We start from the raw sequence: 56,201 nt of genomic DNA on the forward strand, positions 1-56,201 counted from the left end.
ATTAAACAGCCTCGCACGCGCGCCAAGGCACTAACGCACTGCACGCACGTCAAACCTTCAACGCATTCAGGACAAGGGGGCCCATCATGAGCATCGAAAGCATCGTCGACTTCAGTGAAGCCAGCACCGCTGCGGAGCACTATCGCCCTGCACCGGAAAAGATCTTCAAGGGCGACCCGGCACAAACCCTCTACAACCACTACAACAGCCCCTGCGGACAGATGAGTGCGGGCGTCTGGAATGGCGAGCCTGGGCAGTGGCAGGTGAATTATTCAGAGCATGAGTATTGCGAGATTGTGCAGGGTGTCTCAGTCCTGCGCGACGAGCAGGGCAACGCGAAAACCCTGCGCGCAGGCGACCGATTCGTGATTCCGGCAGGCTTCAAGGGCACCTGGGAGGTGCTGGAAACATGCCGCAAGATTTATGTGGTGTTCGAAGCGGCTGCAGATAAATAAGTAACGCCCTGGCAGCTACGCCAGGGACGCAGGCACAAAAAAACCCGCCAAGGCGGGTTTTTTTGTAGCCGACAGAATCAATTACTTGATTTTGCCTTCTTTGTAGATCACGTGCTTGCGTACAACCGGATCGAATTTTTTGATTTCGATTTTATCCGGGGTAGTACGTTTGTTCTTGTCGGTGGTGTAGAAATGGCCTGTACCAGCGCTCGACACCAAACGGATCAATTCACGCATGATTTTCTCCCTTAAATTTTGCCGTCGCGACGCAGTTCAGCGAGCACAACTTCAATGCCACGCTTGTCGATGATACGCATGCCTTTAGCAGATACGCGCAGACGAACAAAACGCTTCTCGCCTTCAACCCAGAAGCGGTGATGCTGCAGGTTTGGCAGGAAACGACGACGGGTTTTGTTGTTTGCGTGGGAAATGTTATTCCCAGTCACCGGACCCTTACCGGTAACTTGACATACTCTCGACATGCCTCAGCCCTCTAAAACCACATGCCCAACCCGGCATGGGTTGGCCGCTTAATCTCTCAGTCATTTGGCGCCAGGCGCCGCGTTTCTTTAAGGGTCTTACCGGCTACACCTACAGTGAAGGAACCGGGCCCCTAGAAAAGAGCGCTGCTTTATACCAGAAAGCCTTTGGCACAACAACAGGCAAAGCACTTTGCCCCGAATGATCGCGCCTCGCGCAGCGGTATGCTCAAGCACAGCGGGGGCACAGGCAAATCGACCGCTCGTCGCGCCGTGACGATTGTTCTGCGCCAGTACATGGTCTAGGGTTAGTCCCTCACCAGACTGCGCCGGCAGATGGGGCCCTTTCTGAACAGGAAATAACGCCATGCGCCTAGCTGCACTCCCTTTTTTGCTCGTTCCACTCCTGCTTCCCGTCGCTGCCCAGGCATCGAACCTTGTGGTCTGCACCGAAGCCAGCCCCGAGGGCTTCGACGTTGTACAGTACAACTCGCTGACCACCACCAACGCATCGGCCGACGTGCTGATGAACCGCCTTGTGGACTTCGATGCCAAGAGCGGCAAGCTGATGCCGAGCCTGGCGGAAAGCTGGACTGTCTCCGAAGACGGACTGACTTACAACTTCAAGCTGCGCCCCGGAGTGAAATTTCACACCACCGACTATTTCAAGCCGACGCGCGAGCTGAGCGCGGATGACGTGCTGTTCAGCTTCCAGCGCATGCTCGACCCGCAGAACCCGTGGCACAAGATCGCCCAGAGCGGTTTCCCGCATGCGCAGTCCATGCAGTTGCCCGCCTTGATAAAGAGCATCGAAGCGCCTGATGCACACACCGTGCGCTTCACGCTCAACCACGCGGACTCGACCTTCCTGGCCACGCTGAGCATGGGTTTCGCCTCGATCTATTCAGCCGAATATACCGCGCAGCTATTGAAGGCGGGCACGCCGGAAAAACTCAACAGCCAGCCGATCGGCACCGGGCCGTTCGTGTTCAAGCGCTTCCAGAAAGATGCCGCGGTGCGCTATGAGGCGTTCGACGATTACTTCGCCGGCAAATCCGACATCGACACACTGGTGTATGCCATCACTCCGGACGCCAATGTGCGCCTGCAGAAAATCCGTCAGGACGAATGCCAGATAGCGCTCTCGCCCAAACCCTTGGATATTCAGGCAGCCAGCAAGGACGACTCGCTCAAGGTCGAGAAGACTGAAGCGTTCATGACCGCGTTTGTCGCGATCAACAGCCAGCACCCGCCGTTCGACAAGCCGGAAGTTCGCCAGGCCATCAACCTGGCGTTCGACAAGGACAATTACCTGAAAGCCGTGTTCGAAGGCACCGCTGAAAAGGCCAATGGTCCTTACCCGCCCAACACCTGGAGCTACGCCAAGGATCTGCCTGGCTATCAGCACGATGTTGCCAAGGCCAAGGCGCTGCTGGCCAAGGCCGGTGTGAAAGAGGGCTTAAAGACCACCATCTGGACGCGACCTTCCGGGAGCCTGCTGAACCCGAACCCGAGCCTGGGCGCTCAATTGCTGCAGGCTGACTTGAAACAGATCGGCATCAATGCCGAGATCAAGATCATTGAATGGGGTGAGCTGATTCGCCGCGCCAAGGCTGGCGAGCATGACCTGCTGTTCATGGGCTGGGCGGGCGACAATGGCGACCCGGATAACTTCCTGACCCCGCAGTTCTCGTGTGCAGCTGTGCAATCGGGCACCAACTTCGCCCGCTATTGCGACAAGACACTGGACAAGCTGATCGCAGACGGTAAATCAGTCAGTGACCAGGCCAAGCGCAGCAAGCTGTATCACCAGGCCCAGCAGCAAATTCAGCAGCAGGCACTGTGGCTCCCCCTCGCCCACCCGACGGCTGCAGCCCTGGTGCGCAAGGACGTCACCGGTTACCAGGTCAGCCCGTTCGGCAGGCAGGATTTCTACAAGGTGCAGGTCAAGTAAGTCGCCAGACTGACCTCGACCTTTCTGTATGACGTCGCGCCAATGCCCTGCATTGGCACGGCTCACCTGAAGACCGGACGCAGAGCGTCCAGACCGGCATTACCACGCAGAGCGTGGGAACGATAATCCGAGCGCCGCCCTATCGTGCCCATCGCTCTGCGTCAGCTCTTCGCAAAACTCCCTACATCAAGCCGCGCTCCACCATCGAAAGTGGCTCGCCGTCTCCCACGATCACGTGGTCAAGCACATGAACATCCACCAGCATCAGTGCCTCCTTGAGGCGCTTGGTCAGGTCGATGTCGGAACGGCTGGGCGTGGTGATACCGGAAGGATGGTTGTGGCAGAGGATCAGGCTGGCAGCGTTGTGCGCCATCGCTCGTTTCACCACCTGACGCGGGTGCACGTAGGACGCGTTGATCGTCCCGCGAAACAAGATCTCGAAGGTCATGACCCGGTGTTTGTTATCGAGAAACAGGCAGCCGAAAACTTCGTGCGGCTCATGCCGCAGCAGGGCCTTGAGATAGCTGCGAACCTGGGTCGGGTTTTCCAGCGCTGATTCCCGACGCAAGGACTCGGCCATGTGCCGACGCGCCATTTCCATGACCGCCTGCAACTGAGCGAACTTGGCGGGCCCGAGCCCCAGCTGCGAGGTGAATACTGTCAGATCCGCATCCAGTAACGGTCTGAGCCCGTCAAATTGATTCAACAGATGACGCGCAAGGTCTACAGCGCTTTTTCCGGCCACGCCGGTGCGTAAAAAGATAGCCAGCAACTCGGCGTCGGAAAGGCTCGCCGCCCCCAACTCCAACAAGCGTTCCCGGGGGCGTTCAGCCGCGGGCCAACTGCGAATACTCATAGCACCTCCATGTGATTGGGCACCGCTGTTCCGGTGCGGTCGCTGTGCTATCTTAGCCCATCTTTTTTGCACGACGATCTGGCCTGGGGAGGCGTCATGGCCGTCGTGTGTTCACTCGACCAAAAAGGCAGGTCTATGCAGCGGCTGTATCGAAAACGCATCGTTCTTGGCGTCGGCGGCGGCATCGCGGCCTACAAGAGCGCTGAACTGGTCCGCCGCCTGCGCGATCAGGGCGCTGAAGTGCGTGTGGTCATGACCCGGGGCGGAGCAGAGTTCATCACCCCTCTGACCATGCAGGCCCTGTCGGGGCACCCTGTGCACCTGGACCTTCTCGACCCGGCCGCCGAGGCCGCGATGGGCCATATCGAACTGGCCAAGTGGGCCGATCTGATCCTCATCGCACCGGCCACCGCCGACCTCATCGCGCGCCTGGCGCAAGGTATCGCCAACGACCTGCTGACCACCATCGTGCTGGCTACAGACGCGACTGTCGCCATTGCCCCGGCGATGAACCAGGCGATGTGGCGTGACGCCTCGGTGCAGGCCAATACCCGCCTGCTCGAAGAACGCGACTTTCGCGTGTTCGGGCCGGCGTCCGGCAGTCAGGCGTGTGGTGATGTAGGCTTCGGACGCATGCTGGAGGCCGACGACCTGGCCCAGTGCGCGGCCGATTGCTTCCAGCGCCTGACCCTGACCGGCAAGCATGTGCTGATCACCGCAGGCCCGACCCAGGAAAACATCGACCCGGTGCGCTACATCACCAACCACAGCTCCGGAAAAATGGGCTTTGCTTTGGCCGAAGCGGCTGTAGAGGCCGGCGCCCGCGTCACACTGATCACCGGGCCGGTCAACCTGCCTACGCCTGATCGCGTCTCGCGCATCGACGTGGTCAGCGCCCGGGACATGTTGGCGGCGTGCGAGGCAGCCATCCCCTGCGACCTGTTCATCGCCTCTGCCGCAGTGGCCGACTACCGCCCGGAAGTCGTTGCCCCGCACAAATTGAAGAAAGATCCTTCGAACGGTGACGGCTTGCTGCTGCAGATGGTGCGCAATCCGGATATTCTGGCGACCATCGCAACCCGCCCGGATCGCCCCTTCAGTGTCGGCTTTGCCGCCGAGACCGAACACCTGCTCGACTACGCTGCCCGCAAGCTCAAGGACAAGAACCTCGACCTGATTGTCGCCAACGATGTCGCTAACCCGAGCATCGGCTTCAACAGTGAGGAAAACGCCTGCAGCGTGATTGACCGGGCGTTGCACGCAACGCTTTTCGCCCAGACCAGCAAGGCCAAGATCGCTCGCCAGCTGGTCACTTTTATCGCCGACCGCATGAATCAGGTTTAACTACGAATGCACGCTCTACAAGCCAAGATCCTCGACCCTCGCATTGGCAACGAATTCCCGCTGCCGGCCTACGCCACTGTCGGCTCGGCTGGCCTGGACCTGCGCGCCATGCTCAAGGAGGACACGCTCCTCGAGCCCGGCCAGACCCTGCTGATCCCTACCGGCCTGTCGATTTACATTGGCGATCCGGGCCTTGCCGCACTGATCCTGCCGCGCTCCGGTCTGGGTCACAAACACGGCATCGTGCTGGGCAATCTGGTGGGCTTGATCGACTCCGATTACCAGGGTGAACTGATGGTCTCCTGCTGGAATCGCGGCCAGACTGCTTTCAACATCGCAGTCGGCGAGCGCATCGCCCAACTGGTACTGGTGCCGGTCGTACAGGCGCATTTCGAGCTGGTTGAAACGTTCGACGAAAGTCAGCGTGGCGCTGGCGGCTTCGGTCATTCCGGCAGCCATTGATCGCCATTCGGCACATAATCCGGGTTCGGGGCAAGGCTCAGGGAGAGGTCGGTGAAAGGTAATCAACACAGCGCTTTACAGCACGCCGTACCCACCGATAACTCGCCTCCGGCTGCGAGCCTCAAAGGCCTTGCCCCTGGCCTGGTGCCTGCCGCCATCGGCCTGATCATCGCTGCGGCGCTGGTCTGGACTGCTCTGGTCACCGCCCCCCGGCAACAGGATCAGCTTGTTCAGGCCTGGGGCGGCAGTCAGGCGGCAGCGGTGGGTCTGGCGCTGCGTCAGATCAACGCCGACACCCAGTCGGCAGCCTCCGGTGCAGCACTTGTCCAGACGCTGCAGAGCAACGATGCCTCTGCCCTGCCGGCCGCTCAGGATCGATTCACCCAGTGGGACGGCCTCGCCGGCGCTCGGCTTTACCCCAAGGGGCTGGCCGATGTGGATACGCAAGGCGCACTGCCCGTCAGTTTCGCCACCCTGGACATGCTCAACAAGGCCGCACAAGGTGAGGCCGTCGCCCCGGAGGCGCGCAAGGTAGGCGAGCGCTGGCTGATCTACAGCGCCGCGCCTGTGCGTGCCGCTGCCACTCAGCCGGTGGTGGGGACGTTGCTGCTGGCCTTTGACCTGCAGCGCTTGCTCAACGCCTTGCCGGCGCTGCCTGCCGATGCCGGGCAAGTGGTGCTCAGCCAGCAGTTCGGCAGCGGACCCGCTCAGGTTTTCCTGCAGCGCGGTCAGGCCGATGAAGGCAAGCCCCAGGCCTTCGATACCGGTTATCCGGGCTGGAAACTCGAGTTCACGCCTGGTCCCGGGCTGAAAACCTCGCCGTCCATGATGCTTCTGCTGCTGGCACTGATTATCGCTGCAGCGGGCGTGCTGCTTGGCTTGCACCGTAATGAACGGGCCCTGCAGAAGCATATTTGCGCCGACGCGCGGCAACTGGATCAGCTGCTCCAAGAACTCTCGCGTGGAAAAGCCGTCAAACCCTTCGGTTTGAGCCTCCCGGCACTTAGTGGTCTGGCTCAGGCCCTTGCTCGTGTCTCGCTTCGTAGTCAGCCTCAGGCAGCGTCTGTCCTGGCTGCGGGCGAGCAGCGCGATGCAGATATTGCCAAAGGCAGTGCTTCGTCCACCGTGGCCGCATCACGCACCGACTGGACCGATCCGCTGTTTCAAGATACCGATATCCTTGATATCGACCTTCTCGACGAAAACCAGGACTTCCTGAGATCGGAGCATAACCTCTCTATGAACAGCCCAGCATCCGTGGCACCCAACCTTCCCGAGACTATTTTTCGCGCCTACGACATTCGTGGCGTGGTCGGGGACACCCTCAACGCTGAAACGGCTTACTGGATCGGCCGCGCCATTGGCTCCGAAAGCCTGGCGCAGAACGAACCCAACGTCAGCGTTGGCCGCGACGGTCGCCTCTCCGGTCCTGAACTGGTACAGCAACTGATTCAAGGTCTGCACGATAGTGGCTGTCATGTCAGCGATGTGGGCCTGGTGCCAACGCCTGCGCTGTATTACGCGGCCAACGTGCTGGCAGGCAAGACCGGTGTCATGCTCACCGGCAGCCACAACCCCAAGGACTACAACGGCTTCAAGATCGTCATCGCGGGCGATACCCTCGCCAACGAGCAGATCCAGGCGCTGCACGAGCGCATCAAGACCAACAACCTGACGTCGCAGAAAGGCAGCATCACCAAGGTCGACATCCTTGATCGCTACTTCCAGCAGATCAAGAACGACATCGTCATGGCGCGCAAACTGAAGGTCGTGGTCGACTGCGGCAATGGCGCGGCAGGCGTGATCGCCCCGCAACTGATCGAAGCGCTGGGCTGCGAAGTGATTTCCCTGTTCGCGGAAGTGGACGGCAACTTCCCCAACCACCACCCGGATCCGGGCAAGCTGGAAAACCTGCAGGACCTGATCGCCAAGGTCAAGGAAACCGGCGCCGACCTGGGTCTGGCCTTCGACGGTGACGGCGACCGTGTCGGTGTCGTGACCAACGCAGGCAATGTGGTGTACCCGGACCGCCTGTTGATGCTGTTCGCGCTGGACGTGCTCAAGCGCAATCCCGGTGCAGACATCATTTTCGACGTCAAATGCACACGCCGCCTGACTCCGCTGATCAGCGAACATGGCGGTCGTCCGGTGATGTGGAAAACCGGTCACTCGCTGATCAAGAAAGAAATGAAGAAAAGCGGTGCGCTGCTGGCAGGCGAAATGAGCGGCCACATCTTCTTCAAGGAACGCTGGTTCGGTTTCGACGACGGTATCTACAGCGCAGCACGTCTGCTGGAGATCCTCAGCCAGGAGTCGGCCAACGCCGAAGACCTGTTCGAGACCTTCCCGAACGATATTTCGACGCCTGAAATCAACATCAAGGTGACGGATGTCACCAAGTTCAGCATCATCAAGGCCCTTGAAACGGATGCGCAGTGGGGCGACGCCAAACTGACCACCATCGACGGTGTCCGTGTGGACTATCCGAAGGGATGGGGTCTGGTTCGCGCTTCCAATACCACGCCGGTACTGGTGCTGCGCTTCGAAGCCGAAACCGAGGCCGAGTTGCAGCGTATCAAGGACGTGTTCCACGCAGAACTCAAGAAAGTTGCGCCGGACCTCGACCTGCCATTTTGATTGTTTTTCCTTTTGACTGGAGCCCTGAATGACCCTCGAACGCGATGCCGCCTCTAATGTAGCCAAGGTCCTTTCCGAAGCGCTGCCTTACATTCGCCGCTTTGTCGGCAAGACGCTGGTTATCAAGTACGGCGGCAACGCCATGGAGAGCGAAGAGCTGAAAACCGGCTTTGCGCGCGACATCGTGTTGATGAAAGCAGTGGGCATCAACCCGGTGGTGGTTCACGGCGGCGGGCCGCAGATCGGTGATCTGCTCAAGCGCCTGTCCATCGAGAGCCACTTCATCGACGGCATGCGCGTTACCGACGCGCAAACCATGGATGTCGTGGAGATGGTACTGGGCGGCCAGGTCAACAAGGACATCGTCAACCTGATCAACCGTCATGGCGGCAGCGCGATCGGCCTGACCGGCAAGGACGCTGAGCTGATTCGTGCGAAGAAGCTCACCGTCACGCGCCAGACGCCGGAAATGACCAAGCCCGAAATCATCGACATCGGTCAGGTCGGTGAGGTGGTCGGGGTCAACACCGGACTGCTCAACATGCTGGTCAAAGGGGATTTCATTCCGGTCATCGCGCCTATCGGTGTGGGCCCTGACGGCGAGTCCTACAACATCAACGCCGACCTGGTCGCAGGCAAGGTTGCCGAAGCCCTCAAGGCCGAGAAGCTGATTCTGCTGACCAACATCGCCGGCCTGATGAACAAGCAGGGCGAAGTCCTGACCGGCCTGACCACCGAGCAGGTCGACGGCCTGATCGCCGACGGCACCATCTACGGTGGCATGCTGCCGAAGATCCGTTGCGCGCTGGAAGCGGTTCAGGGCGGGGTCAACAGCTCGCACATCATCGACGGTCGAGTGCCCAACGCGGTCCTGCTGGAGATCTTCACCGATAGCGGTGTCGGCACCCAGATCACCAACCGCAAGCGGCACTGATTCAGGCGTAACACCCAAAGGCCCCGTGAGCTGACACTCACGGGGCCTTTTCGTTGGCTGATGACTGAGAACGCTATCCGTACCCACATCGAGCGCGCGGAACGAGCGCTTAACTATCGTGCCCATGCTCCGCGTGGACACGCACTTCTGGACGCTCTGCGTCCTATCCTGAATGTGTAGCGCGGCGCAGATTTGTGACGCGGAGCGTCACGAAATGCATTCCCACGCTGGAGCGTGAGGAACGATAGGTATCCGAGGGATCACGGAGCGTAACGTGCCTGGGAGAACGCTATCGTGCCCATGCTCCGCGTGGGTATGCCGTTCTGGATGCTCTGCGTCCTATCCTGAACGTGTGGCGCGGCGCAGATTTGTGACGCGGAGCGTCACGAAATGCATTCCTACGCTGGAGCGTGAGGAACGATAGGTGTCCGGGGGATCGCGAGCGTAACGTACCCGGGAGAACGCTATCGGGCCCATGCTCCGCGTGGGCACGCACTTCTGGACGCTCTGCGTCCGGTCATTGAGTCAGCCGCTGGACGCGTGCGCGATCGACGGCGAAGTCTGCTTCGGCCTTTACGCGTGCGGCCTGGTACCCGGCGATATCGGCTTGCAGTTTCTGCTGCTGATCGCGCAAGTCGTTCAGTTGCTCGACAAGTGCCTGCTGAACAGGACGCCCTGCCCGCTCAAGATCGGCGGCCTGGCCTTGCAGACTGCGCTGCTGGGCCGCCAGCCCCTGAATGTTACCCTGGGCAACGCCAACCAGCGCATCCAGTTCGCCAAGCTTGCGGGCCTTCATGCGGTCCACCTCCGCGACACTGCTGTACAGGCTCAGCAACTGTGCATCGGCGGCGGCCTGGCGCTTGTCTGCCTCGGACTGACGAATCTGCTCAGCCGTAGGCGCAGGTGGTACAACCTGAACCACCCTGCCACGACTGTTGAGCACTTCGTAGCCTTTGCCAACATAGTCCGGCGGCACGCCCTGCGTGTCGATCACCGTCACCCCGCGGCTGTCGACATAGCGATAAAGCCTGGGCTCAGGCGCGTCGGCCGCCTGAGCGAGCATGGGCGCAAGCATGACCACAGCAATCCAGCCCCGCAAAACGCTCAGCGAGCCTGAAACCGAAACCCATGCCTTGCCGCCGACTGCCATAGGCACGTCCTCAGATTCCGAATTGCGCGCGATAGGCTTCGACAGCAGGCAGATGCTGCTTGAGCTGCGGATCGTCGGCCAGGAACTCGAGCACCTGATTCAGCGACACGATACTCACCACCGGAATCCCGAAGTCACGCTCGACTTCCTGAATCGCCGACAGCTCGCCATTGCCACGCTCCTGACGATTGAGCGCGATCAGAACGCCGGCAGCTGTCGCGTTCTGGTCCTTGATGATCTGCATGACCTCACGGATCGCAGTGCCTGCAGTGATCACGTCGTCAATAATCAGCACATTACCTGCCAGCGGGGAGCCCACCAGGCTGCCGCCCTCGCCATGCGCCTTGGCTTCCTTGCGGTTGAAACACCACGGCAGATCACGGTCATGATGCTCGGCCAGCGCCACGGCAGTGGCCGATGCGAGCGGAATGCCCTTGTAGGCCGGACCGAACAGAACGTCGAAGGCAATACCGCTTTCAACCACGGCTGCTGCGTAGAAACGCCCCAGTTGCGCCAGTGCGGAACCGGTGTTGAACAACCCCGCATTGAAGAAGTACGGGCTGGTGCGCCCGGACTTGAGAGTGAACTCACCGAAGCGCAGAACACCGCGATCGATGGCAAAACGAATGAAATCGCGTTGATACGCCTGCATGAAAAAAGCTCCGAATACCACGGATTTAGCTAATTAGGTAGAGCTCGGGTATCATACACGCACGTGATTTTTGGGGCCATTTATGCGGATCATCAGTGTGAACGTAAATGGCATTCAGGCTGCGGTCGAGCGTGGTTTGCTCAGCTGGCTGCAAGCTCAGAATGCCGACGTCATCTGCTTACAGGACACCCGCGCCTCCACCTTTGAACTGGACGATCCAGCCTTTCAGCTGGATGGTTACTTCCTCTATGCCTGCGAAGCCGAGGTTCCCGCTCAGGGTGGTGTGGCGCTGTATTCGCGGTTGCAGCCGAAGGCGGTAATCAGCGGCCTCGGCTTCGAGACGGCCGACCGCTACGGGCGCTACCTGCAAGCAGATTTCGACAAGGTCAGTATCGCTACCCTGCTCTTTCCGTCGGGGATGAATGGTGATGAAGACCTGAATCAGAAATTCAAGCTCATGGACGATTTCGGCAAGTACATGGACAAGCAGCGCCGCAAGCGTCGCGAATACATCTACTGCGGATCGCTCTATGTGGCGCAGCAGAAGCTCGATATCAAGAACTGGCGCGACAGCCAGCAGTCGCCCGGCTTCCTCGCGCCCGAACGCGCCTGGATGGACGAGATCGTCGGCACCATGGGCTACGTCGATGCCCTGCGTGAAGTCAGCCGTGAAGGTGACCAGTACAGCTGGTGGCCGGACAACGAGCAGGCCGAGATGCTGAATCTGGGTTGGCGCTTCGACTATCAGATCCTGACGCCAGGCCTGCGCCGCTTCGTGCGCAGTGCCCGTCTGCCACGCCAGCCGCGCTTCTCGCAGCACGCACCGCTGATCGTGGATTACGACTGGACCCTGACTATCTGATACCAGACAGACAGCGAACACGAAAAAGCCGACCTCGAAGTCGGCTTTTTGCGTTGCTCGCGCGTGGCGTTACTTAATAAAACGCAACGTGAACGGATAGCGATAATTCAGCCCGTTGTTGGCCTTCACTCCGGCAATAACCGTGAGTATGAACGCGCCCAGGCATACCAGCATGAACAGAGCGATGCCGATGACCACGAACATCAACATTATGCAGACCAGGCCTGCAATCGCAGCGGTAATCTGAAAATTCAGCGCTTCCTTGCCTTGCGAGTCGATAAACGGGTCCGACTCTCTTTTCATTTGCCAGAAAATCAGTGGCGCAAGCAGATTACCGAAGGGAAATACCAGCCCGATGAGGGCAGACAAATGACAGAACATCGCCCATTGGCAGACTTCCCTGCTGGGCTTGTACAAGGGCTGCAGACTGTCATTCATCATTAGTGCTCCTTTATATCAATCGGCCAGCGCGGCACGCTGCAATTCAAACAACTCGGTCATACCCTTTTGCGCAAGCGCGAGCATCGCGTTCAGCTCTTCAGGCTGGAATGGCGCGCCTTCAGCGGTACCCTGAACTTCAATGAAACCGCCTGCACTGGTCATGACCACGTTCAGGTCGGTTTCAGCAGCCGAGTCTTCGAGGTAGTCCAGGTCGAGCACCGGCTCACCCTGATACATGCCGACCGAAACGGCCGCGATCATCTGCTTGAGCGGGTCGCCGCCTTTCAGGCCGCCGCGCTTCTTGATCACCTTCAGCGCATCTGCCAGAGCAACCATCGCACCGGTAATAGAAGCTGTACGAGTACCACCGTCAGCCTGAATGACATCGCAATCGACGTACAGGGTGACGTCACCCAGCTTGGACATGTCCAGCGCAGCGCGCAGCGAACGACCGATCAGGCGCTGGATTTCGAGTGTGCGACCACCCTGCTTGCCGCGGCTGGCTTCGCGCTGGTTACGCTCGCCAGTGGCGCGTGGCAGCATGCCATATTCGGCAGTCAGCCAACCCTGGCCCTGCCCCTTGAGAAAGCGTGGTACGCCGTTTTCGACGCTGACGGTGCAAATCACCTTGGTATCACCAAACTCGACCAGTACAGAACCCTCGGCGTGTTTGGTGTAGTTGCGGGTGATGCGGATCGAGCGGAGCTGATCGGCGGCGCGACCACTTGGACGTTTCATCTGGGATACCTGTACTGAGACGGAAAACTGCTGGGCATTATAGAGGCCACAGCTGCCGCTGGGCATCTCTAAAAGCCGTCAATGCCGATCCAGCGCAAACAGAAGGCCCTGGATCAAGGCTTTCGACGCGCCGATGCCGGGTAAAACAACGCCTTGCGTCACTTGTCACACTGTCGGATTGGGAGCCTGCGCCGCACTGCGCTACAATCCTGCGCCTCTGCAGCCAGCCGGCTTTCACGACGCCCATGACCGCCACTTCTGCGCGCTCATGAACCGAACCACGCTTTGAAAGCGAACCAAGAGGTATTTCCCATGGTGCACAGCATGACTGCCTTTGCCCGAGTAGAGCGGGCCGGTGCCCAGGGCACACTGAGCTGGGAACTGCGCTCGGTCAACCACCGCTATCTCGAGCCGCACCTGCGCCTGCCGGAGTCGTTCCGCGACCTGGAAGGCGCGATTCGCGAAGCGCTGCGGCAGGACCTGTCGCGCGGCAAGGTCGAATGCACACTGCGCTTTGTCGAGGAAACCGCCGGCAAGCCGCTGCAGGTGGATCTTGAACGCGCAGGCCAATTGATCGCCGCAGCCGAGTCGGTTGCCGGCTTGATCAAACAGCCTGCTGCATTGAACCCGCTCGAGGTGCTGGCATGGCCGGGCGTGCTGGTCGCCGATGCCAGCGATCCGCAGGTATTGAACAGCGAGGCCCTGAAGCTGTTCAATGATGCGCTGACCGAATTGAAAAGCGGGCGTGGGCGCGAAGGCGCAGACCTGGCCCGGCTGCTCGACGAACGCTTGTCCTCCATCGTCGAAGAAGTCGCCACCTTGCGCACACTGGTGCCGCAGATGCTCGCAGCCCAGCGTCAGAAGGTGCTGGATCGCTTTGCCGACATGAAAGCCGAACTAGACCCCCAGCGTCTGGAACAGGAAATGGTCCTGCTGGCACAGAAAAGCGATGTCGCCGAAGAACTGGACCGCCTCAGCACACACGTCACCGAAGTGCGTCGCGTACTCAAGGCTGGCGGCCAGGCAGGACGCCGCCTTGATTTCCTGATGCAAGAGCTTAACCGCGAAGCGAATACACTGGGCTCCAAGGCCTTCGACCCACGCAGCACGCAGGCTGCCGTCAACCTCAAAGTGTTGATCGAGCAAATGCGTGAGCAAGTGCAGAATATTGAGTAAGGCTGAACCTGACATGACCCATATCACTGGCACCCTGTACATCATTTCCGCTCCGTCCGGCGCGGGCAAGACCAGCCTGGTCAAGGCGTTGATGGACGCTCAGCAAGAGCCTCAGCACGGCGCGCAGGCAAAGATTCGCGTCTCTGTTTCGCACACCACGCGCGCCATGCGTCCCGGCGAAGTGGACGGCGTGAACTACAACTTCGTCGATCGTGCCACGTTCCTGAGCATGATCGAGCACGGCGACTTTCTCGAGCAGGCCGAGGTCTTCGGCAATCTGTACGGCACGTCGCAGAGCCACCTGCAGCAGACGCTGGACGAAGGCCACGACCTGATTCTGGAAATCGACTGGCAGGGAGCTCGTCAGGTCCGCGCGCAGATGCCGCAGGCCCGCTCCATCTTCATTTTGCCGCCGACCCAGCAGGCCTTGCGCCAGCGCCTGACCAATCGCGGCCAGGACAGCGACGAGATCATCGAAGCCCGGATGCGTGAAGCGGTCAGCGAAATGAGCCACTACAACGAGTACGAGTACGTCGTGGTCAATGACGATTTCGCCGGTGCGCTGGAAGACCTCAAGGCGATTTTCCGCGCCAATCGCCTGACTCAACAGCATCAGCAAGAGCAATACAGCGAGCTTTTTCAGGAGTTGCTGGCTTGATCGAACCGTTTCCAGGCATCAGGCAACAGGTTAAAAGCATGCCGTTGGTGGCATGCCGCTTGATGACTGGTGCTGTCCGCTTGTAAACTACCGAGTCCGCTCGCCCATCCGGGCATCGCGCATCCGCATTTGCTACGAGGAATACCCATGGCCCGCGTAACCGTTGAAGACTGCCTAGAACACGTGGATAACCGCTTTGAGCTGGTCATGCTCTCTACCAAGCGTGCCCGTCAACTGGCAACCGGCGGCAAAGAACCAAAGCTGGCCTGGGAAAACGACAAGCCTACCGTTATGGCCCTGCGTGAAATCGCGGCTGGCGTGATGGATTACTCTGTAATCGCAGAAGCTGAAATCGTTGAAGATGAACCATTGTTCGCAGCGTTCGAGGACGAGTCCAACGAGGCCGTCTAAGCCTATGCCAGGTCGACGTAGTACGGCGCAGGGTAAAAGCCATTGGCAAGGGGTAGCGCCTTGCCGAGCATAGACGCCCTCGCCGACAGACTGTCGGCCTACCTCGGCAAGGACCAGGTCAATCTGGTCCGCCGAGCGTATTTCTACGCCGAACAAGCCCACGATGGCCAACGCCGTCGCAGTGGTGAAGCCTACGTCACCCATCCTCTTGCGGTGGCGAATATTCTTGCCGACATGCACATGGACCATCAGAGCCTGATGGCTGCGATGCTGCATGACGTCATCGAAGACACCGGGATTGCCAAGGAAGCGCTCAGCGCTCAGTTTGGCGAGACCGTCGCGGAACTGGTCGACGGGGTCAGTAAACTGACCCAGATGAACTTCGAGACCAAGGCCGAAGCCCAGGCGGAAAACTTCCAGAAAATGGCCATGGCCATGGCGCGCGACATTCGCGTCATCCTGGTCAAGCTCGCCGATCGCCTGCACAACATGCGAACGCTGGAAGTCCTGTCCGGCGAAAAGCGTCGTCGCATCGCCAAGGAAACCCTCGAAATCTATGCCCCCATCGCCAATCGGCTGGGCATGCACAGTGTGCGCATCGAATTCGAAGACCTGGGCTTCAAGGCGATGTACCCGATGCGCTCCTCGCGAATCAACCAGGCGGTCAAGCGCGCCAGGGGCAATCGCAAGGAACTGGTCAACAAGATCGAAGAGTCCCTGAGTCATTGCCTGGCCGTCGATGGTATCGAAGGCGACGTCAGTGGGCGGCAGAAGCATTTGTATGGCATCTACAAGAAGATGCGCGGCAAGCGTCGCGCCTTCAACGAAATCATGGATGTCTACGCGTTCCGCATCATCGTCGACAAGGTCGACACCTGCTATCGCGTGCTCGGCGCTGTACATAATTTGTACAAGCCGCTGCCCGGTCGCTTCAAGGATTACATCGCGATCCCCAAGGCCAACGGCTATCAGTCCCTGCATACGACCTTGTTCGGCATGCACGGCGTGCCTATCGAGATCCAGATTCGCACCCGCGAAATGGAAGAAATGGCCAACAACGGCATCGCGGCACACTGGCTGTACAAATCCAGTGATGACGAGCAGCCCAAGGGCACTCACGCCCGAGCCCGACAGTGGGTCAAGGGCGTGCTGGAAATGCAGCAGCGTGCCGGCAACTCTCTGGAGTTCATCGAAAGCGTCAAGATCGACCTGTTCCCGGACGAGGTCTACGTCTTCACGCCCAAAGGCCGAATCATGGAGCTGCCCAAAGGCTCCACAGCGGTGGATTTCGCCTACGCAGTACACACCGATGTCGGCAACAGCTGCATTGCCTGCCGGATCAACCGCCGACTGGCACCACTCTCCGAACCGCTGCAGAGTGGCTCGACCGTCGAGATTGTCAGCGCTCCCGGCGCACGTCCGAATCCGGCCTGGCTGAACTTCGTCGTCACCGGCAAGGCGCGCACCCACATTCGTCACGCGCTCAAACTGCAACGCCGCTCCGAGTCGATCAATCTGGGCGAGCGCCTGCTGAACAAGGTCCTCAACGGCTTTGAATGCAGCCTCGACAAGATCGGCCAGGAACGCATTCAACTGGTGCTCAACGAATACCGGGTTGAAGTGCTGGAAGACCTGCTCGAAGACATCGGCCTGGGTAATCGCATGGCTTATGTCGTTGCCCGCCGCCTGCTGGGCGAAGGCGATCAGTTGCCGAGCCCGGAAGGTCCGCTGGCGATTCGTGGCACCGAAGGTCTGGTGCTCAGCTACGCCAAATGCTGTACGCCAATCCCGGGCGACCCGATTGTCGGCCACCTGTCTGCAGGCAAGGGCATGGTTGTGCACCTCGACAACTGCCGCAACATCAGCGAAATCCGCCACAACCCGGAAAAATGCATCCAGCTGTCCTGGGCCAAGGACGTGACGGGCGAATTCAACGTCGAGCTGCGTGTCGAGCTCGAGCATCAGCGCGGCCTGATCGCGCTGCTGGCCAGCAGCGTCAATGCGGCGGACGGCAATATCGAAAAAATCAGCATGGACGAACGCGATGGTCGTATCAGCGTGGTCCAACTGGTGGTCAGCGTGCACGACCGTGTGCACCTGGCTCGTGTGATCAAGAAACTGCGCGCCCTGACCGGTGTCACACGCATCACCCGGATGCGCGCGTAGGCCATCCCACTATCAGGAGTTCTCATGACCAAGACTGTCATCACCAGCGATAAAGCCCCTGCGGCCATTGGCCCTTATTCACAGGCCATCAAAGCTGGCAATACCGTCTACATGTCCGGACAGATCCCGCTGGACCCGAGCACCATGGAACTGGTCGAGGGCATCGAAGCCCAGATCACGCAGGTTTTCGAAAACCTGAAGTCGGTTGCCGAAGCGGCGGGCGGATCCTTCAAGGACATCGTCAAACTGAACATCTTTCTGACCGACCTGGGCCACTTCGCCAAGGTCAACGAGCTCATGAGCACCTACTTCACTCAGCCTTATCCGGCTCGTGCGGCCATCGGCGTTGCGGCACTGCCGCGTGGCGCCCAGGTTGAAATGGACGCGATTCTCGTCATCGAATAAATCCCCGACGGAGCGTGCCTCGCGCTCCGTTCTCCCTGAAGGAAGGAATCCGTTATGCGCTCCGCGCTCGCCATCTCGCTGCTCGCCGTCATTCTGGGCGGCTGCGCCAGCCACGCCGACCGCAATCCGGACGGCACCTGGATCAACCAGACCGCCATCGACGCCGCCGTCAAGCAAGGCAACTTGCGTCAGGCCCTGCTCGCCAACGGTCCCAACCTGGAGTGGAAAATCAACTCCAAGGCCAATCAGGCCATTTACTCCAATGGCTTCGAGCTGGGCGAAGGCAAGATTGTCAGCGCTGCGGAAGGCAAGCTGCACATCGACTTCTACGGCAACTTCTTCGAAGACCTGAGCGTCAAGGGTGACGAACTGGTCCAGGCGGCCAGCGAATCAGGTCCTGAACAGCACTTCCAGAAACCCGAAGATCCGGCCCCGGATGGCGCTCAGCCAGGCAGCAGCTTCGAGAAAGCCCTGTATGGCGCGTACATGGGCGGCAAATGGACGGTCGTCGAGGGCGATGGTCAGGGCAGTACCGTGCAATTCATGCCTGATGGCAGTGTGCAGGGGCTTCCGGAAAACGATCGTTACGCGCTCTGCCTGGCAGGCGATTGTGCAGCCATGAGCGGCGAATACGACAGCATGTGGCTGGAGAAAGCCGAGAAAGGCAACCCGTGGATCTTCGCCCGCAAAGGCAAGCAGCTGGAGATATTCCAGGCTGTGAACAACGCCGGTGCGGACCAGATGCCCGAGCTGCGTCCAGGCCCACGTCGCTGGTTGCTCGAACAGCAATAAGCGATTCAGGTATCAGGAGCGCCTTTCACGGCGCTCCTGATCGACCTCTATTTTAGCCCAGCAAAGCCGCATAACCTGCTTTATAGTCAGGGTAAATCGGCGACCATCCTAATGCCCGCGCCCTGGCATTGCTGCAACGCTTGCTGCCCACGCGCTGCACGCTGGCCTCCTCCGACCATTCGGTCACCCCCAGATACTCACGTATCCACGCCACCACATCGGCCAGCGCGGCCGGATCGTCATCGACGCCCAGATAGCAACTCTCCAGCGCCACGCCGCGCTGATCCGCCAGTAGCAGGTGTTCCAGCAAGCCGGCCGCATCGTCGGCATGAATGCGATTGGCGTAGACCGGCGGATCGATCCTCACGCTGTGCCCCTGGCGGACCCGGTTCGACAGGTCACTGCGACCCGGGCCGTAAATACCGGTCAGTCTCACCGCCGTGGCCGGCAGCCCGCTGTTCAGGGCGACCTGCTCGGCTTCCAGCATCACGGTGCCGGTGTAGTTGGTGGGCTCGGTGGCGGAGGTTTCATCCACCCATTCCCCATTCTGCTGACCGTAAACACCGCTGCTTGAAACGAAGATCAAGCGCTTTGGCCGCTGCCCGGTCTGCTCGAGCCAGCTCAACACATTGCGCAGCCCCTCAACGTAAGCCATCCGGTAACCCGCTTCGTCACGTTGCGAGGGGGTCGCGCAATACACCACATAGTCCAGTGCCGCAGCAGGCCATTGGGCAGGCTTTTGCGTCTCGAACAGATCGCCCGCCACACCGTGAACACCGGCAGGAAGCTCGGAAACAGTGCGCCGCAGCCCATGCACGGTCCAGCCGTGAGGCAGCAGGCGAGTAGCGAGTCGCGCACCAATGTCGCCACAGCCGGCGATCAGAAGCGAAGGAGCAGTCATTCGGTCTCTCCAGAAAAGGCGGTGTCAGTATCGTTAAAAACGCTCATCGACAGGCAAGCGTTCGGGCGAATATGTAAAAAAAGATACTGTATTACTTTTGTTAACAAGAACGATTTGCAATAATGCCAGTCCGTTCGTTCCCCATAGGCGTCGACAGTACCGAGCGACGCACTGGAACCCTCCCCTATTTTCCTCTCAGGTCCGGCCAGCATGAAACGCATTCAATCAATCGCTTCGCCTACCCAGATGCCTCGCCTGCCTCGTGCATGGCGCAGTATCGCAGCCCTTGTCTTGAGCCTGATGTTCGTCCCCATGGCACTCGCGGATCAATCGGCTCCGACCGCTGCCCCTGCGACATCCACCGCACCTGCAGCGACGGCACCTGCCGCACCTGACGCTGCAGCCCCCGTGCAGGCCATGGAGCCCGCCGCCGAAGACAACAGCCTGGGCATGGCGCATGACCTGTCGCCGTGGGGCATGTATCAGAATGCCGACGTCGTGGTCAAAGCAGTCATGATCGGTCTGGCCATCGCCTCGATCATTACGTGGACCATCTGGATCTCCAAGGGTTTCGAACTGCTGGGCGCCAAGCGCCGGTTGCGCGGTGAAATCGTCAACCTGAAAAAAGCCCGCTCCCTGACTGAAGCAAGCGCCACCGCCAGCAAGGAAGGCACCCTCGCGCACCTGCTGGTGCACGACGCCCTCGAAGAGATGCGCCTGTCGGCCAACAGCCGTGAGCGCGAAGGGATCAAGGAGCGTGTCAGCTTCCGTCTCGAGCGTCTGGTCGCCGCCTGTGGCCGCAACATGAGCATGGGCACCGGCGTACTGGCGACAATCGGTTCGACTGCACCGTTCGTGGGTCTGTTCGGTACGGTATGGGGCATCATGAACAGCTTCATCGGCATCGCCAAGACCCAGACCACCAACCTCGCCGTGGTCGCCCCCGGCATCGCCGAAGCCCTGCTGGCCACAGCGCTGGGCCTGGTCGCTGCGATCCCTGCGGTAGTGATCTACAACGTCTTCGCCCGCTCCATCGCCGGTTACAAGGCTCAGGTGTCCGATGCCTCGGCGCACGTCCTGCTGCTGGTCAGCCGCGATCTGGATCATCTGCCAGAGCCGTCCGAGCGCAATCAACAACAACCGCACATGGTCAAGGTGGGCTAACACGTGGGCCTGCATCTTAACGAAGGCGGCGACGATCTCGCCGAGAACCATGAAATCAACGTGACGCCGTTCATCGACGTCATGCTGGTGCTGCTGATCATCTTCATGGTGGCTGCGCCGCTGGCGACCGTGGACATCAAGGTCGACCTGCCGGCCTCCACCGCCACACCGCAGCCCAGACCCGAGAAGCCGATATTTCTCAGTGTGAAAACCGACAAGAGCCTTTATCTGGGCGAAGAGAAGGTTGCCCGCGAGCAGATCGGTCAGGTGCTGGACGCCCGCACCAAGGGCAAGAAAGACACCACGATCTTCTTCCAGGCCGACAAGGGCGTGGATTACGGTGATCTGATGGACGTCATGAACACGCTTCGGGGTGCGGGTTACCTGAAGGTCGGTCTGGTAGGTCTTGAGACGGCTGGTAAGAAATGATCAGTACGCGCCAAAAACTGACGCGCTATAGCGGTAGTCTGTTGTTGGTGCTGGCCGTGCACGCCATCGCAATCATCATCGCCGTTCGCTGGCCCGCCTCTCAGGCGATCGAGCTACCACCGGCAGCCATGATGGTCGAGCTTGCGCCTCTGCCCGAGCCCGCGCCGCCGCCACCACCGAAGGTCGTTCAGCCGCCACCGCCGCCAGCCCCGGAAGAGCCGACACCGGTACCGGAAGTCGTGCAGGCGCCGAAGCCGGAAATTGTGGTGCCCAAGAAGGTCGAGAAGCCCAAGCCCAAACCGCAGCCGCCAAAGCCGCAGAAGAAGCTTGAGCCGCCCAAGGAAAAGCCTGCCGACGAAAAGCCGGTCGATACACCGCCGACCACGGCGCAACCGGAAAAACCGGCTGCACCCAAGCCTGCTCCTGCGCCTTCGCCACCCAGCAATGCATTGCCAAGCTGGCAGGGTGATCTGCTGAGTCACTTGGGCAAGTACAAGAAGTATCCCGAAGATGCGCGCCGTCGCGGCATGCAGGGTGTTGCTCGCTTGCGCTTCGTGGTGGACGCTGACGGCAACGTGCTGTCCTACTCGATTGCCAACAGTTCAGGCAGCTCGGCGCTGGATCGAGCGACCATGGAAATGATCCGTCGCGCTCAGCCATTGCCCAAGCCGCCCAAGGAAATCCTCAACAACGGCACCATTGAAATCCTCGCACCGTTCGTTTATTCACTGGATAAACGCTGAATTGTACTTTTGTTACCCATAAGTACTTCTGATAACGTGCGTCTATCGATCGCACCCGCTATGCTGGGGTCGCAACTTCATGGACGCACGTTATGACTCTTACAGAATTGCGCTACATCGTTACGCTCGCCCAGGAGCAGCACTTTGGCCATGCGGCGGAACGCTGCCATGTCAGCCAGCCAACGCTGTCGGTGGGTGTCAAAAAACTCGAAGACGAACTCGGTGTGCTCATTTTCGAGCGCAGCAAGAGCGCTGTGCGCCTGACACCAGTTGGTGAAGGCATCGTTGCGCAGGCACAGAAAGTGCTGGAGCAGGCCCAGGGTATCCGCGAGCTGGCCCAGGCCGGCAAGAACCAGCTGACCGCCCCGCTGAAAGTCGGCGCGATCTATACCGTCGGCCCCTACCTGTTTCCTCACCTGATCCCACAACTGCACCGGGTCGCTCCGCAGATGCCGTTGTACATCGAAGAAAACTTCACGCATGTGCTGCGCGACAAGCTGCGCAACGGTGAGCTGGATGCCGTCATCATTGCCTTGCCGTTCAACGAAGCCGACGTGCTGACCCTGCCGCTTTACGACGAACCGTTCTCTGTCCTGATGCCGGCAGACCACCCCTGGACTCAGAAAGAGACCATCGATGCCTCGGCGCTCAACGACAAGAGCCTGCTATTGCTGGGCGAAGGTCACTGCTTCCGTGATCAGGTCCTGGAAGCCTGCCCGACGCTGGGCAAAGGCAACGAAGGTTCCAAGCACACCACGGTAGAGTCCAGCTCCCTGGAAACCATTCGGCACATGGTCGCCTCCGGGCTGGGCATTTCGATCCTGCCGCTGTCGGCAGTCGACAGCCATCACTACGCGCCCGGCGTGATCGAAGTCCGCCCGCTGACGCCGCCCGTGCCTTTCCGCACGGTCGCCATCGCCTGGCGTGCAAGCTTCCCGAGACCCAAAGCCATCGAAATCCTCGCTGACTCTGCACGTCTGTGCTCGGTGGCACGTCCGAAAACAGTCGCTAGCTAGGCAGAACAGAAATGAGCGAGCTTTCCAGGGTCTCGGTCACGGCGCTCAAGGGTGTCGGCGAAGCGATGGCAGAAAAGCTGGCCAAGGTCGGGCTGGAAACCCTGCAGGACGTGCTGTTCCATCTGCCGCTGCGTTATCAGGACCGCACGCGCATCGTACCGATCGGTGCGTTGCGTCCTGGTCAGGATGCCGTTATCGAAGGCGTGGTCAGTGGTGCCGATGTGGTGATGGGCAAGCGTCGCAGCCTGCTGGTACGGCTGGGCGACGGCACCGGGGTCGTCAGCCTGCGCTTCTATCACTTCAGCAATGCCCAGAAAGAAAGCATGAAGCGTGGCACGCACCTGCGTTGCTTCGGCGAAGCGCGTCCCGGAGCTTCCGGACTGGAAATTTATCACCCGGAATATCGGGCGATTACCGGTGATGAGCCCGCGCCCGTCGAACAGACCCTCACGCCGATCTATCCGACGACCGAAGGCCTGACCCAACAGCGTCTGCGCCAGCTGTGCCAGCAGAGCCTGGCGATGCTCGGCCCCAAAAGCCTGCCGGACTGGCTGCCTGAAGAGCTGGCCCGCGATTATCAGCTGGCCCCGCTGGATGACGCGATCCGCTACCTGCATCACCCACCGGCCGATGCCGACGTGGAGGAGCTGGCCCTCGGGCATCACTGGGCAAAGCACCGACTGGCTTTCGAAGAACTGCTGACCCACCAGCTTTCCCAGCAGCGCCTGCGCGAAAGCCTGCGTTCACAGCGCGCACCGGCATTGCCCGTTGCGAAAAAACTGCCGAAACAGTTTCTCGCCAACCTCGGCTTTGCCCCCACCGGCGCGCAGCAGCGTGTCGGCAAGGAAGTGGCCTATGACCTGAGCCAGCCTGAGCCGATGCTGCGGCTGATTCAGGGCGATGTGGGCTCGGGCAAGACTGTGGTTGCCGCGCTGGCTGCTTTGCAAGCACTGGAAGCGGGTTATCAAGTGGCGCTGATGGCGCCCACCGAGATTCTCGCCGAGCAGCACTACATCAACTTTCAGCGCTGGCTCGAGCCCTTGGGCGTGGATGTGGCATGGCTGGCGGGCAAGCTCAAAGGCAAGGCACGCGTCGCGTCTCTGGAGCAGATCGCCAGCGGCACACCCATGGTGGTCGGCACCCATGCGCTGTTTCAGGACGAAGTGCAGTTCAAGAACCTGGCGCTGGTGATCATCGACGAGCAGCACCGGTTCGGCGTTCAGCAACGCCTGGCGCTGCGCAAAAAGGGCGTTGGCGGTCTGATGTGCCCGCATCAGTTGATCATGACCGCCACACCGATCCCGCGCACGCTGGCCATGAGTGCCTACGCCGACCTGGACACTTCGATCCTCGACGAACTGCCGCCCGGGCGGACGCCGGTCAATACCGTGCTGGTTGCCGACAGCCGCCGCCTGGAAGTCGTGGAGCGGGTGCGCGCCGCCTGCGCAGAAGGTCGCCAGGCCTACTGGGTGTGCACGCTGATCGAGGAATCCGAAGAGCTGACCTGCAAGGCTGCCGAAACCACTTACGAAGAATTGAGCAGTGCGTTGGGTGACGTGCGCGTCGGGCTGATTCACGGGCGCATGAAGCCCGCAGAAAAAGCCGCGATCATGGCCGAGTTCAAGCAGGGTGCGCTGCAATTGCTGGTGGCAACGACGGTCATCGAAGTCGGTGTCGACGTGCCGAACTCCAGCCTGATGATCATCGAGAACCCCGAACGTCTTGGCCTGGCGCAATTGCACCAGTTGCGCGGACGCGTCGGGCGCGGCAGCGCAGTGAGCCATTGTGTGCTCCTCTATCATCCGCCACTTTCACAGATCGGACGACAGCGGCTGGGCATCATGCGCGAAACCAACGATGGTTTCGTCATCGCCGAAAAAGACCTCGAACTGCGTGGCCCCGGTGAAATGCTCGGTACCCGACAAACGGGCCTTCTGCAATTCAAAGTCGCCGATCTGATGCGCGACGCAGACCTGCTACCGGCCGTACGCGACGCGGCTCAGGCCCTGCTGGAGCGCTGGCCGCAACACGTCAGCCCGCTGCTCGACAGGTGGCTGCGTCATGGCCAGCAGTATGGCCAGGTGTGATTCAGACTACGCTTTGTAAACCGCGTGCGACCCAAATCGAATAACGTGGTTATACTTCAGAAAATGTAGGAATTTGGACATAGCTCATGACAGAAGTCGCCCACGTCAATGATCCGCACCATGCGCCGTCGGTAATCCGGCAGTTGCTTGAAAAATTGGCTATCAGCTACAACGAAGTCGTGGACGAAAAAAACCTTCCTCCAGCGCGCAAGGTGCAGGCTGTGCTGGTCGAGGACGCTGTCGGTGCGTTGCTTATCCTGTTTCCGCAAAGCCAGTTGCTCGACCTCTCCCGCATCACCGAGCTGACCGGCCGCCAACTGACCGCCGTGCCGCACGAGCGGCTGGAGCGCATGCTGACCAAGCACAACCTGCGCGTACTGCCAGGTCTCCCGGCGCTGACCAGCTCACCCTGCCTTTACGACGAACGCCTGCTTCAGGAGCCAACCTTGTTGGTGGGTTCGGGTGAACCCGGTGTTCTGCTGGAAATCAGCAGCGAGGACTTCAAGGGCATGCTGAGCAAGGCCAGTGCCGCGCACTTCGGTCAGTCGGTGGCGGCGATCCGGCCGAACCTCGATCGTCCTGACGACGATCCTGCAGAAATCACCCAGGCCATGCATGCCTTCACGGCGCGCCGCATCCAGCAGCGTCTGGAAGCGACCCTGGAGATTCCGCCGCTGGCTGGCACTGCGCAGAAAATCATCAAACTGCGCGTCGACCCCGATGCAACCATTGATGACATCACCGGCGTCGTCGAAACCGATCCTGCGCTGGCCGCTCAGGTCGTCAGCTGGGCCGCTTCGCCGTATTACGCGTCGACCGGCAAGATTCGTTCGGTCGAAGACGCAATCGTCCGTGTACTGGGCTTCGATCTGGTGATCAACCTGGCGCTGGGCCTCGCACTGGGCAAAACTCTGAGCCTGCCCAAGGATCAGCCACAACAGACCACGCCGTACTGGCAGCAATCCATCTACACCGCTGCCGTCATCGAAGGCCTGACCCGCGCCATTCCGCGCGCCAGCCGGCCGGAGGGTGGCCTGAGCTACCTCGCCGGTTTGCTGCACAACTTCGGTTACCTGCTGCTGGCGCACGTGTTTCCACCGCACTTCACCCTGATTTGCCGTCAGCTGGAAGTGAACCCGCATTTGCACCACAGCTTTATCGAGCAGCATCTGCTGGGCATTAGCCGTGAGCAGATCGGTGCCTGGCTGATGCGCTATTGGGACATGCCGGATGAGCTCGCCATCGCATTGCGCTTCCAGCACGACCCGCACTACAAGGGTGAGCATCACGTCTATGCCAACCTGGTCTATCTGGCGGTGCGCCTGCTGCGAGCCAACGGTATTGGCTCCGGTCCCGAACAGGATATCCCGGACGAATTGTTCGAGCGCCTGGGCCTGACTCGCGACAAAGCCAACGAATCGGTGAAAAAAGTGCTCGAGGCCGAAGTGCTGCTGCGCGAACTGGCGTCGCAGTTCAGCAAGTAACCTGCGGATCCAGTACGCGAATAGTGCCTACGGCTCCCGCCCAGGCACTGTCCCCTCAAACCTCAGAAGGGCTCGCCTTCAACCCCTGGCAGGTGCTCATCAAGACGCAGCCAGGGAAGCCGGTTCTCTATCCAGATGTGTCGAGAGGGCGCGGCCAGCTCCGGTCGGTCAAGCGTCGCAATGGTGACGTCGATGTCGTCCGGGCTGTTGTGCGTGAACAACGCCAGGTGAGCGCCGCACTTGCCGCAGAAATAGCGCACGCAGCCGGGGGCGGAGTCATAAGCGCAGGGGCTGCCGGTCAACCACTTGAACGAAGCCAGCGGCACGCTTATCCAGGTCACGACCGTCGCACCCGAGGTGCGTCGACAGATGGAACAGTGGCAATGAGCGATGTCCCGCAACGGCGCATCGAACTGGTAACGCAGCCCGCCGCAATGGCAGCCACCCGAGTGTATCTCGCTCATCCGTGCTTCTCCTGTGCATGCCTATAACCCCTTTGACAATAAAATTCCCGCAACTGGCGAATGAAAGGTCGGTGAAAGCTTGGACAATTAGCATCAGCCCACTTCCGGCAAAAAGACCGGTTAGCCAGGAACGGACTCCAAGGTGTTTCAGGCCCAATTAACAACAATAATGGTGATTCCGATGCTTGCTGACTTCTCGTTCCACACTCTCCTTGCGCCCCCACTCCACGTACCGATCTGCTGAGCTGACTCGTTCATTTCGCGTTCTGTAGCCGTATTACGTCTGGAGTATTCCCATGCTGACTTTCCTTGGCTTTGCCATGGTTATTGCGTTCATGTACCTGATCATGAGCAAGCGCCTGACTGCGCTGATCGCCCTGATCCTGGTGCCGATCATCTTCGCCCTGTTCGGTGGCTTCGCGTCGCAGATCGGCCCGATGATGCTGGCAGGTATCACCAAGCTGGCGCCGACCGGCGTGATGCTGATGTTCGCCATTCTGTACTTTGCGCTGATGATCGACTCCGGTCTGTTCGACCCGGCCGTGCGCAAGATCCTGAAAATGGTCAAGGGCGACCCGATGCGCATTTCGGTCGGCACCGCCGTGCTGGCGTTGGTGGTCTCTCTCGACGGTGACGGCGCCACCACCTACATGATCTGCGTTGCCGCCATGCTGCCGCTGTACAGCCGCATCGGCATGAGCCCGCGCATCATGGCCGGCCTGATCATTCTGGCCGGCGGCGTGATGAATATGACCCCTTGGGGCGGCCCGACCGCTCGTGCGGCAAGTGCCCTGCACGTCGATGCCTCCGACATCTTCGTACCGATGATCCCGGCCATGCTGGCAGGTGTGATTGCGATCCTGGCGATTGCCTACTTCTACGGCAAACGCGAGCGTGCCCGTCTGGGTGAACTGCACCTGCAGGGTGATGAAGTCGACCACAGCGAAATCAGCGTCTCACAATTTCCTGACGCGCGCCGTCCAAAGCTGATCTGGTTCAACGCTGCCCTGACCCTGACACTGATGGTCGCCCTGATCATGGGCCTGCTGCCACTGCCGGTCCTGTTCATGATCGCGTTCAGTATCGCGATGATCATCAACTACCCGAACCTGCAGGACCAGAAGGACCGCGTATCGGCCCACGCCGGTAGCGTGCTGGCGGTGGTCGGCCTGATCTTCGCTGCGGGTATCTTCACCGGCATCCTGTCCGGCACCGGCATGGTCGACGCGATGTCGAAAAGCCTGCTGGCAGTGATCCCGGATGCGCTGGGCCCGTACCTCGCCGTGATCACCGCGCTGGTGAGCATGCCGTTCACCTTCTTCATGTCCAACGACGCGTTCTACTACGGCGTACTGCCAGTGCTGTCCGAAGCCGCTGCCCACTACGGCATCAGCCCGGTGGAAATGGCCCGCGCCTCGATCGTCGGTCAACCGGTCCACCTGCTAAGCCCGCTGGTGCCTTCGACCTACCTGCTGGTGGCTCTGGCCGGTATCGAGTTCGGTGACCACCAGCGCTTCACCCTAAAATGGGCGATTCTGGTGTGCATGTGCATCCTGGTTGCCGCGCTGCTGATGGGTATCTTCCCGTTCTATAGCAGCATGTAAGCTTCTTTAGCGGCCCACAAGGCTCGCCGTCGACTTGATCGTTGACGGCGAGTTTTTGCGTTTGCGGCCATCAATTGGTTGAAGGCCGATACTGCAAGGCTTCGGCCAGATGGCTACGGTTGATCGCGTCCACCTGCTCCAGATCCGCCAAAGTCCGCGCCACCTTCAGCAATCGATGCGCCGAGCGTAACGACAGGGTCAGACGCTCGCACGCCGTCTCCAGCCAGCTTTCATCGACACTGGACAGCGCGCAGTACTCGCGCAGCCCCGGCAGATCGAGAAACGCATTGGCGCAGCCCTGACGACGTTGCTGACGGTCTCTCGCCTCAGCGACCACGGCTGCGGCACTGGCAGTGTTTTCACTGGTGGTCGGGTCAGGGTTGAGGGCGGTGGCTTCGCGGGCGACGGTCAGGTGCAGGTCGATCCGGTCCAGTAGCGGCCCGGACAACTTGTTGCGATAGCGCTGCACCTGCTCGGTGGAACAACGGCAGCGCCCGGTCGGCTCACCGAGATAGCCACAGGGGCAAGGGTTCATCGCCGCCACCAACTGGAACCGCGCCGGAAAGCGCACGCGATCCCGCGCCCGGGAAATCACGATATGCCCGGACTCCAGCGGCTCGCGCAAAACCTCCAGCACGCGGCGATCGAATTCCGGCAACTCATCGAGAAATAGTACGCCGTGATGTGCCAACGTGATCTCGCCAGGTTGCGGACGACTGCCACCGCCCACCAACGCCGGCCCGGACGCCGAGTGATGCGGCTGTCGAAACGGCCGCTGCGGCCAACTGGTCAGCGGCACCTGGCTGGCGACCGACTGAATGGCCGCCACCTCCAGCGCTTCATGCTCGTCCAGCGGCGGCAACAAACCCGGCAACCGACTGGCAAGCAGCGTCTTGCCGGTGCCGGGCGGCCCGCTGAACAGCAGGTTATGCGCCCCAGCAGCGGCAATCACCAAGGCACGCTTCGCGGCGGTCTGGCCCTGTACTTCGCTAAGGTCCGGATACGGCTTGGGCTGATGCAGCAAACCGCTGGACTGATACGGCGCAATCACCGTGCGCCCGTTGAAATGCGCGACCAGCTCCAGCAAGTGGCTCACCGCAATCACCCGTAGCCCCGACGCCAGGCACGCTTCCTCAGCGTTAACCGCCGGGATGATCAGCGTCCGCTCCGCCGCACGCGCCGCGAGTGCAGCAGGCAGCACACCCTGAATCGGCCGAATCGCCCCCGACAACGCCAGCTCGCCCAGGCACTCAACATCCTGCAACGCCACCAGCGGCACCTGTCCGCTGGCGGCCAGCAAACCCAGCGCAATCGCCAGATCGAACCGCCCGCCATCCTTGGGCAAATCAGCCGGCGCAAGATTGAGCGTGATCCGCCGCGCCGGAAAATCCAGCCCGGAATTGAGAATCGCACTGCGCACCCGGTCTTTGCTCTCCTTGACCGCCCCCTCCGGCAACCCCACCAGCGTCAGGGCCGGCAGGCCGTTGGCCAGATGCGCTTCAACAGTAACCGCCGGGGCTTCCACCCCGACCTGGGCACGACTATGGACGATAGCCAGCGACATGGATCATTCCTTGATATGAGCGATGGGCGGGTATCGTGCTTTATTTGCGGGGTGGGTGGTGAGGGGGAATGGATACAGAGTGTGAGTGGGGCGAGAACGACAGATATATATTTTGGTTGTGTAGAAATGCCATAAATATTGCTTTAAATGCTGAAAAACACCGTGCAGGAGCATTGATATGAGCATCCGTCTTGCCCTTCCCGAGGACTCGTTGCAGATAGCGACGATTCATCTGGAGTCATGGAGAAGTGCCTATGAGGGCATCATTCCCTCTGCCTATATCAATCGGATAACGCTTGAGGCGAGGCTGTCCCACTGGATCAAGGAGATCGCTTCGGGCGAATTGGACCTGTACGTTAAAGTCGACAGGTTAGACCGGGTCTTGGGCTGGATGGCCACGGGGGCTGACAGGGAACATCCCGAAGACCGCGGCGTCGCGGAAGTACAGGCCATTTATGTCAGCCCAATGCACACACGCCAAGGCATTGGGCGAGAGCTGTTCGACCATGTGATGCCTCTCTTTCAATCCGCTGGTCGCACCAGAGTTGTCGTCTGGGTGCTGGAGAGCAATGCCCCTGCCATCGATTTCTACCATCAGCGAGGGTTCGCAAAAGAGCCGATCAAAACCAGGACGAGCGAACGAGACAATGCCAGGTTGGTCGAGATCAAACTTGAACAGCTCATCACGACACCGCCCTCAACGGTGCCCTGCTCACCTTAGTCAGGCCTGCCCCCCAATAAGCACCCCCGTAGGCCACACCATAATCTGGCTCACATCCGCCCCATCCCGGCTACTCGATCGCATAAACAAGCGCCCGTGCGATCGCATCCGGCTCCAGCGCAACCTTTCGAAATGCTTTAATCGCTGGCCAGCAAACCCAGCGCAATAGCAAGATCGAACCGTCCGCCATTCCTGGTAAATAAGCCGGGGCAAGGTTGAGCGTGATCCGCCGCGCCGGAAAATCCAGCCTGGAATTGAGGATGGCACTGCGTACCCGGTCCTTGCTCTCCTTGACCGCCCCCTCCGGCAACCCCACCAGCGTCAGGGCCGGCAGGCCGTTGGACAGATGCGCTTCAACAGTAACCGCCGGGGCTTTCACCCCGACCTGGGCACGACTATGGACGATAGCCAGCGATATGGATCATTCCTTGATATGAGCGATGGGCGGGTATCGTGCTTTATTTGCGGAATGGGGGTGAGTGGGTTCGACAGATACGACACTTACTCAGCTAAAGGCTGCATACAAAACATAGGTGCGCAAATTTCTGCACACCCGATGGCCGGGGCTTAACGAGCCAGGCTCTATATTCAAAGCGATGCAGCACACATGCATGAGTCCGCGCAGGTGCGCAGAGGCTTGCGCACTATTTCACGTTTTTTTGCTCGATGTCTTTGCTTTAAATCTCTATCTATTTGTTTTCCATAGATAAATAGACAGTCGGCACATATCTTGGAATGCACCTCTGCATACAGCGGGCGATATCGCCCGTTTCTGCGCAGAGATTTCACGCATGACCGACAAATCCGGCACCCATACTCAACGACGTGCTGCAACGTTCCCTAAAACACCCGCCACAGCCACCAGTCTGTGTCCCTTCCGGGGGCCTGACGTCGCCATCGTGCCAGTGCGCTATGCGCTGGACCGCTCGCGCTACGATGCCGAGCCCGAGAAGCTGAAACCGCTGCTCAAGGGCAGCCGCTGGGCAGTAATGCCGAAGCTGAAAACACGCACCTATACCCTTCGCCAACTGTATGACGGTTACGTGTATGTCTATGACGAGACTGCCGGGACCTTTCATGAGTACGTCTCGTCAGCTGCCAATGGTCATCTGAGCCGCATCATCTGGACAGACGCACAGATCGGCAGTGACCGGCGAAGCGGTGCCGACGATGGCAAACCCTTCCTGCTCTATCCGCGGAACAACCGGCTTCACATCGCCTTTTCAGCGCAGCAATGGACGTGGCGAACCTGCGAACACCTGCGCTCGAATCCGGCAAGCCGCGCGTCATGGATGAAAGCGCTGGATCTGAAGCGTTACTGCGTGACCATGGCCGAGCCGGATACCTTGCCGTTGAAGCGTATTGCCGAAGCGGTGGCGGACATCGACAAGGAATATGTGGTTAACGATGACCGTTTTGCAGACTCGGCGATTTCCACCTCCAAGGCCTTCAGCGAGGACGCCAATCCACTGCTTTCGCCCATCGGCGCTGACGTTTTCTGGCAGGGCAGTGTTGAACACCAGGACAGCTCTCTGCTCATTGCCCTTGATGACCCGCTGGCCATTTTCAACGATCTGGGCATGCAACTGGCCGCCGATCAGGCCGCTTACCGTATCTGGCAAGCCGAGCACGAACACAAGATCCAGATCGCCCAGACTGTCACCGCACTGTGTGGCGCTGAAAGCGAACCGGAGAAACTGCCCGCATCGGTGCGCGGCAATACGGCGCTTACCCACCAGTACCTGAGCGACGTCGAAGCCTATTTTGAACAATGCATTTTTGAACAAGAGCAGATCGGCAACAACACCGCTCCCGGAGGCGTGCTATTGCTGCCGGATATTTTCAAGAGTCCGGAGATGCGCAGATCGATTGAAATGCGTTACGGCAGCGCGCCTTCTGACGAGGCTATGCAAGCCTGGAAAGATCGCCAAAAATGGCGACGCGAGGTCGATCTGACAGGTGCGCGTCAGTACCTTCAGCAGCACCTGCCAACCGGCGACACATTGCTGCAACAGGTGCGTGACACGCAAAGCGACTTTCGGCAATGGTCGACCCATCTGGGCACGGAACCCCTCAAGCTTTTTGTCGACACCACCCACCCTGAAAGCCTGCTGTACCTGCAAACGGTCATGCTCAACCTGCAGATCATCTACGCTCAGGACAACGCCGCCAGCGCCTGGCTCGCCGAGCAGGAAACCAACAACAGCAGCCTGTTTGGCACGTTGCGCTACGGCTTCTCACCGGCGCTCAAACACGCGCTGCACCAGGAAGCCAACGCGCTCCTGAACGGTCTGGGTGATGCCACCAATCTGGCCACCCGCATCGGCGAACTCAACAGCACGCTCAATCATAAGGGCTTTGCCGACAAGCCGTGGATGAAGGCGCTGAAACAACCTGTTCAGGACACCTTCAAAGCACTTGGCCAACTGGCCAGTAGCGCAGGCAAGGGAACGTTCGAAAGTATCCTGCTGGCCTGGGTGCCCATCGACAGCCGTCTGGCGGTGGGCAAGCAGCAGAACATCGTTGCGCTGATTCGCACACTGCTTATCGGTCAGATCCTGCTCGATTCGAACGCACGTATTGCGATCGATCAGAAAATGTTTACGAAGCTGAAAAGCTGGATCAGCGAGTGGCAGGTGCTCAACAAACAGATCAGCGACACCCGCCGCAGCTGGCTCTATCCCACCGCTTACAAGCCCCGCAAAAGCATCGCCAGCAACCTGCGCGCGCTCGAGCAAAAACTTCGCCTGCACGAACTGAGCATGCCCGCCCTGCTCGACTATCAGAACAACCAATACGCCAAGCAATTGCAGGACGAGATTCGCCTGCACTTCCAGTCCGGCAAAGCCATCGCCAAAGACTGGCTGAACACCGCCAAACGCTGGAGCGAAAGCCTGGGCGGCACTGCCGGTTCGATCACCTGGGGCGTGATCATGCTCAACTTCATCAACACCGCCTTCACCTATCGCGACCTTACTCGGGACGGAGACTTCAGTGCCAAGGACATCGGCAAGGTGACCTATGGGTTGGGGTACAGCTTTAACTTGTTGATGGCGGTGTTTGTTGAAGCGCCGTGGGCGGTTATCAGTACGGCGAAGCCTGTTGTTATTGGTACGTACTCAATAGGCATTCTTGATAGATCGGCGGCTTACTGGAATGCACGGGGTAATGCGGTTTGGGGTGATGCGATAAGGGGATTTAGAGGTTCGATGGTAGCGATGGGTGGGTTTGGGATAGCGGCGGTTACATTAGAGTTGAAAGATATTCTTGAAGACCTTGATGCGGCTAGAACGATAGAAGAAAAAACTGCAATCAGCGTAAAGGGCGCCTCTGTACTCGTAATGGGAGCAGGTTCGACAACTCAGCTAGGGAATCTCCGAACAAGTCTTCAAATGTGCTGAAATACGCCTGACCACCTGATCCGAGCCGCCCATGAGCCAGATGAGCTTTTCCGATTTCGAATATGCCGGTAAGCGCAAGCAGACACGCCGCGAACGCTTCCTCGCCGAGATGGATCAGGTCGTGCCCTGGACAGGTCTACTGGGCCTGATCGAACCGTTCTACCCCAAGGCCGGCGGAGGCAGAAAACCTTATCCTCTGGAAACCATGCTGCGCATTCATCTGCTGCAGAACTGGTTCTCCCTGAGCGACCCGGCCATGGAAGAAGCGCTCTACGAAATCACGCCCATGCGCCAGTTTGCACGCCTGACCTTGAGCGCCCCGATACCTGAAGACACCACGATCATGAACTTCCGGCACCTGCTGGAAAAGCATCAACTGGCCCCTGCGATCCTCGCGGTCATCAACGGTTATCTGCAAGAGAAAGGCCTGTCCCTGCGCCAGGGCACCATCGTCGATGCCACCATCATTCATGCCCCTTGCTCGACCAAGAACGAGGAAGGAAAGCGTGATCCCGAGATGCATCAGACGAAGAAAGGTAACCAATACTTCTTCGGGATGAAGGCGCATATCGGCGCCGATGCGGAGTCGGGCCTGGTTCATCATGTTCATGGCACTGCGGCCAATGTGGCCGATGTCACGCAGGTCGCCGAACTGCTCCACGGCGAAGAAAACGCGGTGTATGCAGACGCGGGATACACCGGTGTCGAGAAGCGTGAAGAGCATGAAAATCGTGAGGTCATCTGGCAAATCGCTGCGCGGCGCAGCACGTATTCCAGGCTCAATAAACGCAGCGTGCTCTACAAGGCCAAGCGCAAGATCGAGTACTGCAAAGCTCAGACACGGGCCAAGGTCGAGCATCCGTTTCGCGTAATCAAGCGTCAGTTTGGCTACGTGAAAGTGCGCTTTCGTGGGCTGATGAAAAACACAGCTCAGCTGACCACGCTGTTCGCCCTGTCGAATCTGTGGATGGCTCGAAAACAGCTGATGGGTATGGGTGAGTTGCGCGTTTAACACGGAAAACCGGGCGGAAACGCCCTCAACGCGCGCTGCATCAGGCCATTTTCAGCAAATAGCGCTGGGTGCCGGGCAAATTGCGACTCGCCGCCGCTGCGCAGCAAGTTGATCGGAGCATCCCTAGCGGCAGGGATATTCCCGGCCAGCACAATTACCACTATTGCAATGAGCTCATGGTTGAGCGTCGTTTTACTTATGACAGGTTTTATTTATCTTTTTGCTACAATGGCTTTAAACTATTTCAAGCAAGACAGTATAGGCTGGTGGCTACGTAGGTGTTGCTGGTCAAAAACCGTAGCTTACCGTCATCTCGGAACTGCGAAGGGTGAGCATGAAGAAATACAGGCATTACTGGAAATCCAACTATCTCCTCAAGTTTATGTAAAAAGCACCGTACGTTACGAAGACCGTTACCTTGGAAAAGGTGATCACATGAGTGTAGCTGTACAAAATGGCGCAGGAGTACAAGTGCGCTTACCAAATCTGATACGTGGAAACTCTTTACATTTCAACGTCATTAGCAGCAAACGACCATGGGGCTTACTACCTGTAGAAAAAATAGACCAACCAATACATGACAGCTTTCTAAATCGCGGACAATTTAGGAGAGTGGAGCAGTTCAAGATACTTACCAACACGCCTGCTGGCAAAGCGAGTGAAGACTTCACCTATCCTCTCATGCCGCTTGAAGACGAAGACCTTATCTGGGAAACCTGGGTGCCGCTCGACAAGGATGCAACGTATCTTGAGCTGCAAATCTGGTACCCCAGCAATCTGATACATCTTGGCGAGGAGGATCGAGGCTATCTGTTTCAGATAGAGTTGAGTACAAGAGGCGATACTAATAGTGATGGTTTGGCTGCAGTAGAACTTGAAGTGAAGACATTAAGCAGGACTGGCACCTTGACCCTTGAAGTCGCAGAGAGCAGGCCGCTATGAACCCACAAGAGAGAAACTCAACCTTGCCGCAAGGTAGAGATGTCATGAATTGGAAAATCAAAACACTTGCTAGCTCGCCTAGAGAAATAATGGTCATACAATCCATATTTATCGCAGCTTACCTGGCTGCGAGCTCACTTTATATTTGGGGGGGCTGGAAATCGTTTTTAGAAACGCCCCATTTACTAGCGGGTACGATATTAGTACTCGCAGGTATGCTCACCTATTTCGTAGGTCTGCTCATCCGCCAGAAAACCATATACAACTACACTTTGAAAACCGACGGAGCAACCCTCGAGTATTACCTCCACTACCCCGACTTCGCCTCCTCTTTTTTCAAAGGCATCGCTATTTTCGTCATTCTGGTATTCATATTCGTCGCCGTCCTGACCGGATCATTGCTCTTTCTGATCGGCCCGGTAGCGATGGCTTTCATCGCCGCCATCAAACTGCTGAATTGGGAAAACCCCGTCCACCATCGACAAACCGCCCCATGGCAACTGCACGAATTTGTCACGGTCGATCACAAACGTTTTATGGTCATTATCCATTGCGAGGATGTCACCACCGGCTTCGCAGCGCGCTTTCCCAGTAAGGCGCTGATGGACAAGTACCTCGCCTTCCTGCACGAAGTACTTCCAGCGAACGTTGAATATATCGAAAAGGCCACCAACTGGCGTCAGGGCTGACGCGACTCAGGTTAGAGTTGAAACTCACTGCAAGCCTGAGAAATCGATAAAAATACCATAGTATCCCTGAGTTTAATAAATACCGGAATAGAGGACACAGGCTATCTGCTCCAAATAGAACTGAAAACTCAAGGAAATACGTCTTTCGAAGGCTTGTCAGCAGCCGACCTTGAAGTTACGGCTTCAAGTCAAATCGGCTTCATGACTCTGGAAATCACAGAGCAATAGTATGTTTAGAAAAGAAACCATACTCCATCAGGAGACCTTAGCCGAGGAGAATACAGCTAAATTAACAGACCCCGTCATGGCTAACTCTTCTTACGCAGGAAAAGACGTGCTGAACTGGAAAATAAAAACTATCGCAAGACCGCCAAAAGAAATATTTTTTGCTGAACTGGCAGTTATTTCAATCTATGCGGCGATGCTGAGCTTTGGCCTGTGGGCAGGATGGAGCTTTTATTCAAAAAATCCGTTGCAAGCGATTTATATTTTAGCGAGTGCAAGTGGCGGAGCCATTTATTTTATTGTCTTGGGTGTCCGCCAAAAAACCATCTACAACTACACCATAAATACCAACCACGCCCTCGTAGAGTACTACCTCCACTACCCCGACTTTGCCTCCTCCCTTTTCAAAGGCATCGCCATCGCAGTGATCGTGCTGTTCGTATTCGTAGCCATACTCACCGGATCACTGCTGTTCCTGATCGGTCCCGTGGCCATGGCCTTTATCGCAGCGATCAAGCTGCTCAACTGGAAAAACCCCATCCACCACGAACAAAGCCTGCCGTGGACCGAGTACAACTTCGTCACCGTCGACCGAAAGCGCCTCATGATCATCACCCACCGCACCGACGTCACGCTTGGCTTCGAGGCCCGCTTTCAGCACGAGGTGCTGTTCAATAAATACCTCGCGTTTCTCCGAGCCGCGCTCCCGCCAACGGCCGAATTCACCGAAAAAGCGTGGAAGTGGTAGTCCTGTTTACCTGTCTCAATAAGCACTTCCCGTAGGCCGCACCACAATCTCGCTCACATCCACCCCATCCGGCTGCTCGATCGCATAAACAAGCGCCCGTGCGATCGCATCCGGTTCCAACGCAATCTTTCGAAATGCTTTCATCGCGTCACGCGCGGTCTCGTCGGAAATCGAGTCGGCCAGTTCTGATTCGACCACGCCGGGGCAGATGACGGTGACGCGGATTTTGTCGGTTTCCTGCCGAAGGCCATCGGAGATGGCGCGAACAGCAAACTTGGTAGCGCAGTACACTGCGGCGGTCGGGGAAACGGCGAGGCCGCCGATGGACGAGATGTTGATGACCTGGCCGTGCCCTTGCGCTTGCATGCTCGGCAGCACGGCGGCAATGCCGTGCAGTACGCCGCGTACGTTGACGTCGAGCATCTGGTCCCACTCTGCGATTTTCAGCGCGGCGAGCGGCGACAGGGGCATGACGCCGGCGTTGTTGATGATCACATCGATCTTGCCGAATTCATGTTTGGCGAAGTCGGCAAAGGCTTGCATGTCGAGCGCATCGGTCACGTCCAGCGCGCGGAAGCGTGCCGAGCCGCCCTGCGCTTCGATGTCTGCCGACAGCGCCTGCAGACGCTCGATGCGCCGAGCGCCCAGCACTACCTGAGCGCCCTTGGCGGCGATGAGTCGGGCGGCAGCTTCGCCAATCCCGCTGCTGGCGCCTGTGATCAATACAACCTTGCCTTGAATGTTCGACATGACTGGCGTTCCTCGTGAAGTCATCGTTGGCTCAGTTTCAGCGCCTGGCTCAAACTGATCGCGATGGCCATGCTACGAGTCGCTCATCCCTGCGCGCATGCCGATACCTGCGCGGCACTTGCCTATTCCTGTCTGTGGCTCTGCCGCACACTGAATCACTGCACAATGGCCGCTATGATGGTGTTCGATGCAAAGCAAAGGCGTGCAGCAATACTGACTTGGGGCGGGGTTCTTCATGGGTACACACAATGCTGCGAGCGCTCCGGGCACCGATGTTTGCCGGGCTGAAATCATCCAGTTGCTGACGCAGCGTTTTGCGGCACCCGGTGCCTATGAAACCGCCATTGCGCCGCTGCACGTTATCCGCTGCGATGCGCCGTCCGAGCTGATTCATGCGCTGCATCGGCCAGCCCTTTGCGTGATCGTTCAAGGTCGCAAGGAGGTTGCTTTGGGCGATGAGCAGTATGTGTACGACCCGCTCAGCTATCTGGTCGTCGCGGTGACTGTGCCGGTCGCCGGGCGCGTGCTTGAAGCGAGTGGCGAGGCGCCCTATCTGTGCATTCGTCTGGATTTCGAGCCTGCGCACATTGCCCAGCTCATTGCGGAAGCGCCATTGAACGGCGTTCCGGACGAGCCGCAACGGGGCCTTTTTCTTGAGCAGATGGATCAGCCATTGCTTGAGACGGTGTTGAGGCTGGTGCGTCTGCTCGACACGCCTCGCGATATCGCTATGCTCGCGCCCCTTGCACTTCGGGAGCTCTACTACCGGCTGCTGCGCGGCAGCAATGGGCGGCGACTCTACGAAATCGCGGTCGGGGATTCGCAGACGCATCGCGTTACGCGGGCGGTCGACTGGCTGAACAGTCACTACACCGAGCCGCTGCGCATCGACGCACTGGCGCGTCTGGCCAACCTGGGTAATTCGACGCTGCACCACCGATTCAAGGCGCTGACCGCCATGAGCCCGTTGCAGTATCAAAAAAAGCTGCGCCTGCAAGAGGCTCGGCGGCTGATCATCAATGAAGGCCTGGACGCCTCCAGCGCCTGCTATCGCGTCGGCTATGAAAGCCCTTCGCAATTCAGCAGGGAGTACAGCCGCCAATTTGGCTGCCCACCCTCGACAGACCTCAGCCGAGTGCGGCAGCTCGGCTAACCTCCCCGTCCGACATCAACGTCCGGATGCGGCCAACCGCGCATATTGGTCCGGACTGATCCACCCGGTAAACGAACGCTCATCGGCATTGATGAACTCGACCTGAGCCGCGCCATCCTTGAATGCCAGAACCCCGACAACGTCATCCTTGACGATGTAGGCGCCTCGGGTGGCTTTGGCATTCGGCGTTTTCTGCAGCCAGGCCTTATCCGCAGTGACGGTCAGCAGACCGATCCACTGCTTGCTGGCGGTCCGGGTCAGATCCAGGCCGGTGGCGATGTCTGGCGCCAACACGTTCATGCAGCCGGGGTGCTGCCGGCCTTGCTCGATCGTTAGCACCACGCCATCGGCCGAGGCCTTTAGTGTTCCTGGGTACACATCATCAAGCCAGGACGACACCGCTGCGCCCTTCCCGACCTCGACCTTGCCTTGCAGATAAAACGCACAGCTGAATGCCTCGCCGCGCGTCTCCGCGTAATAACCCTCGACCCGATGCTCGGGCGTCACGGCCAGCATCAACTGCTCGTATTTGCCGGAATGCAGTGCTGTGTCCTGAGCGAAAACCGACGTGCCGACACACAACCACAGGGTTGCGGCCAGGGAGCAGCGAGTAAGGGGACGTTTGTCAGTCATGCTTCCATCCATAGAACGTTCGAATAGCCGTGAGGAGTGGCCAGTCCATGACTGGCGCGCCGAGACGTTAGCGTATTTCGGCGCGTAACTGTATCACTGAAATCCGGGGGGATTCATGGCTGCGACGCGAACGCCAGTACACGTTTGAGCATCGCGTCACAGGCGTCAAGTTGTGCGACGCTGATGAACTCGTCCGGCTTGTGTCCCTGCTCCATGCTGCCCGGCCCGCAGACCACTGCCGGAATGCCTGACTGATCGAACAACCCGCCTTCGGTTCCGAACGCCACCGTGCCGAAAGCCCGGGAGCCGCAGAATCCCGCAATCAATTTCGCCGCCTGGCTATGCAGGGGAATATCCAGCCCCGGATAGCTCGACAGTTCAGTGAAGCGAATCTCGCTCCGGGTACTGACCGCCTGCATGGCCGGCAACAATTTTTGCTCGGCGTAGGCGTGCATGGCAGTGACGATCTGCTGTGGGTCCAGGGTGGGGAGCGCACGCACTTCGAAATCGAAACGGCACTGCTCCGGAACGATGTTCAAAGCCGTGCCGCCGCTGATCACACCGGTCTGGATGGTCGAAAACGGCGGATCAAAGCGCTCGTCAAGGGCGTCAGCTGCCCGTAACGCCTCGCCCAGGCGACCCAGTTCACCGATCAACTGCGCCGCATATTCAATGGCGTTGACGCCACTGGGCGCGTGGGCCGAGTGGCAGGCGGCACCCTGTACATCGCAGCGCACCGCGACTTTGCCCTTGTGGCCCAGCACCGGCTGCAACTCCGTCGGCTCGCCGATCACACACAGCATCGGCTTCACCGGCCGCGCCCGAAGCGAAGCCAGTAACGAGCGTACGCCCAGGCAACCCACTTCCTCGTCGTAGGACAGCGCAATATGCACCGGCATGTGCAGCGATGCCCGGGTCAGCGCCGGGACCAGCGCCAGCACGCAGGCAATGTAGCCTTTCATGTCCGCGGTACCACGGCCGTAGAGTTTGCCATCCGCTTCGCTCAGCTCGAACGGCGGGAACGTCCATGGCTGGCCGTCGACCGGCACCACGTCAGTGTGGCCGGACAACACGATGCCGGGCACGTCAGCCGGGCCGATGGTGGCGAACAGATTGGCCTTGGTTTTCTGCGCGTTGTAGATCAACTCGCACGAGACCCCGAAGCGTTCGAGGTAATCACCCACGAAATCGATCAGGGCCAGATTCGATTCGCGACTGGTGGTGTCGAAGGCCACCAGCCGCGCCAGCAGCTCGCGGCTGGAGCTCATCGCTCGTCTCCGGGCACGCCGTAGCCTGGTGCGCCAGCCGGGTTCAGGGCGCGGTCGAGGTAATCCTGCATCTGTGGCTGATAGGCCTGCCAAAGACTTTTCAGCTCGCCTAGCGGGTCGTGCTCGGCCCAGTCGACGCGCAGATCGACGATGGGCCAGGACTGCTCGCCCACGACTTTCAGCGCCGCCGAATGGACCGGCCCCGCTTCGCCGCCTGCGGTCAGACCGGCCTGCATCGCCTGTAACAAGCGCTCTGCCAGGTGCCCGGTTGCCTGCTCGAAGGACTGAATCATTGCGTCGATGACTACCGGGCTCGCCAGCATGTTGCCGGCCACCACGCATTGATCACCGCTGACCGCGTTGTTGATGCCCAGTGTTTCACTGCCGCTGCAATGCGCGACTCGCCCCTGATGATCAATCGCCGTGATTTGCCGATACTCGCTGAACGGGCTGGCGCTCATGACCTGATCCAGCGCCTGAGACGCAGAAATGCCCTGCTCCATCAGGTCCAGCATCTGCGGTCCCAGGGCCGGGAGTGTGATGTTCTGCGACGACACCGCGCCGACACCTGCACGCAGCCAGGGGCAACGCGCGCCTACGGCAATGCTCGACGAGCTGATGGCAATGCCCAGTTGGCCGGTTTTGGCACAGCGGGCGGCAATGGAAAAAGTCATGGGCAACAGTCCTTATTCAGGGATCACGGCGATCACGTCGATTTCCATCAGCCATTGCGGCTGCCCCAGCGCCGACACCACCAGCCCGGTGGAAATCGGGAACACGCCTTTCAACCACTTGCCCACTTCGTGATAGACCGGCTCGCGGTAGCGCGGATCGATGATGTAAGTGGTGGTCTTGACGATATGCGACAGGTCACTGCCGGCCTCTTCGAGCAATTGCTTGACGTTTTTCATCGCCTGCTGCGCCTGGGCGGCCGGGTCACCCAGGCCGACCAGATTGCCGTCGAAATCGGTGCCGACCTGGCCCCTGACGTACACGGTATTGCCCGCGCGCACCGCCTGACACAGGTCGTTGTTCAGGCTTTGATTGGGATAGGTGTCCTTGGTGTTGAACATGCGGATACGAGTATGAGTCGGCGTAGTCATGGGTAACTCCTGTGGGCAATGAGCGCGATGATCAACCGTTGACGTTGCGCAACGGCACGACGGGGGTCGCACGTTTGCCTGCGTCATAGGAACGGTATTTGTGCTGCGTGGCGATCTGATCGGCGACGTGTTTGGCGTCGTGCCATACGCCCCAGATAAACGCGGAGCCGCGGCGTGACAGCCATGGCAGGCCGACGAAGTACAGGCCTTGCTCGCAGGACACGCCACGCTGGTGACGAGGTTTGCCTTTGCTGTCGAAGGCGTCGACCTGCAGCCAGCTGTAATCCAGGGCATAGCCGGTGGCCCAGATGATCGACGTGACGCCTGACTCGATCAGGTCCAGCTCGCTGAGCGGATGGGTGATGCACGGCGCATCCGCCACGCGTTCACGGGCCGACGGCTCCAGCGGCAGATCCAGGCCATTACGCGCGGCGTAGGCGTCGGCGGCATCGAGCAGCGACAGGTAGTTCGCGTCGCCACTGTCGAGGTTGCTCACCAGATCGTTCTGGAAGCGCACCTTGTTGCCGACGAAGCTTTCAGTGAGGCCCACGAGGTTCATTCCGGCCTGGGCCAGACGGCGGAAATCGACCGTGTAGCCTCCCCTTGCACCGCTGACCGCAATGGTCACGTGCTCCTTGCCGGGCTGCATGGTTTCACTGTCCCACAGCCCCAGCACACCCATCCACCAGCAGAAATCCCGGCCGCGATAGGCGCGTGGCGGACGGTCGTGAGGGCCGACCGACAAGTACACCTGGCGTCCCGAGAGCAGCAGCTCTTCGGCAATCTGCACACCCGAGGAGCCAGCGCCGACGACCAGCACGCCGCCCTCGGGCAGTTGTTGCGGATTGAAATAGTGTGCCGAGTGGATCTGATGAAGCGCCTCGTTAACGGGCGCTATCGGCGGGATGACCGGCTTCTGGAACGGCCCTGTCGCCGAGACCAGATGATTGACCACATAGGTGCCGGCACTGGTTTCGACGGTAAAGCCTGCACGCCCGGTATTGCGGGTAACGCGCTTGACCTCGACGCCGGTCTTGATCGGCGCGTTGAATGTGCGGGCATAGCGCTCGAAGTACTCGGCCACCTGCTCCTTGCCCGCGAACCCGTCCTGATCCATGGCGAATTCAAGGCCCGGAAACCGGTCATGCCAGGCCGGACCGTTGGCTACCAGCGAGTCCCAGCGGCCACTGCGCCATGCCTCGGCAACGCGGTGTTTTTCAAGCACCAGGTGCTCAATGCCAAGACGGCTCAGGTGTTCGCTGGTGGCCACTCCGGCCTGTCCTGCACCTACGACGAGCGTATCGATTTCTATGATTTTATCTGTCATCTCGGCATCCCTCGACAGGTGATTTACGGCGTGTTGACGTAAGAAAAATGAATGAAACCTCGACGCGCAGGCGCAAAAAGCCCTACGCCATCCGCAGACGCGCATCCAGTCAGTAGCAGGGGCGATCAGTCGACCAAAGAGGGGTCAGCCTGAATCATCAGCAGTTTCATTTCCTCGAAGTGCTGACGAGAGAAGTCCGTAATCTTCTGCCAGTCACGCGCGGTCTTCTCGGCGACATCGTCCGCCAGCACCTTGAGCGGCTGGCCGGTGGACCAGGCCGTCACCAGAATCTGGCAGGCGCGCTCCAGGGTCCAAATGTCATCGAAGGCCTCGCCGACGGTCGGCGCAGTCACGATCACACCGTGGTTGCCCATCAACAGACGGCTCTTGTCCTCCAGCAAACCGGCCAGTCGAGCGCCCTCGGCGGTCGTGTCGGCCATGCCGCCGTAAAGCTCGTCCACCGCGATGCGGTTGAAGTAGCGCGCGGTGTTCTGATCGATGGGCGGAATATGCGGCTTGGCCAGGCACGCCACGGCCGTGGTGTAGACCGGGTGCAAGTGCAGCACCACGCGCGCATCGGGCAGACGCTGGTGTACCTGCCCGTGAATGGACCAGGCCGTCGCGTCGACATCGGGGCGATGCGCCGCGTCGGCATCATCGGCGTCAAGCAGCAACAGGTCGCTGGCGCGCAGGCGCGAGAAGTGCTTCCACTTGGGATTGAGCAGAAACTGTTTGCCATCCGCCGAAATGGCGGCGCTGAAGTGGTTGGCGACCGCTTCATGCATCCCTAGATGGGCAATGATGCGAAACGTCGCGGCTAGGTCGACTCGCGTCTGCTCTTCGAAATTAAGGGCCATGCTAATTGCTCTCCGGTCGGAGGTGCCTGACGAACCTGCCAGGCACACTCTTGGGTTATCAGGGCTTGGGCATCAGGGCGGCGATGTCATCGGCTGTGGGTGCCTGGAACTTGTATTTCTCCAGCAGCGCGGCGTATTCCGGGGTCTTGCTGTACTTCTCAAGACCGTCTTCCAGGGCCTTGCGGACCTCGTCGTTGCCCTTCTTCACGCCAAAGCCGTTGAGCACCGGGTAGATCAGGGTTTCGGAAGAAATCACCACCCGGCTACCCAGCTTTTCGACCACGCCGCGCGCGACGGCTGCGTCAGTGATCTGCGCTTCGACAGCATGGGCCAGCATGGCCTGGGTGGTTTGTGGGTCGGTGCCGTATTCACTGATGGCGATCGGTTGCAGACCGTTCTTCACGCAGTAGTCGGTCGAGAGTTTCTGCAGTTGTTGCAGCCAGGAAGTGGCCGCCATGGAGCCGATCTTGTGGCCACAGAAATCTTCCGGAGTCTTGGGCTGATAGGCGCTGCCCTTGACCGACAGAATCGCCTCACCGCTTTTCAGGTAAGGAATCATGTCAATGACTTTCAGGCGGTCGGCGGTGATGTACATCGACGAGTTGGTGATGTCGAAACGTCCGCCCTGCAGCCCGCCGATCAGGTTGGGAAAGCGCGTGTCGATGTTCTCGGCCTTGAGCCCCATGACCTTTGCCAGGCCGTCGAGAAACTCGATGTCGAAACCGGCTGGGCGGTTCTTGTCCATGTACTCATAGGGGAAGAACGTCATGTCCGAGCCGGCAATGATCTTGCCGGGCTGCTGGAAGGCCGAAGCGCCAGACGAGGACATGGCGACCACCGCGCCCAGTAAAGCCAGGGCTACGGGACGAACAATCAGGGCTGACAGCTTCATAGGTATTCCTCGTGGAGTCATGGAGATCAGGCAACGGCGGCGTCTTTTCCGGCTTGCTGCACGAAAAATGAAGCACCCTTGGGTTTCTGCGGCAGGCGTATGTGATTCTCGGTGCTGCGCACCAGACCGCTCTCGTGGCCTGCGACCATCAACCCGGCATGCTCGCTGGGCAGCGGGTTCTCACCGAACGGCAATGCGTCTTCAGCGGCGTAGACGCTGATGAACAGCGTGCGCGGAAACTCGGTTTCATTGGGGCTTGAAGCATGCAACAGGCGTGTGTGCATGAAGCACACCGAGCCCGACGGGCCATAGCAGGCGACCGGCTGCTGGCAATGCTGTTCAACCACCGCGTCTTCCACGGCACCGGTGAAACGCTCGTTCTGCCAATGCGACCAGAGCGCGTGCTTATGGCTGCCCGGCGCGACATTCAGCGGGCCGTTTTCAGGGGTTACGTCGCTGATCATCAGCAGCGCCGTGACCAGGTCGTCATTGCTGTGCGGTGTGAAGAGAAAGTCCTGATGCCACTTCACCTGAGTCGCGGTGTGCGGCAGCTTGGAGTTGATCTTACTGTGATGAAAACGGGTGCCGTTGCCGCCGATCAGCTGCGCCGCGATGGCTGCCATGCGTGACTGGAACGCCGCGTGCCGGTAGGCCGGCGAGATCTCCGTAGGCGAAGCCACACGGCGCAGCGACGGATGATCCGGCCGATGATCGCTTTCGATATCGAAGCGCGGACGCCCGTCCTGAGTCTGCCCCCAGGCATGATTCTGACTGCGGCTGTCGTCTACCCACTGGTCAAAGTCCTGTTGCAGCGCTGCCACTTCATCGGCTGCCAGCACGCCCTCCACTACCAGAAAACCCTGCTCATGAAACTGGTCAATCTGCCATTGCTCGATCATGTTCTTCTCCTCTTCAACAAGGCCTCAGGCCAGTGAGACATCTTTAAGAAAGGCTTCAACGCGGGGGTGCTGGCCGTCGCGTAGCGCCTGGGGTTTGTCATCGCAGATCACGCGTCCCTTCTCCATAAAGACGATGCGGTCAGAGACCTTGAAAGCGAAGTTCATCTCATGGGTCACGATGACCATCGTGATGCCTTCCTGGGCCAGGGTTTCAATGACCTGCAACACCTCGTTGACCTTCTCCGGGTCGAGCGCCGAGGTGGGCTCGTCGAACAGCATGATTTGCGGGCGCATCATCAGGGCGCGAGCGATGGCGACACGTTGCTGTTGGCCACCCGACAACTGATGCGGGTATTTCCAGGCGTGCTCCAGCATCCCCACCTTGTTCAGCAACTCGTAGGCCTGCTGTTTGAGCTCGGGTACTGGCGCCAGGCGGTGATAACGCGGGGCCAGCAGCAGGTTGTTCAACACCGTCAGGTGCGGAAACAGGTTGAAGCTCTGAAACACCATGCCGATGTTCAGGCGGTAGGCGGCGTTCTCCACATAACGCGGCTTTTGCGCGCCTTGGCGAACAAGGTGAATGAACGGCTGGCCGTTGATCTTGATGTCGCCGTTGTCGATCTGCTCAAGGCCGTTGAGCAGACGGATCAGCGTGGTTTTGCCCGACCCCGAGGGGCCGATCACCGACACCACCTCGCCGGAATTGATCTGCAGGCTGACCGCACCAAGCACCTCGATGTCGTTGTACGCCTTGTGCAATCGGGTCGCTTGCAATGCCGGCCCTTCGAAGTCGATCACAGGACGAGCGACAACTGACGATTTGCGGCTGGCCAGCTCGAGCAGTTCGGCATCTGGTGTGCGGGTGACCTTGTGCTGCGTGACGTCCAGATAACGTTCCAGGCGTTTGAGCAGGAAGTCGAATACAGTCACGATCAGCACGTAGTAGAACGCCACGGCCGCCATGGTTTCCATCACCAGAAAGTTCTGCGAATACAGGCGCTGACCGACCATCAGGATCTCGGTCAGGGAGATCACTGAAACCAGCGAACTGAGTTTGACGATGGAGATGTATTCGTTGGTCAGCGACGGCAGCGCCACACGCAGCGCCTGCGGAATCACGATGCGCCATTGCGTACCCACGAAGCGCAGGCCCAGTGCCCGGGCTGCTTCGGTCTGGCCCTTGGCGATGGACAGCAGGCCGCCGCGATGAATTTCCGCGACATAGGCCGTTTCGCACATCACCATGGCAATCAGGCCGGCCCAGAACGGGTTGGCCAGCACCGCCGAGGTGGCGGGCACGGCCTGCGGCAAGTTGTAGACAAAGATCAGCAGTACCAGTAACGGCAAACTGCGAAATAACCAGATATAGGCTTTGGCCGGCAAGTTGATCAGCGGCAAAGAGGATTGTTTGGCCAGCGCAAGAATAAAACCCAGAACAATACTGATGACCCAGGTCAATACACTGAGTTGAATGACCGTCCAGGTGGCCATCCAGAACTCCGTATCGCTGAACAGGCCAAACATGTATTTCCAATCAAACGTCATTGTCGGCTCGCTCGGCAAATTGAATAGTGATGGGCGACGTCCTGTTGAAGTTGAAACGGGACGCTGTCCGTTTGCCCTTCTGAAGCCATCATGATTGATGCCAGGTCCGGCAGCCAAATAGTAAGTTTTGGCCCGCAGCATAGGAAAATCCTAAGCAGATACGCCTGTCTTCATCTTCAGAGCAGCAGCGCGTTAAAAAGAGTGAGTGATACTTTAGTGTCACGCCGAGCTGACTGCACACTTTTAGGGCGATTGAATAACGCGGCAGCGATAATCGCTCGCAATAGGTGCGCCGCCCGCATTTGCGGGCTTGTTTGGCAAAAGTCTATTATTTCGGGTGCAGCTGAATGACCATGGCCAGCGGCGGACATCATCAGGGCCCGGCGATTCCGGCAAGGCGCGAGCGGCTGGCACGCTCCTCGCTATGCATAGGTAAAAGCTATTCAAGTGCAGCCGTCAAGGGTCGGCTCATCACGAGGTATCACGTGGCTCACTTCACATTGAAACAGCTCAAGTATTTCGTGACAGCCGTCGAAATGGACAGCATTGCCGAAGCCTCGCGGCAGTTGCATATTTCGCAGCCGTCTATTTCTGTCGCTATCAAGAACCTCGAAGAAGCTTTCAATCAGCCGCTGTTTGTGCGCCACCACGCTCAAGGTGTTTCCCTAACTTCCGGTGGCGGGAAAGTGTATGAAAAAGCCAAAGAGTTGCTGCGACTTTCCGAAGAGCTTGAACAAAACTCCCGGGCAGAAAACAAACACGTCTCCGGCACTATCGCCATTGGCTGTTTTGAATCGGCCGCGCCGCTTTATATGCCCAGACTGGTGGCCGGTTTCAAGCGTTTATACCCGGACGTCACTATTCAGCTCTACGACGGCGAGCAGCATGAACTGATGCACGGGCTGCACCGTGGGCGCTTCGATCTGGCGTTTCTGTACGACCTGGAACTGGGAACCACGATCAACAAAGAGGAACTGAATGCACCGCACAAGCCGTATGCGCTACTGCCGGCAGCCCACCCTCTGGCGACGAAAAAAACCGTGACCTTGCTGGAACTGAGCCGCGAGCCAATGATCCTGCTCGACGCCGTGCCCAGCAGGACCTACTTCATCGATATCTTCACGGAAAAGGGCTATACGCCGGTGGTCGCGTACAGCTCGCCATCAATCGAAATGGTGCGCTGCATGGTCGGTCAGGGCCTGGGGTTTTCGGTGCTGGTCACGCGTCCCAGAACCAACATGACCTACGACGGTGAGCTGCTGGCACAGCTCGATATCGAAGACGACATGCCCGCTTCCACCCTGGTCATGGCCTATCTGCGCAACAACCAGCCAACCCGTGCGACGCGCCTGTTCATGGATTATTGCCGGACCATCGAGCTGGCACCGCCTTCAGCCTGAAGGCGCTTACGAATCGCGCAGCCGATAAAGCCCTCAGCCATTTCTGGCCATCACATCACAAATTATCCAGATGAAGGAAAAGTCCCACATGACTTGCCGAAGGGCCGCATTGCGGGTCGTCGTAACGGCAAATAAAGTATTGCGTTAACGAATAACGTTAAGCTTTAATCATGATTGTGAGCTTTAAATGTATGCACACGAGATCGCTATTTTTTCATGGTAATACGCGGTTATGGCCGTCAATCAAGTCTGTTGCCGAGCGCAAGCTTGCAATGCTTGATGCTGCTACCTCGACGCTGGATCTGCGTTCTCCGCCTGGTAACCGACTGGAGGCGCTCGATGGAAGTCGTTCTGGCCAATACAGCATCCGTATAAACGCTCAATTCAGGATTTGCTTCGTCTGGGGCACCAACGGCCCCGAGGATGTGGAAATTATCGATTATCACTGAGGTACCCCCAATGACCAAAAACGGAATGCGCCCAGTCCATCCAGGCGAGGTTTTGAAAGAGGAATATCTTGAGCCGATGGGGCTGACCGCTGCAGCTCTGGCCAGGGCCCTCAACGTGTCGACGCCGACGGTGAACGACATCGTGCTCCAGCGCAGAGGCGTGAGCGCTGATGTGGCGCTACGTCTTGCTGCATGCCTTGAGACGAGCGCCGAGTTCTGGCTGAACCTGCAACTCACTCACGACCTGCGCAAGACAGAAATGGAAAAGGGCGCCCGGATTCGCGAGCAGGTCAGGTGTCTGGCCCGCTGTGCATGATGGTGCTCAGCGCTGCTGCGCATTGAGAGCAAAACAGGGAAACGCCTTATTCGGCTTTTTCAGTCCCCGCAGCCCCGCCAGCCTTCTCTTCCAGCTCGGCCATCTTGGCCTCCAGCGCTTCCAGGCGGGCGCGGGTGCGGGCGAGGACGGCCATCTGGCTGTCGAACTCTTCACGGCTGACCAGATCCAGTTTGCTGAAGCCACTTTGCAGCAGGGCCTTGAACTGGGTTTCGAATTCGCTGCGCGGCAAAGGCGTTTCGCCATTGAACAGGCGAGAGGCGTGGCCGCTGAGAGCGTCAAGAAAGGCTTTGGGCGCGAGCATGGTTATTTTCCTGAATCAGAGGCCGGCAGTGTAACACGCAGTGTCTATAGTCAATCCCAGGTGCGCAATGCACGCTTATGGAGCGCAGTGACGGGCACATGAGCACCATTGCTGTGCATTGGCTCCATGATGGACCCTGCAAGGTTGTGCAAAAACAGCCCAAGGGCCTGTATTCAATGAATATTCGCGAGATGGCAAGCTTTCTGCTTAGTGGCTTATGACCCATGCACTGATGCAGTCGCTGTGACGAATGCAGTGCGGCAGGCGGAGCGGGGAAGTGTTTCGTCAGAAGCGGTTTTCTGGAGTTGGTCTGGCCTGATCAGGCGGCCGACACGTTACAAAGCCAGACACTGCGCTTAGACTTGAGTCGGGTTTGTTTTCCTGGGGCAAGTCCACCAAATTCGGGAGAAAGTTTTCATGAAGCTAGTCACTGCCATCATCAAGCCGTTCAAACTGGATGACGTGCGCGAGTCGTTGTCTGAAATCGGCGTGCAGGGCATCACCGTCACTGAAGTCAAAGGCTTCGGGCGTCAGAAGGGTCACACTGAGCTTTATCGCGGTGCTGAATACGTCGTCGACTTCCTTCCTAAAGTGAAGATCGATGTCGCCATCGATGACAAGGATCTGGATCGTGTCATCGAAGCCATAACCAAGGCCGCCAACACTGGCAAGATCGGTGACGGCAAGATTTTCGTGGTCAATCTGGAACAGGCCATTCGCATCCGTACCGGCGAGACCGATACAGACGCTATTTAAGCCGCCAAACCCAACGCCCCAGGAGAAAACAATATGACTCTGCGTCAATTCGCAGGGCTCGGTGCCCTGTTGTCCCTCGCATTACCTGGTCTTGCCCTGGCGGCTGACCCAGTGGCCGAGCCGGTGCTGAACTCTGGCGACACTGCATGGATGCTGACCTCGACCGCGCTGGTCCTGTTCATGACCATCCCCGGTCTCGCGCTGTTCTACGGCGGCATGGTTCGCTCCAAGAACATTCTGTCGGTGATGATGCAGTGTTTCGCCATCACCGGTCTGATCAGCATCCTGTGGGTCGTTTACGGCTACAGCATCGCGTTTGACACAACCGGCATGGAAGCAGGCGTCGTCAACTTCAATTCCTTCTTTGGCGGTATGGGTAAAGCGTTCCTGGCAGGCATCACGCCGGCAAGCATTACCGGTCCTGCTGCATTGTTCCCTGAAGCGGTGTTCGTCACCTTTCAGATGACCTTCGCGATCATCACCCCTGCCCTGATTGTCGGCGCTTTCGCAGAACGCATGAAGTTCTCCGCGATGCTGGTGTTCATGGGTATCTGGTTCACTCTGGTCTACGCGCCAATTGCCCACATGGTCTGGGGCGGCGTCGGTGGCTTGCTGTGGGACTGGGGCGTCCTGGACTTCGCTGGCGGTACCGTCGTACATATCAACGCCGGTGTAGCCGGTCTGGTAGCGTGCCTGGTACTGGGCAAGCGCAAAGGCTTCCCGACCACGCCGATGGCGCCGCACAACCTGGGTTATACCCTGATCGGCGCAGCGATGCTCTGGGTCGGCTGGTTCGGTTTCAACGCCGGCTCCGCCGCTGCGGCCAACGGCACTGCCGGTATGGCCATGCTGGTCACTCAAATCGCTACCGCGGCCGCCGCACTGGGCTGGATGTTCGCAGAGTGGCTGACCCACGGTAAGCCAAGTGCTCTGGGTATCGCTTCGGGTGTGGTTGCCGGCCTGGTTGCCGTTACCCCTGCGGCCGGTACCGTCGGCCCGATGGGCGCGCTGATCATCGGTCTGGCAGCAGGCGTGATCTGCTTCTTCTGCGCGACCAGCCTCAAGCGCAAGCTGGGCTACGATGACTCCCTGGATGCGTTCGGCGTTCACGGCATCGGCGGTATCGTCGGCGCGATCCTGACCGGTGTGTTCGCAGCACCTGCACTGGGCGGCTTCGGCACCGTAACTGACATCGGTGCTCAGGTCTGGATTCAGTTCAAGGGCGTCGCGTTCACCGTGGTCTACACCGCAATCGTGACCTTCATCATCCTCAAGGTGCTGGATGCGGTCATGGGCCTGCGTGTCACCGACGAGGAAGAGTCTGTCGGTCTGGACCTCGCTCAACACAACGAGCGCGGCTACAACTTGTAAGCTTCGGCCTACGCAAAAAAGAATGCCCGGTCTCCGGGCATTTTTTTGTCTGACGTTTGTGGATATACCGCCGTTTTTTGCTGTCATTGATCTTGCCCGTGTCAATGATTTCGGCACCGTGACGCAGCGCAGGTAACGAGGTGGCGACAGTCTTCGTCAACTTGCAGGGAAGCCGGTTTATTGCGCGCTTTGCTTTTTTCTCAGTCGAGTTAGAATGCGCGCCGAAGGTGCGGAGAACGGTATGTGGCATCAATCCAGGATTGCCTTGCGGGCTAGGCCACGCGGGTTCCATCTGGTGACTGACGAGATAGTCGCGGGGTTGCCCCCGTTGCGCGGTTGTCGTGTCGGGCTACTGCATGTATGGCTGCAACATACCTCGGCTTCGTTGACCATCAACGAAAATGCCGATCCGGCGGTACGTCGCGACTTTGAGCGTTTTTTCAACCATCTGGTGCCCCAGGGCGTGGATGGCTACGAACATGACGACGAAGGCCCTGATGACTTGCCAGCGCATTTCAAGGCCAGTCTGCTGGGCTGCCAGTTGCTGTTGCCGGTTACGGCAGGGCGACTGGCGCTGGGCACCTGGCAAGGTATTTACCTGGGCGAACATCGAGACGCTGGTGGGTCTCGTAACGTCTTGGCCACCCTTCAGGGTGAGTGGACATAACCGCTGAGATCAGCGGTTGTTGAATTTTTCCGGTTGCCTTAGCAATTTTGGGCGGTTGGGCTATAACTAATCAGCTTTCGCAAGTCATGAGGTAGAACATGAGCGACGACGACGATACTAACGACGACCTGGTAGACGACCTGGAAGGCGAAGAAGACGGTGAGGAGCTTGCAGCTGCTCCCGGAGACGACCCGGTCGAAGTAGACGATGACGTTCCGGCACCTGCCGCGAAAGGCAAGGCAAAGGCTGCAGTCTCGGTCGATGAACTGCCTAGCGTGGAAGCCAAGAACAAGGAGCGTGATGCTCTGGCACGTGCCATGGAAGAATTCCTGGCGCGTGGCGGCAAGGTGCAGGAAGTGGAGGCCAACGTGGTCGCCGATCCGCCCAAGAAGCCTGACAACAAATACGGTAGCCGCCCTATCTGAGGCTGCATGACTGTATGAGAAAAGCCCGCCGTCGCTGCGGGCTTTTCTATGCGCGCCTGTCAGTGAGCTTTCAGGCCCAGCGCGCCAGCACCTCTGGCAGTTGCGACAGGTTGTGGATCTCGGCATCCGGCAGTCGATCCGCATCCCAGGCCTTGCCTTGCGGGTTGTACCAGATGGCGCGCATGCCAGCCTGCTGGGCACCTGCGATGTCGTCCCTGGGGTGGTCACCGACATGCACCGCCGAGCCGGCATCGACCCTTGCGCGGCGCAGCGCCTCCACGAACGGTGCCGGATCCGGCTTGCCGATACCCAGGTCCTCGGCGCACAGCGCGAAGGCAAAGTAGTCCGCCAGCCCCAAACGACGCACATCGGCATTGCCATTGGTAATCACGCCGAGCATGAAGTCCTTGGCGAGAATTTCCAGCATCGGTTGCACCTCAGGGAAAATCTGTACCTGATGGCGTCCCTGCAGGAAGACTTCAAAGCCCCGGTCGGCCAGGTCCTGCGCCTCGTCCGGGTCGTAGCCGGCATCTTCGAGCGCATGGAACAGTACGCGGCGTCGCAAGGCGCTGATGCGGTGTTTGAAGGACGGGTCTTCGGCCACCAGACGCGAGCGGATTTCCCACAGGTGCTCGACAGGAACCGCCCCCAGCCTGGGCGCGTGTTCGCCCAGCCAGTCACGCAGTGTGACCTCGGCACCGGCAATGGCAGGGGCTGTGTCCCAGAGCGTGTCGTCAAGATCAAACGTCACCAGCTTAATCATCTGCAGCTCCTTTACGTTTGGCTCGGGGATGGGCGCTGTCATAAACAGTAGCCAAATGCTGGAAGTCCAGGTGCGTGTATATCTGCGTGGTCTTGATATCCGCATGACCCAGCAGCTCCTGCACGGCGCGCAAGTCCTGTGACGATTCAAGCAGATGGCTGGCGAAGGAATGCCGCAGCATGTGCGGATGCAGATTCTGCCCCAGTTCCCGCTCACCGGCCGCCTTGAGTCGCACCTGAATCGCACGCGGGCCAAGGCGCTTGCCTTGCTGGCTGACAAATACCGCGTCGTCCTGCGGATTGGTCAGCGCGCGTAACGGCAGCCAGACTTCCAGTGCCTGACGCGCCTTGCTGCCCACCGGCAATACGCGGGTCTTGCTGCCCTTGCCCAGCACCTGCACCAGCCCGTCGCGCAGGTCCAGCTGGTCCAGATTCAGGCCGGTCAGCTCGGACAGGCGCAGTCCTGACGAGTACAGCAGTTCCAGGATGGCTTGGTCACGGTGCGCCAGAAAATCATCTTCAACGCCGCCGTCCAGCAATTGCGCGGTGCGGTCGGTGTCCAGGGTCTTGGGCAGGCGCCGCTCACCCTTGGGCGGTGACAGTCCGTTTGCCGGGTCGTGCTGGCAGATACCTTCGCGATTGAGGTACTTGTAGAAGCCGCGCACCGCTGACAGCATCCGCGCCAGACTGCGTGAAGACTGGCCCTGCTGATGCTGGCGGGCAGTGAAGCTGCGCAGGTGCTGAATATCCAGGTCACTCCAGCTCGACAACTGTGCCTTCTGGCAATACGCCAGAACCTTGCCGAGGTCGCGTCGGTAGGCTTCCAGCGTATGGGGCGACACCTGGCGCTCACTGCGCAGGTGCACGCAGTAGGCGTCCAGATGCTGTTCCATGGCTAGCGAACCGAGCGTAATGAGTGGGCGAAGCGCGGCAGCAGGCGGCTCAGCACGTCGGCAATATAACTGAGAAACAGGGTGCCAACCGAGCTTTTGTAATGCTGCGGATCACGGCTGCCGATGGCCAGCACGCCATGCAGGCCCAGATGATTGAGGCTGGCGATGGCAGTCGAACCGACTTCCTTGCCTTGTTCTGCACCAAACAGAAACGCCAGTTCATGCTCACGCAGGGCGCCGCAGATGATCTTCTCGCCAATCAGGCCGCCGATGGCTTTCTGTGCTTCGGCACCGCTGACCCAGCGACCCACCGGCATCGGGCTGTCGCTGAACAGGATCAGACTGACGAAGGGCACCTGAAAGTCCTGACGCAGGCTGTCTTCGACGGCGATGACCAGCTCTTCCAGGCTGGTCGCATCCATCAGCGCGAGGTTCAGGCGTCGGGTCTTTTCGAACAGGCGGTCGTTGTCCCGTGCGACGTCCATCAATTGCGACAGGCGATGGCGCATTTCGATATTGCGCTCGCGCAGCAGCTTGAGCTGACGCTCGACCAGCGAAACGGTGTCACCACGCTGATGCGGGATACGCATCGACACCAGCAGCTCGTCGTGCTCGGCGAAGAAGTCCGGGTGCTCGAGCAGGAAGGC

Annotated in this window: 56 protein-coding genes and 3 pseudogenes (1 of these 59 cut by a window edge); 34 read left to right on the top strand and 25 right to left on the bottom strand. The window is 59.3% G+C overall.

All coding sequences use genetic code 11. The annotated features are described in order from the left end of the window. Positions 1-86: 86 nt before the first annotated feature. Positions 87-455: a cupin domain-containing protein gene (locus tag JOE33_RS12875; RefSeq protein ID WP_054992809.1), complete on the top strand. Its 369-nt coding sequence runs from the start codon at positions 87-89 to the stop codon at positions 453-455. 81 nt (positions 456-536) lie between these two features. On the opposite strand, the gene rpmG is transcribed toward JOE33_RS12875, so the two are convergent. Then, positions 537-692 (bottom strand): 50S ribosomal protein L33, encoded by a 156-nt coding sequence (gene rpmG / locus JOE33_RS12880; protein ID WP_002551515.1) that lies wholly within the window; start codon positions 690-692, stop codon positions 537-539. Between the two features lie 11 nt (positions 693-703). Next, the gene (gene rpmB, locus JOE33_RS12885; protein WP_002551514.1) at positions 704-937 is read right to left on the bottom strand and encodes a 50S ribosomal protein L28; all 234 of its coding nucleotides are present in this window, start codon (positions 935-937) and stop codon (positions 704-706) included. A gap of 364 nt (positions 938-1,301) precedes the next feature. Between rpmB and JOE33_RS12890 the strand changes: the two genes are divergently transcribed. After that, the gene (locus JOE33_RS12890) at positions 1,302-2,888 is read left to right on the top strand and encodes an ABC transporter substrate-binding protein (RefSeq protein ID WP_187624976.1); all 1,587 of its coding nucleotides are present in this window, start codon (positions 1,302-1,304) and stop codon (positions 2,886-2,888) included. A 181-nt stretch (positions 2,889-3,069) separates the two neighbouring features. Here JOE33_RS12890 and radC read toward each other — a convergent pair whose 3' ends face one another. Beyond that, on the bottom strand, positions 3,070-3,744 hold the full coding sequence (gene radC, locus JOE33_RS12895; protein ID WP_010426859.1) for a DNA repair protein RadC: 675 nt from the start codon (positions 3,742-3,744) through the stop codon (positions 3,070-3,072). A 135-nt stretch (positions 3,745-3,879) separates the two neighbouring features. On the opposite strand from radC, the gene coaBC reads away from it, so the two are divergent. From coaBC to argB, 4 genes are read left to right on the top strand one after another with little or no spacing between them, the layout of a single operon-like run. Beyond that, complete coding sequence (coaBC, locus tag JOE33_RS12900) at positions 3,880-5,088, top strand: bifunctional phosphopantothenoylcysteine decarboxylase/phosphopantothenate--cysteine ligase CoaBC (RefSeq protein WP_003314000.1); 1,209 nt, start codon at positions 3,880-3,882, stop codon at positions 5,086-5,088. Positions 5,089-5,094: 6 nt separating this feature from the next. Further along, positions 5,095-5,550, top strand: coding sequence for a dUTP diphosphatase (gene dut, locus JOE33_RS12905; RefSeq protein ID WP_003313999.1), 456 nt, complete (start codon positions 5,095-5,097; stop codon positions 5,548-5,550). A gap of 51 nt (positions 5,551-5,601) precedes the next feature. Beyond that, positions 5,602-8,187, top strand: coding sequence for a phosphomannomutase/phosphoglucomutase (locus JOE33_RS26040; RefSeq protein ID WP_187624975.1), 2,586 nt, complete (start codon positions 5,602-5,604; stop codon positions 8,185-8,187). A gap of 28 nt (positions 8,188-8,215) precedes the next feature. Continuing rightward, a complete protein-coding gene (gene argB / locus JOE33_RS12915) occupies positions 8,216-9,121 on the top strand; it encodes an acetylglutamate kinase (RefSeq protein ID WP_002551508.1) in 906 nt (301 codons plus the stop codon). Positions 9,122-9,638: 517 nt separating this feature from the next. Here the strand turns inward: argB and JOE33_RS12920 are convergent. Together JOE33_RS12920 and pyrE are read right to left on the bottom strand one after the other, a co-directional pair. Next, complete coding sequence (locus JOE33_RS12920) at positions 9,639-10,271, bottom strand: hypothetical protein (protein WP_032614420.1); 633 nt, start codon at positions 10,269-10,271, stop codon at positions 9,639-9,641. A gap of 10 nt (positions 10,272-10,281) precedes the next feature. Next, entirely contained in the window at positions 10,282-10,923 is a 642-nt protein-coding gene (pyrE, locus tag JOE33_RS12925) for an orotate phosphoribosyltransferase (protein ID WP_003313993.1), read from the bottom strand. Between the two features lie 82 nt (positions 10,924-11,005). Here pyrE and JOE33_RS12930 point away from each other — a divergent pair, with 82 nt between their 5' ends. After that, a complete protein-coding gene (locus JOE33_RS12930) occupies positions 11,006-11,785 on the top strand; it encodes an exodeoxyribonuclease III (protein WP_002551505.1) in 780 nt (259 codons plus the stop codon). A gap of 69 nt (positions 11,786-11,854) precedes the next feature. On the opposite strand, the gene JOE33_RS12935 is transcribed toward JOE33_RS12930, so the two are convergent. Together JOE33_RS12935 and rph are read right to left on the bottom strand one after the other, a co-directional pair. Continuing rightward, positions 11,855-12,223: a DUF4870 domain-containing protein gene (locus tag JOE33_RS12935; protein WP_010438052.1), complete on the bottom strand. Its 369-nt coding sequence runs from the start codon at positions 12,221-12,223 to the stop codon at positions 11,855-11,857. An 18-nt stretch (positions 12,224-12,241) separates the two neighbouring features. Next, positions 12,242-12,964: a ribonuclease PH gene (gene rph / locus JOE33_RS12940; protein WP_003313989.1), complete on the bottom strand. Its 723-nt coding sequence runs from the start codon at positions 12,962-12,964 to the stop codon at positions 12,242-12,244. Between the two features lie 312 nt (positions 12,965-13,276). Between rph and JOE33_RS12945 the strand changes: the two genes are divergently transcribed. The 6 genes from JOE33_RS12945 to JOE33_RS12970 all read left to right on the top strand — a co-directional run bounded on the left by JOE33_RS12945 (position 13,277) and on the right by JOE33_RS12970 (position 18,572). After that, positions 13,277-14,140, top strand: coding sequence for a YicC/YloC family endoribonuclease (locus JOE33_RS12945; RefSeq protein WP_187624974.1), 864 nt, complete (start codon positions 13,277-13,279; stop codon positions 14,138-14,140). 13 nt (positions 14,141-14,153) lie between these two features. Next, positions 14,154-14,798 (top strand): guanylate kinase, encoded by a 645-nt coding sequence (gene gmk / locus JOE33_RS12950; protein ID WP_003344442.1) that lies wholly within the window; start codon positions 14,154-14,156, stop codon positions 14,796-14,798. A gap of 147 nt (positions 14,799-14,945) precedes the next feature. Further along, entirely contained in the window at positions 14,946-15,209 is a 264-nt protein-coding gene (gene rpoZ, locus JOE33_RS12955; RefSeq protein WP_003320174.1) for a DNA-directed RNA polymerase subunit omega, read from the top strand. Between the two features lie 60 nt (positions 15,210-15,269). After that, entirely contained in the window at positions 15,270-17,375 is a 2,106-nt protein-coding gene (spoT, locus tag JOE33_RS12960; RefSeq protein ID WP_003404001.1) for a bifunctional GTP diphosphokinase/guanosine-3',5'-bis pyrophosphate 3'-pyrophosphohydrolase, read from the top strand. Between the two features lie 24 nt (positions 17,376-17,399). Next, positions 17,400-17,780, top strand: coding sequence for a RidA family protein (locus JOE33_RS12965; protein ID WP_003367486.1), 381 nt, complete (start codon positions 17,400-17,402; stop codon positions 17,778-17,780). 54 nt (positions 17,781-17,834) lie between these two features. Beyond that, positions 17,835-18,572 carry a hypothetical protein gene (locus JOE33_RS12970; protein WP_010438039.1) on the top strand — a complete coding sequence of 246 codons (738 nt, stop codon included), beginning with the start codon at positions 17,835-17,837 and terminating at the stop codon, positions 18,570-18,572. A gap of 52 nt (positions 18,573-18,624) precedes the next feature. On the opposite strand, the gene JOE33_RS12975 is transcribed toward JOE33_RS12970, so the two are convergent. Further along, positions 18,625-19,473: an SDR family oxidoreductase gene (locus JOE33_RS12975; protein WP_054993981.1), complete on the bottom strand. Its 849-nt coding sequence runs from the start codon at positions 19,471-19,473 to the stop codon at positions 18,625-18,627. 210 nt (positions 19,474-19,683) lie between these two features. Here JOE33_RS12975 and exbB point away from each other — a divergent pair, with 210 nt between their 5' ends. From exbB to JOE33_RS13005, 6 genes are all read left to right on the top strand, one after another. After that, positions 19,684-20,637, top strand: coding sequence for a tonB-system energizer ExbB (gene exbB / locus JOE33_RS12980; protein WP_032614423.1), 954 nt, complete (start codon positions 19,684-19,686; stop codon positions 20,635-20,637). 3 nt (positions 20,638-20,640) lie between these two features. Beyond that, a complete protein-coding gene (exbD, locus tag JOE33_RS12985; RefSeq protein ID WP_010438030.1) occupies positions 20,641-21,066 on the top strand; it encodes a TonB system transport protein ExbD in 426 nt (141 codons plus the stop codon). Then, the gene (locus JOE33_RS12990; protein WP_010438027.1) at positions 21,063-21,809 is read left to right on the top strand and encodes an energy transducer TonB; all 747 of its coding nucleotides are present in this window, start codon (positions 21,063-21,065) and stop codon (positions 21,807-21,809) included. Before exbD ends, JOE33_RS12990 begins: the two co-directional genes overlap by 4 nt. A gap of 92 nt (positions 21,810-21,901) precedes the next feature. Further along, positions 21,902-22,825: a hydrogen peroxide-inducible genes activator gene (locus tag JOE33_RS12995; protein ID WP_032614425.1), complete on the top strand. Its 924-nt coding sequence runs from the start codon at positions 21,902-21,904 to the stop codon at positions 22,823-22,825. Between the two features lie 11 nt (positions 22,826-22,836). After that, entirely contained in the window at positions 22,837-24,912 is a 2,076-nt protein-coding gene (gene recG, locus JOE33_RS13000; RefSeq protein ID WP_209924079.1) for an ATP-dependent DNA helicase RecG, read from the top strand. Between the two features lie 86 nt (positions 24,913-24,998). After that, positions 24,999-26,396, top strand: coding sequence for an aminoacyl-tRNA deacylase and HDOD domain-containing protein (locus JOE33_RS13005; protein ID WP_054993978.1), 1,398 nt, complete (start codon positions 24,999-25,001; stop codon positions 26,394-26,396). Positions 26,397-26,458: 62 nt separating this feature from the next. On the opposite strand, the gene JOE33_RS13010 is transcribed toward JOE33_RS13005, so the two are convergent. Further along, positions 26,459-26,860, bottom strand: coding sequence for a GFA family protein (locus JOE33_RS13010; protein WP_010438015.1), 402 nt, complete (start codon positions 26,858-26,860; stop codon positions 26,459-26,461). Positions 26,861-27,156: 296 nt separating this feature from the next. Between JOE33_RS13010 and JOE33_RS13015 the strand changes: the two genes are divergently transcribed. Next, positions 27,157-28,464 (top strand): CitMHS family transporter, encoded by a 1,308-nt coding sequence (locus JOE33_RS13015; RefSeq protein WP_003313973.1) that lies wholly within the window; start codon positions 27,157-27,159, stop codon positions 28,462-28,464. 70 nt (positions 28,465-28,534) lie between these two features. Here JOE33_RS13015 and JOE33_RS13020 read toward each other — a convergent pair whose 3' ends face one another. Further along, on the bottom strand, positions 28,535-30,028 hold the full coding sequence (locus JOE33_RS13020) for a YifB family Mg chelatase-like AAA ATPase (RefSeq protein ID WP_003413980.1): 1,494 nt from the start codon (positions 30,026-30,028) through the stop codon (positions 28,535-28,537). Positions 30,029-30,206: 178 nt separating this feature from the next. Between JOE33_RS13020 and JOE33_RS13025 the strand changes: the two genes are divergently transcribed. Continuing rightward, on the top strand, positions 30,207-30,749 hold the full coding sequence (locus JOE33_RS13025; RefSeq protein WP_187624973.1) for a GNAT family N-acetyltransferase: 543 nt from the start codon (positions 30,207-30,209) through the stop codon (positions 30,747-30,749). 143 nt (positions 30,750-30,892) lie between these two features. Here the strand turns inward: JOE33_RS13025 and JOE33_RS13030 are convergent. Next, a pseudogene (locus JOE33_RS13030) lies at positions 30,893-31,167 on the bottom strand (magnesium chelatase domain-containing protein); the annotation flags it as partial. Positions 31,168-31,540: 373 nt separating this feature from the next. On the opposite strand from JOE33_RS13030, the pseudogene JOE33_RS13035 reads away from it, so the two are divergent. The 5 genes and pseudogenes from JOE33_RS13035 to JOE33_RS13055 all read left to right on the top strand — a co-directional run. Continuing rightward, a pseudogene (locus tag JOE33_RS13035) lies at positions 31,541-34,117 on the top strand (toxin VasX); the annotation flags it as partial. Positions 34,118-34,181: 64 nt separating this feature from the next. Continuing rightward, positions 34,182-35,162 (top strand): IS5 family transposase, encoded by a 981-nt coding sequence (locus JOE33_RS13040; RefSeq protein WP_105223850.1) that lies wholly within the window; start codon positions 34,182-34,184, stop codon positions 35,160-35,162. A gap of 132 nt (positions 35,163-35,294) precedes the next feature. Then, positions 35,295-36,104: pseudogene (locus JOE33_RS13045) on the top strand (hypothetical protein); the annotation flags it as partial. Then, entirely contained in the window at positions 36,101-36,793 is a 693-nt protein-coding gene (locus tag JOE33_RS13050) for a permease (RefSeq protein WP_187626099.1), read from the top strand. The pseudogene JOE33_RS13045 and the gene JOE33_RS13050, both read left to right, overlap by 4 nt. A 304-nt stretch (positions 36,794-37,097) precedes the next feature. After that, positions 37,098-37,766 (top strand): permease, encoded by a 669-nt coding sequence (locus JOE33_RS13055; RefSeq protein WP_187626101.1) that lies wholly within the window; start codon positions 37,098-37,100, stop codon positions 37,764-37,766. A 15-nt stretch (positions 37,767-37,781) separates the two neighbouring features. On the opposite strand, the gene JOE33_RS13060 is transcribed toward JOE33_RS13055, so the two are convergent. Beyond that, a complete protein-coding gene (locus JOE33_RS13060; RefSeq protein WP_187626098.1) occupies positions 37,782-38,516 on the bottom strand; it encodes an SDR family oxidoreductase in 735 nt (244 codons plus the stop codon). 235 nt (positions 38,517-38,751) lie between these two features. Between JOE33_RS13060 and JOE33_RS13065 the strand changes: the two genes are divergently transcribed. Continuing rightward, positions 38,752-39,669, top strand: a complete 918-nt coding sequence (locus JOE33_RS13065; RefSeq protein ID WP_187626097.1) for an AraC family transcriptional regulator — start codon at positions 38,752-38,754, stop codon at positions 39,667-39,669. Between the two features lie 15 nt (positions 39,670-39,684). On the opposite strand, the gene JOE33_RS13070 is transcribed toward JOE33_RS13065, so the two are convergent. The 9 genes from JOE33_RS13070 to JOE33_RS13110 all read right to left on the bottom strand — a co-directional run bounded on the left by JOE33_RS13070 (position 39,685) and on the right by JOE33_RS13110 (position 48,193). Continuing rightward, a complete protein-coding gene (locus tag JOE33_RS13070; protein ID WP_187626096.1) occupies positions 39,685-40,302 on the bottom strand; it encodes a hypothetical protein in 618 nt (205 codons plus the stop codon). A gap of 113 nt (positions 40,303-40,415) precedes the next feature. Continuing rightward, positions 40,416-41,570, bottom strand: coding sequence for an acetylornithine deacetylase (gene argE / locus JOE33_RS13075; RefSeq protein WP_122578775.1), 1,155 nt, complete (start codon positions 41,568-41,570; stop codon positions 40,416-40,418). Then, a complete protein-coding gene (locus JOE33_RS13080) occupies positions 41,567-42,244 on the bottom strand; it encodes a DUF1028 domain-containing protein (protein WP_209924080.1) in 678 nt (225 codons plus the stop codon). The genes argE and JOE33_RS13080 overlap by 4 nt, the downstream gene beginning before the upstream one ends. Positions 42,245-42,256: 12 nt before the next feature. Further along, a complete protein-coding gene (locus JOE33_RS13085) occupies positions 42,257-42,673 on the bottom strand; it encodes a RidA family protein (protein WP_032614164.1) in 417 nt (138 codons plus the stop codon). A 31-nt stretch (positions 42,674-42,704) separates the two neighbouring features. Further along, positions 42,705-44,000: an NAD(P)/FAD-dependent oxidoreductase gene (locus tag JOE33_RS13090; protein ID WP_032614165.1), complete on the bottom strand. Its 1,296-nt coding sequence runs from the start codon at positions 43,998-44,000 to the stop codon at positions 42,705-42,707. Between the two features lie 125 nt (positions 44,001-44,125). Next, a complete protein-coding gene (locus JOE33_RS13095) occupies positions 44,126-44,857 on the bottom strand; it encodes a class II aldolase and adducin N-terminal domain-containing protein (protein WP_010438598.1) in 732 nt (243 codons plus the stop codon). A gap of 58 nt (positions 44,858-44,915) precedes the next feature. Further along, a complete protein-coding gene (locus JOE33_RS13100) occupies positions 44,916-45,749 on the bottom strand; it encodes a transporter substrate-binding domain-containing protein (RefSeq protein WP_032614166.1) in 834 nt (277 codons plus the stop codon). Between the two features lie 26 nt (positions 45,750-45,775). Then, entirely contained in the window at positions 45,776-46,648 is an 873-nt protein-coding gene (locus tag JOE33_RS13105; protein ID WP_096125225.1) for a phytanoyl-CoA dioxygenase family protein, read from the bottom strand. A 24-nt stretch (positions 46,649-46,672) separates the two neighbouring features. After that, positions 46,673-48,193: an amino acid ABC transporter permease/ATP-binding protein gene (locus tag JOE33_RS13110; RefSeq protein WP_010438604.1), complete on the bottom strand. Its 1,521-nt coding sequence runs from the start codon at positions 48,191-48,193 to the stop codon at positions 46,673-46,675. Positions 48,194-48,729: 536 nt separating this feature from the next. On the opposite strand from JOE33_RS13110, the gene JOE33_RS13115 reads away from it, so the two are divergent. The 3 genes from JOE33_RS13115 to JOE33_RS13125 all read left to right on the top strand — a co-directional run bounded on the left by JOE33_RS13115 (position 48,730) and on the right by JOE33_RS13125 (position 50,358). Next, on the top strand, positions 48,730-49,593 hold the full coding sequence (locus tag JOE33_RS13115) for a LysR family transcriptional regulator (RefSeq protein WP_050549171.1): 864 nt from the start codon (positions 48,730-48,732) through the stop codon (positions 49,591-49,593). A gap of 170 nt (positions 49,594-49,763) precedes the next feature. Continuing rightward, complete coding sequence (locus JOE33_RS13120; protein WP_187626094.1) at positions 49,764-50,042, top strand: type II toxin-antitoxin system RelE/ParE family toxin; 279 nt, start codon at positions 49,764-49,766, stop codon at positions 50,040-50,042. A gap of 10 nt (positions 50,043-50,052) precedes the next feature. Continuing rightward, positions 50,053-50,358 (top strand): HigA family addiction module antitoxin, encoded by a 306-nt coding sequence (locus JOE33_RS13125; RefSeq protein WP_010438608.1) that lies wholly within the window; start codon positions 50,053-50,055, stop codon positions 50,356-50,358. 46 nt (positions 50,359-50,404) lie between these two features. On the opposite strand, the gene JOE33_RS13130 is transcribed toward JOE33_RS13125, so the two are convergent. Next, complete coding sequence (locus JOE33_RS13130) at positions 50,405-50,680, bottom strand: accessory factor UbiK family protein (RefSeq protein ID WP_187626093.1); 276 nt, start codon at positions 50,678-50,680, stop codon at positions 50,405-50,407. Positions 50,681-51,097: 417 nt separating this feature from the next. Between JOE33_RS13130 and glnK the strand changes: the two genes are divergently transcribed. The 4 genes from glnK to sutA all read left to right on the top strand — a co-directional run bounded on the left by glnK (position 51,098) and on the right by sutA (position 53,899). Then, on the top strand, positions 51,098-51,436 hold the full coding sequence (gene glnK / locus JOE33_RS13135; RefSeq protein ID WP_002555808.1) for a P-II family nitrogen regulator: 339 nt from the start codon (positions 51,098-51,100) through the stop codon (positions 51,434-51,436). Positions 51,437-51,469: 33 nt separating this feature from the next. After that, entirely contained in the window at positions 51,470-52,807 is a 1,338-nt protein-coding gene (locus tag JOE33_RS13140) for an ammonium transporter (protein ID WP_003344468.1), read from the top strand. A gap of 241 nt (positions 52,808-53,048) precedes the next feature. Then, positions 53,049-53,474, top strand: a complete 426-nt coding sequence (locus JOE33_RS13145) for a secondary thiamine-phosphate synthase enzyme YjbQ (protein WP_096140143.1) — start codon at positions 53,049-53,051, stop codon at positions 53,472-53,474. A gap of 98 nt (positions 53,475-53,572) precedes the next feature. Continuing rightward, complete coding sequence (gene sutA / locus JOE33_RS13150) at positions 53,573-53,899, top strand: transcriptional regulator SutA (RefSeq protein ID WP_003408329.1); 327 nt, start codon at positions 53,573-53,575, stop codon at positions 53,897-53,899. Between the two features lie 70 nt (positions 53,900-53,969). Here the strand turns inward: sutA and JOE33_RS13155 are convergent, their stop codons facing one another. The 3 genes in view from JOE33_RS13155 to JOE33_RS13165 are tightly spaced (at most 2 nt apart) and all read right to left on the bottom strand, a layout consistent with a single transcriptional unit that may run on beyond the window. Further along, positions 53,970-54,662, bottom strand: coding sequence for an HAD family hydrolase (locus tag JOE33_RS13155; protein ID WP_010438619.1), 693 nt, complete (start codon positions 54,660-54,662; stop codon positions 53,970-53,972). Then, positions 54,655-55,554, bottom strand: a complete 900-nt coding sequence (gene xerC, locus JOE33_RS13160; protein WP_054994028.1) for a tyrosine recombinase XerC — start codon at positions 55,552-55,554, stop codon at positions 54,655-54,657. Before xerC ends, JOE33_RS13155 begins: the two co-directional genes overlap by 8 nt. Before the next feature lie 2 nt (positions 55,555-55,556). Continuing rightward, a protein-coding gene (locus JOE33_RS13165; protein ID WP_010438621.1) for a DUF484 family protein crosses the window boundary here: on the bottom strand, positions 55,557-56,201 show its 3' portion. 90 nt of this gene lie beyond the right edge of the window; the window shows 645 of its 735 coding nt (coding positions 91-735); its start codon lies off the right edge, out of view; it ends in the stop codon at positions 55,557-55,559.

It is taken from the genome of Pseudomonas sp. PvP027, assembly GCF_017833005.1.
Lineage (GTDB): Bacteria > Pseudomonadota > Gammaproteobacteria > Pseudomonadales > Pseudomonadaceae > Aquipseudomonas > Aquipseudomonas congelans.

Coding starts and splice junctions, on each gene's coding strand:
- JOE33_RS12875 (WP_054992809.1), top strand. CDS start 87: ATGAGCATCGAAAGCATCGTCGACTTCAGTGAAGCCAGCACCGCTGCG.
- rpmG (WP_002551515.1), bottom strand. CDS start 692: ATGCGTGAATTGATCCGTTTGGTGTCGAGCGCTGGTACAGGCCATTTC.
- rpmB (WP_002551514.1), bottom strand. CDS start 937: ATGTCGAGAGTATGTCAAGTTACCGGTAAGGGTCCGGTGACTGGGAAT.
- JOE33_RS12890 (WP_187624976.1), top strand. CDS start 1,302: ATGCGCCTAGCTGCACTCCCTTTTTTGCTCGTTCCACTCCTGCTTCCC.
- radC (WP_010426859.1), bottom strand. CDS start 3,744: ATGAGTATTCGCAGTTGGCCCGCGGCTGAACGCCCCCGGGAACGCTTG.
- coaBC (WP_003314000.1), top strand. CDS start 3,880: ATGCAGCGGCTGTATCGAAAACGCATCGTTCTTGGCGTCGGCGGCGGC.
- dut (WP_003313999.1), top strand. CDS start 5,095: ATGCACGCTCTACAAGCCAAGATCCTCGACCCTCGCATTGGCAACGAA.
- argB (WP_002551508.1), top strand. CDS start 8,216: ATGACCCTCGAACGCGATGCCGCCTCTAATGTAGCCAAGGTCCTTTCC.
- JOE33_RS12920 (WP_032614420.1), bottom strand. CDS start 10,271: ATGGCAGTCGGCGGCAAGGCATGGGTTTCGGTTTCAGGCTCGCTGAGC.
- pyrE (WP_003313993.1), bottom strand. CDS start 10,923: ATGCAGGCGTATCAACGCGATTTCATTCGTTTTGCCATCGATCGCGGT.
- JOE33_RS12930 (WP_002551505.1), top strand. CDS start 11,006: ATGCGGATCATCAGTGTGAACGTAAATGGCATTCAGGCTGCGGTCGAG.
- JOE33_RS12935 (WP_010438052.1), bottom strand. CDS start 12,223: ATGAATGACAGTCTGCAGCCCTTGTACAAGCCCAGCAGGGAAGTCTGC.
- rph (WP_003313989.1), bottom strand. CDS start 12,964: ATGAAACGTCCAAGTGGTCGCGCCGCCGATCAGCTCCGCTCGATCCGC.
- JOE33_RS12945 (WP_187624974.1), top strand. CDS start 13,277: ATGGTGCACAGCATGACTGCCTTTGCCCGAGTAGAGCGGGCCGGTGCC.
- gmk (WP_003344442.1), top strand. CDS start 14,154: ATGACCCATATCACTGGCACCCTGTACATCATTTCCGCTCCGTCCGGC.
- rpoZ (WP_003320174.1), top strand. CDS start 14,946: ATGGCCCGCGTAACCGTTGAAGACTGCCTAGAACACGTGGATAACCGC.
- JOE33_RS12965 (WP_003367486.1), top strand. CDS start 17,400: ATGACCAAGACTGTCATCACCAGCGATAAAGCCCCTGCGGCCATTGGC.
- JOE33_RS12970 (WP_010438039.1), top strand. CDS start 17,835: ATGCGCTCCGCGCTCGCCATCTCGCTGCTCGCCGTCATTCTGGGCGGC.
- JOE33_RS12975 (WP_054993981.1), bottom strand. CDS start 19,473: ATGACTGCTCCTTCGCTTCTGATCGCCGGCTGTGGCGACATTGGTGCG.
- exbB (WP_032614423.1), top strand. CDS start 19,684: ATGAAACGCATTCAATCAATCGCTTCGCCTACCCAGATGCCTCGCCTG.
- JOE33_RS12990 (WP_010438027.1), top strand. CDS start 21,063: ATGATCAGTACGCGCCAAAAACTGACGCGCTATAGCGGTAGTCTGTTG.
- JOE33_RS12995 (WP_032614425.1), top strand. CDS start 21,902: ATGACTCTTACAGAATTGCGCTACATCGTTACGCTCGCCCAGGAGCAG.
- recG (WP_209924079.1), top strand. CDS start 22,837: ATGAGCGAGCTTTCCAGGGTCTCGGTCACGGCGCTCAAGGGTGTCGGC.
- JOE33_RS13005 (WP_054993978.1), top strand. CDS start 24,999: ATGACAGAAGTCGCCCACGTCAATGATCCGCACCATGCGCCGTCGGTA.
- JOE33_RS13010 (WP_010438015.1), bottom strand. CDS start 26,860: ATGAGCGAGATACACTCGGGTGGCTGCCATTGCGGCGGGCTGCGTTAC.
- JOE33_RS13015 (WP_003313973.1), top strand. CDS start 27,157: ATGCTGACTTTCCTTGGCTTTGCCATGGTTATTGCGTTCATGTACCTG.
- JOE33_RS13020 (WP_003413980.1), bottom strand. CDS start 30,028: ATGTCGCTGGCTATCGTCCATAGTCGTGCCCAGGTCGGGGTGGAAGCC.
- JOE33_RS13025 (WP_187624973.1), top strand. CDS start 30,207: ATGAGCATCCGTCTTGCCCTTCCCGAGGACTCGTTGCAGATAGCGACG.
- JOE33_RS13040 (WP_105223850.1), top strand. CDS start 34,182: ATGAGCCAGATGAGCTTTTCCGATTTCGAATATGCCGGTAAGCGCAAG.
- JOE33_RS13050 (WP_187626099.1), top strand. CDS start 36,101: ATGAACCCACAAGAGAGAAACTCAACCTTGCCGCAAGGTAGAGATGTC.
- JOE33_RS13055 (WP_187626101.1), top strand. CDS start 37,098: ATGGCTAACTCTTCTTACGCAGGAAAAGACGTGCTGAACTGGAAAATA.
- JOE33_RS13060 (WP_187626098.1), bottom strand. CDS start 38,516: ATGTCGAACATTCAAGGCAAGGTTGTATTGATCACAGGCGCCAGCAGC.
- JOE33_RS13065 (WP_187626097.1), top strand. CDS start 38,752: ATGGGTACACACAATGCTGCGAGCGCTCCGGGCACCGATGTTTGCCGG.
- JOE33_RS13070 (WP_187626096.1), bottom strand. CDS start 40,302: ATGACTGACAAACGTCCCCTTACTCGCTGCTCCCTGGCCGCAACCCTG.
- argE (WP_122578775.1), bottom strand. CDS start 41,570: ATGAGCTCCAGCCGCGAGCTGCTGGCGCGGCTGGTGGCCTTCGACACC.
- JOE33_RS13080 (WP_209924080.1), bottom strand. CDS start 42,244: ATGACTTTTTCCATTGCCGCCCGCTGTGCCAAAACCGGCCAACTGGGC.
- JOE33_RS13085 (WP_032614164.1), bottom strand. CDS start 42,673: ATGACTACGCCGACTCATACTCGTATCCGCATGTTCAACACCAAGGAC.
- JOE33_RS13090 (WP_032614165.1), bottom strand. CDS start 44,000: ATGACAGATAAAATCATAGAAATCGATACGCTCGTCGTAGGTGCAGGA.
- JOE33_RS13095 (WP_010438598.1), bottom strand. CDS start 44,857: ATGGCCCTTAATTTCGAAGAGCAGACGCGAGTCGACCTAGCCGCGACG.
- JOE33_RS13100 (WP_032614166.1), bottom strand. CDS start 45,749: ATGAAGCTGTCAGCCCTGATTGTTCGTCCCGTAGCCCTGGCTTTACTG.
- JOE33_RS13105 (WP_096125225.1), bottom strand. CDS start 46,648: ATGATCGAGCAATGGCAGATTGACCAGTTTCATGAGCAGGGTTTTCTG.
- JOE33_RS13110 (WP_010438604.1), bottom strand. CDS start 48,193: ATGACGTTTGATTGGAAATACATGTTTGGCCTGTTCAGCGATACGGAG.
- JOE33_RS13115 (WP_050549171.1), top strand. CDS start 48,730: ATGGACAGCATTGCCGAAGCCTCGCGGCAGTTGCATATTTCGCAGCCG.
- JOE33_RS13120 (WP_187626094.1), top strand. CDS start 49,764: ATGATTGTGAGCTTTAAATGTATGCACACGAGATCGCTATTTTTTCAT.
- JOE33_RS13125 (WP_010438608.1), top strand. CDS start 50,053: ATGACCAAAAACGGAATGCGCCCAGTCCATCCAGGCGAGGTTTTGAAA.
- JOE33_RS13130 (WP_187626093.1), bottom strand. CDS start 50,680: ATGCTCGCGCCCAAAGCCTTTCTTGACGCTCTCAGCGGCCACGCCTCT.
- glnK (WP_002555808.1), top strand. CDS start 51,098: ATGAAGCTAGTCACTGCCATCATCAAGCCGTTCAAACTGGATGACGTG.
- JOE33_RS13140 (WP_003344468.1), top strand. CDS start 51,470: ATGACTCTGCGTCAATTCGCAGGGCTCGGTGCCCTGTTGTCCCTCGCA.
- JOE33_RS13145 (WP_096140143.1), top strand. CDS start 53,049: ATGTGGCATCAATCCAGGATTGCCTTGCGGGCTAGGCCACGCGGGTTC.
- sutA (WP_003408329.1), top strand. CDS start 53,573: ATGAGCGACGACGACGATACTAACGACGACCTGGTAGACGACCTGGAA.
- JOE33_RS13155 (WP_010438619.1), bottom strand. CDS start 54,662: ATGATTAAGCTGGTGACGTTTGATCTTGACGACACGCTCTGGGACACA.
- xerC (WP_054994028.1), bottom strand. CDS start 55,554: ATGGAACAGCATCTGGACGCCTACTGCGTGCACCTGCGCAGTGAGCGC.